The 53,089-nt window shown below is 40.5% G+C and carries 62 protein-coding genes, 2 tRNA genes and 2 pseudogenes; 50 read left to right on the forward strand and 16 right to left on the reverse strand.

Annotation, left to right across the window (positions count from 1 at the left end):
• The first annotated feature begins 176 nt into the window (after positions 1-176).
• The 7 genes from RMA94_RS07295 (at position 177) to RMA94_RS07325 (ending at position 5,687) form a co-directional block, all read left to right on the forward strand.
• Positions 177-2,042, forward strand: coding sequence for a DEAD/DEAH box helicase (locus RMA94_RS07295; protein WP_199978359.1), 1,866 nt, complete (start codon positions 177-179; stop codon positions 2,040-2,042).
• A gap of 106 nt (positions 2,043-2,148) precedes the next feature.
• The gene (locus RMA94_RS07300; protein ID WP_025465417.1) at positions 2,149-2,358 is read left to right on the forward strand and encodes a hypothetical protein; all 210 of its coding nucleotides are present in this window, start codon (positions 2,149-2,151) and stop codon (positions 2,356-2,358) included.
• Between the two features lie 90 nt (positions 2,359-2,448).
• The gene (locus RMA94_RS07305; protein WP_002116999.1) at positions 2,449-3,267 is read left to right on the forward strand and encodes an ABC transporter ATP-binding protein; all 819 of its coding nucleotides are present in this window, start codon (positions 2,449-2,451) and stop codon (positions 3,265-3,267) included.
• A complete protein-coding gene (gene mlaE, locus RMA94_RS07310) occupies positions 3,264-4,040 on the forward strand; it encodes a lipid asymmetry maintenance ABC transporter permease subunit MlaE (RefSeq protein WP_002117010.1) in 777 nt (258 codons plus the stop codon). The genes RMA94_RS07305 and mlaE overlap by 4 nt, the downstream gene beginning before the upstream one ends.
• A complete protein-coding gene (locus tag RMA94_RS07315; protein ID WP_005067241.1) occupies positions 4,040-4,720 on the forward strand; it encodes an outer membrane lipid asymmetry maintenance protein MlaD in 681 nt (226 codons plus the stop codon). The genes mlaE and RMA94_RS07315 overlap by 1 nt, the downstream gene beginning before the upstream one ends.
• Before the next feature lie 26 nt (positions 4,721-4,746).
• Complete coding sequence (locus RMA94_RS07320) at positions 4,747-5,388, forward strand: phospholipid-binding protein MlaC (RefSeq protein WP_002116826.1); 642 nt, start codon at positions 4,747-4,749, stop codon at positions 5,386-5,388.
• Between the two features lie 11 nt (positions 5,389-5,399).
• Positions 5,400-5,687: a lipid asymmetry maintenance protein MlaB gene (locus RMA94_RS07325; protein WP_005078357.1), complete on the forward strand. Its 288-nt coding sequence runs from the start codon at positions 5,400-5,402 to the stop codon at positions 5,685-5,687.
• A 72-nt stretch (positions 5,688-5,759) separates the two neighbouring features.
• Here RMA94_RS07325 and RMA94_RS07330 read toward each other — a convergent pair whose 3' ends face one another.
• Positions 5,760-6,773 (reverse strand): magnesium and cobalt transport protein CorA, encoded by a 1,014-nt coding sequence (locus tag RMA94_RS07330; RefSeq protein WP_002116978.1) that lies wholly within the window; start codon positions 6,771-6,773, stop codon positions 5,760-5,762.
• 158 nt (positions 6,774-6,931) lie between these two features.
• Here RMA94_RS07330 and RMA94_RS07335 point away from each other — a divergent pair, with 158 nt between their 5' ends.
• Positions 6,932-7,513: a TIGR00730 family Rossman fold protein gene (locus RMA94_RS07335; RefSeq protein ID WP_311082396.1), complete on the forward strand. Its 582-nt coding sequence runs from the start codon at positions 6,932-6,934 to the stop codon at positions 7,511-7,513.
• A 14-nt stretch (positions 7,514-7,527) separates the two neighbouring features.
• Positions 7,528-7,929, forward strand: coding sequence for an NUDIX domain-containing protein (locus RMA94_RS07340; protein ID WP_311082398.1), 402 nt, complete (start codon positions 7,528-7,530; stop codon positions 7,927-7,929).
• A gap of 1 nt (position 7,930) precedes the next feature.
• Here the strand turns inward: RMA94_RS07340 and RMA94_RS07345 are convergent, their stop codons facing one another.
• Entirely contained in the window at positions 7,931-8,560 is a 630-nt protein-coding gene (locus tag RMA94_RS07345) for a ComF family protein (protein ID WP_086265767.1), read from the reverse strand.
• A complete protein-coding gene (recG, locus tag RMA94_RS07350) occupies positions 8,553-10,598 on the reverse strand; it encodes an ATP-dependent DNA helicase RecG (protein ID WP_309171471.1) in 2,046 nt (681 codons plus the stop codon). The genes RMA94_RS07345 and recG overlap by 8 nt, the downstream gene beginning before the upstream one ends.
• A 20-nt stretch (positions 10,599-10,618) precedes the next feature.
• On the opposite strand from recG, the gene RMA94_RS07355 reads away from it, so the two are divergent.
• Entirely contained in the window at positions 10,619-11,434 is an 816-nt protein-coding gene (locus RMA94_RS07355; RefSeq protein WP_311082399.1) for an NAD-dependent epimerase/dehydratase family protein, read from the forward strand.
• 79 nt (positions 11,435-11,513) lie between these two features.
• Entirely contained in the window at positions 11,514-12,497 is a 984-nt protein-coding gene (locus RMA94_RS07360) for a putative solute-binding protein (protein ID WP_311082400.1), read from the forward strand.
• 46 nt (positions 12,498-12,543) lie between these two features.
• Here RMA94_RS07360 and plsB read toward each other — a convergent pair whose 3' ends face one another.
• Complete coding sequence (gene plsB, locus RMA94_RS07365) at positions 12,544-15,117, reverse strand: glycerol-3-phosphate 1-O-acyltransferase PlsB (protein WP_005067259.1); 2,574 nt, start codon at positions 15,115-15,117, stop codon at positions 12,544-12,546.
• A gap of 276 nt (positions 15,118-15,393) precedes the next feature.
• Between plsB and RMA94_RS07370 the strand changes: the two genes are divergently transcribed.
• Positions 15,394-16,266 (forward strand): acyl-CoA thioesterase II, encoded by an 873-nt coding sequence (locus tag RMA94_RS07370; RefSeq protein ID WP_002116924.1) that lies wholly within the window; start codon positions 15,394-15,396, stop codon positions 16,264-16,266.
• Positions 16,267-16,375: 109 nt separating this feature from the next.
• Positions 16,376-17,641, forward strand: coding sequence for a dicarboxylate/amino acid:cation symporter (locus RMA94_RS07375; protein ID WP_057069029.1), 1,266 nt, complete (start codon positions 16,376-16,378; stop codon positions 17,639-17,641).
• Positions 17,642-17,686: 45 nt separating this feature from the next.
• On the opposite strand, the gene RMA94_RS07380 is transcribed toward RMA94_RS07375, so the two are convergent.
• The 7 genes and pseudogenes from RMA94_RS07380 to RMA94_RS07410 all read right to left on the reverse strand — a co-directional run bounded on the left by RMA94_RS07380 (position 17,687) and on the right by RMA94_RS07410 (position 23,853).
• Positions 17,687-18,637: a metal-dependent hydrolase gene (locus RMA94_RS07380; protein WP_130119849.1), complete on the reverse strand. Its 951-nt coding sequence runs from the start codon at positions 18,635-18,637 to the stop codon at positions 17,687-17,689.
• Positions 18,638-18,761: 124 nt separating this feature from the next.
• The gene (gene yihA / locus RMA94_RS07385; RefSeq protein ID WP_005067265.1) at positions 18,762-19,538 is read right to left on the reverse strand and encodes a ribosome biogenesis GTP-binding protein YihA/YsxC; all 777 of its coding nucleotides are present in this window, start codon (positions 19,536-19,538) and stop codon (positions 18,762-18,764) included.
• A gap of 100 nt (positions 19,539-19,638) precedes the next feature.
• Complete coding sequence (locus RMA94_RS07390; RefSeq protein ID WP_002116968.1) at positions 19,639-20,076, reverse strand: Rrf2 family transcriptional regulator; 438 nt, start codon at positions 20,074-20,076, stop codon at positions 19,639-19,641.
• A gap of 87 nt (positions 20,077-20,163) precedes the next feature.
• On the reverse strand, positions 20,164-20,928 hold the full coding sequence (locus tag RMA94_RS07395; protein WP_014207751.1) for a globin domain-containing protein: 765 nt from the start codon (positions 20,926-20,928) through the stop codon (positions 20,164-20,166).
• A 2-nt stretch (positions 20,929-20,930) separates the two neighbouring features.
• A pseudogene (locus tag RMA94_RS07400) lies at positions 20,931-21,083 on the reverse strand (hypothetical protein).
• Positions 21,073-22,620 (reverse strand): helicase HerA-like domain-containing protein, encoded by a 1,548-nt coding sequence (locus RMA94_RS07405; protein WP_057068735.1) that lies wholly within the window; start codon positions 22,618-22,620, stop codon positions 21,073-21,075. Before RMA94_RS07405 ends, RMA94_RS07400 begins: the two are co-directional and overlap by 11 nt.
• A gap of 42 nt (positions 22,621-22,662) precedes the next feature.
• The gene (locus RMA94_RS07410) at positions 22,663-23,853 is read right to left on the reverse strand and encodes a PLP-dependent transferase (RefSeq protein ID WP_311082401.1); all 1,191 of its coding nucleotides are present in this window, start codon (positions 23,851-23,853) and stop codon (positions 22,663-22,665) included.
• Between the two features lie 168 nt (positions 23,854-24,021).
• On the opposite strand from RMA94_RS07410, the gene RMA94_RS07415 reads away from it, so the two are divergent.
• The 30 genes and pseudogenes from RMA94_RS07415 (at position 24,022) to RMA94_RS07560 (ending at position 40,235) form a co-directional block, all read left to right on the forward strand.
• Positions 24,022-24,750 (forward strand): type 1 glutamine amidotransferase, encoded by a 729-nt coding sequence (locus RMA94_RS07415; RefSeq protein WP_002116949.1) that lies wholly within the window; start codon positions 24,022-24,024, stop codon positions 24,748-24,750.
• A 253-nt stretch (positions 24,751-25,003) separates the two neighbouring features.
• Entirely contained in the window at positions 25,004-25,315 is a 312-nt protein-coding gene (gene rpsJ / locus RMA94_RS07420) for a 30S ribosomal protein S10 (RefSeq protein WP_000070912.1), read from the forward strand.
• Positions 25,316-25,373: 58 nt separating this feature from the next.
• Positions 25,374-26,012, forward strand: coding sequence for a 50S ribosomal protein L3 (rplC, locus tag RMA94_RS07425; protein ID WP_014207747.1), 639 nt, complete (start codon positions 25,374-25,376; stop codon positions 26,010-26,012).
• Between the two features lie 11 nt (positions 26,013-26,023).
• A complete protein-coding gene (gene rplD / locus RMA94_RS07430) occupies positions 26,024-26,626 on the forward strand; it encodes a 50S ribosomal protein L4 (protein WP_002049755.1) in 603 nt (200 codons plus the stop codon).
• Positions 26,623-26,943 (forward strand): 50S ribosomal protein L23, encoded by a 321-nt coding sequence (gene rplW / locus RMA94_RS07435; RefSeq protein ID WP_002049693.1) that lies wholly within the window; start codon positions 26,623-26,625, stop codon positions 26,941-26,943. The genes rplD and rplW overlap by 4 nt, the downstream gene beginning before the upstream one ends.
• Before the next feature lie 11 nt (positions 26,944-26,954).
• The gene (gene rplB / locus RMA94_RS07440) at positions 26,955-27,779 is read left to right on the forward strand and encodes a 50S ribosomal protein L2 (RefSeq protein WP_002049686.1); all 825 of its coding nucleotides are present in this window, start codon (positions 26,955-26,957) and stop codon (positions 27,777-27,779) included.
• A gap of 13 nt (positions 27,780-27,792) precedes the next feature.
• Complete coding sequence (gene rpsS, locus RMA94_RS07445) at positions 27,793-28,068, forward strand: 30S ribosomal protein S19 (protein WP_001138119.1); 276 nt, start codon at positions 27,793-27,795, stop codon at positions 28,066-28,068.
• Between the two features lie 11 nt (positions 28,069-28,079).
• Positions 28,080-28,409, forward strand: coding sequence for a 50S ribosomal protein L22 (gene rplV / locus RMA94_RS07450; protein ID WP_001982638.1), 330 nt, complete (start codon positions 28,080-28,082; stop codon positions 28,407-28,409).
• Position 28,410: 1 nt separating this feature from the next.
• Positions 28,411-29,227: pseudogene (gene rpsC, locus RMA94_RS07455) on the forward strand (30S ribosomal protein S3).
• Positions 29,167-29,580, forward strand: a complete 414-nt coding sequence (gene rplP / locus RMA94_RS07460) for a 50S ribosomal protein L16 (RefSeq protein WP_002049688.1) — start codon at positions 29,167-29,169, stop codon at positions 29,578-29,580. Before rpsC ends, rplP begins: the two are co-directional and overlap by 61 nt.
• Complete coding sequence (gene rpmC / locus RMA94_RS07465; RefSeq protein ID WP_000849928.1) at positions 29,580-29,777, forward strand: 50S ribosomal protein L29; 198 nt, start codon at positions 29,580-29,582, stop codon at positions 29,775-29,777. The genes rplP and rpmC overlap by 1 nt, the downstream gene beginning before the upstream one ends.
• On the forward strand, positions 29,774-30,031 hold the full coding sequence (gene rpsQ, locus RMA94_RS07470; RefSeq protein ID WP_002116661.1) for a 30S ribosomal protein S17: 258 nt from the start codon (positions 29,774-29,776) through the stop codon (positions 30,029-30,031). The genes rpmC and rpsQ overlap by 4 nt, the downstream gene beginning before the upstream one ends.
• Positions 30,032-30,123: 92 nt before the next feature.
• Complete coding sequence (rplN, locus tag RMA94_RS07475) at positions 30,124-30,492, forward strand: 50S ribosomal protein L14 (RefSeq protein ID WP_001982634.1); 369 nt, start codon at positions 30,124-30,126, stop codon at positions 30,490-30,492.
• 9 nt (positions 30,493-30,501) lie between these two features.
• Positions 30,502-30,819 (forward strand): 50S ribosomal protein L24, encoded by a 318-nt coding sequence (gene rplX / locus RMA94_RS07480; protein WP_002116820.1) that lies wholly within the window; start codon positions 30,502-30,504, stop codon positions 30,817-30,819.
• Positions 30,820-30,834: 15 nt separating this feature from the next.
• Entirely contained in the window at positions 30,835-31,371 is a 537-nt protein-coding gene (rplE, locus tag RMA94_RS07485) for a 50S ribosomal protein L5 (RefSeq protein ID WP_002116961.1), read from the forward strand.
• A 9-nt stretch (positions 31,372-31,380) separates the two neighbouring features.
• On the forward strand, positions 31,381-31,686 hold the full coding sequence (gene rpsN, locus RMA94_RS07490) for a 30S ribosomal protein S14 (RefSeq protein ID WP_002049689.1): 306 nt from the start codon (positions 31,381-31,383) through the stop codon (positions 31,684-31,686).
• Positions 31,687-31,697: 11 nt separating this feature from the next.
• The gene (rpsH, locus tag RMA94_RS07495) at positions 31,698-32,093 is read left to right on the forward strand and encodes a 30S ribosomal protein S8 (protein ID WP_002049732.1); all 396 of its coding nucleotides are present in this window, start codon (positions 31,698-31,700) and stop codon (positions 32,091-32,093) included.
• Between the two features lie 13 nt (positions 32,094-32,106).
• Complete coding sequence (gene rplF, locus RMA94_RS07500; RefSeq protein ID WP_002116801.1) at positions 32,107-32,640, forward strand: 50S ribosomal protein L6; 534 nt, start codon at positions 32,107-32,109, stop codon at positions 32,638-32,640.
• A gap of 14 nt (positions 32,641-32,654) precedes the next feature.
• Positions 32,655-33,005 (forward strand): 50S ribosomal protein L18, encoded by a 351-nt coding sequence (gene rplR / locus RMA94_RS07505; RefSeq protein ID WP_002049741.1) that lies wholly within the window; start codon positions 32,655-32,657, stop codon positions 33,003-33,005.
• Positions 33,006-33,007: 2 nt separating this feature from the next.
• Positions 33,008-33,505, forward strand: a complete 498-nt coding sequence (gene rpsE / locus RMA94_RS07510; RefSeq protein WP_001141025.1) for a 30S ribosomal protein S5 — start codon at positions 33,008-33,010, stop codon at positions 33,503-33,505.
• A gap of 6 nt (positions 33,506-33,511) precedes the next feature.
• Positions 33,512-33,688: a 50S ribosomal protein L30 gene (rpmD, locus tag RMA94_RS07515; RefSeq protein WP_000849088.1), complete on the forward strand. Its 177-nt coding sequence runs from the start codon at positions 33,512-33,514 to the stop codon at positions 33,686-33,688.
• 3 nt (positions 33,689-33,691) lie between these two features.
• Positions 33,692-34,132 (forward strand): 50S ribosomal protein L15, encoded by a 441-nt coding sequence (rplO, locus tag RMA94_RS07520; RefSeq protein ID WP_002116985.1) that lies wholly within the window; start codon positions 33,692-33,694, stop codon positions 34,130-34,132.
• A 45-nt stretch (positions 34,133-34,177) separates the two neighbouring features.
• Positions 34,178-35,497: a preprotein translocase subunit SecY gene (gene secY, locus RMA94_RS07525; RefSeq protein WP_014207743.1), complete on the forward strand. Its 1,320-nt coding sequence runs from the start codon at positions 34,178-34,180 to the stop codon at positions 35,495-35,497.
• 20 nt (positions 35,498-35,517) lie between these two features.
• Positions 35,518-35,634, forward strand: a complete 117-nt coding sequence (gene rpmJ / locus RMA94_RS07530) for a 50S ribosomal protein L36 (RefSeq protein WP_000867907.1) — start codon at positions 35,518-35,520, stop codon at positions 35,632-35,634.
• Positions 35,635-35,740: 106 nt separating this feature from the next.
• Positions 35,741-36,097 (forward strand): 30S ribosomal protein S13, encoded by a 357-nt coding sequence (gene rpsM / locus RMA94_RS07535; RefSeq protein ID WP_000090815.1) that lies wholly within the window; start codon positions 35,741-35,743, stop codon positions 36,095-36,097.
• Positions 36,098-36,116: 19 nt separating this feature from the next.
• Positions 36,117-36,503: a 30S ribosomal protein S11 gene (rpsK, locus tag RMA94_RS07540; RefSeq protein ID WP_001040166.1), complete on the forward strand. Its 387-nt coding sequence runs from the start codon at positions 36,117-36,119 to the stop codon at positions 36,501-36,503.
• Positions 36,504-36,515: 12 nt separating this feature from the next.
• Positions 36,516-37,142: a 30S ribosomal protein S4 gene (gene rpsD / locus RMA94_RS07545; protein WP_000135204.1), complete on the forward strand. Its 627-nt coding sequence runs from the start codon at positions 36,516-36,518 to the stop codon at positions 37,140-37,142.
• 17 nt (positions 37,143-37,159) lie between these two features.
• Positions 37,160-38,167: a DNA-directed RNA polymerase subunit alpha gene (locus RMA94_RS07550; protein WP_002116730.1), complete on the forward strand. Its 1,008-nt coding sequence runs from the start codon at positions 37,160-37,162 to the stop codon at positions 38,165-38,167.
• 18 nt (positions 38,168-38,185) lie between these two features.
• Positions 38,186-38,563, forward strand: a complete 378-nt coding sequence (rplQ, locus tag RMA94_RS07555) for a 50S ribosomal protein L17 (protein WP_002049717.1) — start codon at positions 38,186-38,188, stop codon at positions 38,561-38,563.
• A 181-nt stretch (positions 38,564-38,744) separates the two neighbouring features.
• A complete protein-coding gene (locus tag RMA94_RS07560; protein WP_213385301.1) occupies positions 38,745-40,235 on the forward strand; it encodes an NAD(P)/FAD-dependent oxidoreductase in 1,491 nt (496 codons plus the stop codon).
• Between the two features lie 51 nt (positions 40,236-40,286).
• Here RMA94_RS07560 and RMA94_RS07565 read toward each other — a convergent pair whose 3' ends face one another.
• Positions 40,287-41,459, reverse strand: coding sequence for an acyl-CoA dehydrogenase family protein (locus tag RMA94_RS07565; RefSeq protein ID WP_002116790.1), 1,173 nt, complete (start codon positions 41,457-41,459; stop codon positions 40,287-40,289).
• 188 nt (positions 41,460-41,647) lie between these two features.
• Between RMA94_RS07565 and RMA94_RS07570 the strand changes: the two genes are divergently transcribed.
• The 5 genes from RMA94_RS07570 (at position 41,648) to RMA94_RS07590 (ending at position 47,194) form a co-directional block, all read left to right on the forward strand.
• Positions 41,648-41,905: a succinate dehydrogenase assembly factor 2 gene (locus RMA94_RS07570; RefSeq protein ID WP_002117064.1), complete on the forward strand. Its 258-nt coding sequence runs from the start codon at positions 41,648-41,650 to the stop codon at positions 41,903-41,905.
• Between the two features lie 6 nt (positions 41,906-41,911).
• Positions 41,912-42,301 (forward strand): hypothetical protein, encoded by a 390-nt coding sequence (locus RMA94_RS07575; protein ID WP_311082404.1) that lies wholly within the window; start codon positions 41,912-41,914, stop codon positions 42,299-42,301.
• A 770-nt stretch (positions 42,302-43,071) separates the two neighbouring features.
• Positions 43,072-44,160 (forward strand): hypothetical protein, encoded by a 1,089-nt coding sequence (locus RMA94_RS07580; RefSeq protein WP_202744799.1) that lies wholly within the window; start codon positions 43,072-43,074, stop codon positions 44,158-44,160.
• A gap of 84 nt (positions 44,161-44,244) precedes the next feature.
• Complete coding sequence (gene rrtA, locus RMA94_RS07585; RefSeq protein WP_005067290.1) at positions 44,245-44,820, forward strand: rhombosortase; 576 nt, start codon at positions 44,245-44,247, stop codon at positions 44,818-44,820.
• A 178-nt stretch (positions 44,821-44,998) separates the two neighbouring features.
• Entirely contained in the window at positions 44,999-47,194 is a 2,196-nt protein-coding gene (locus tag RMA94_RS07590; RefSeq protein ID WP_005067292.1) for a TRAP transporter large permease subunit, read from the forward strand.
• A 161-nt stretch (positions 47,195-47,355) separates the two neighbouring features.
• Here the strand turns inward: RMA94_RS07590 and RMA94_RS07595 are convergent, their stop codons facing one another.
• From RMA94_RS07595 to rnr, 4 genes are all read right to left on the reverse strand, one after another.
• Complete coding sequence (locus RMA94_RS07595; RefSeq protein ID WP_199992157.1) at positions 47,356-47,781, reverse strand: hypothetical protein; 426 nt, start codon at positions 47,779-47,781, stop codon at positions 47,356-47,358.
• Positions 47,782-47,792: 11 nt separating this feature from the next.
• Complete coding sequence (locus RMA94_RS07600) at positions 47,793-48,002, reverse strand: YheV family putative zinc ribbon protein (protein ID WP_032004797.1); 210 nt, start codon at positions 48,000-48,002, stop codon at positions 47,793-47,795.
• 40 nt (positions 48,003-48,042) lie between these two features.
• Positions 48,043-50,097, reverse strand: a complete 2,055-nt coding sequence (locus RMA94_RS07605; RefSeq protein WP_311082409.1) for a M3 family metallopeptidase — start codon at positions 50,095-50,097, stop codon at positions 48,043-48,045.
• 135 nt (positions 50,098-50,232) lie between these two features.
• Positions 50,233-52,650 (reverse strand): ribonuclease R, encoded by a 2,418-nt coding sequence (gene rnr / locus RMA94_RS07610; protein ID WP_005078314.1) that lies wholly within the window; start codon positions 52,648-52,650, stop codon positions 50,233-50,235.
• Positions 52,651-52,911: 261 nt separating this feature from the next.
• Between rnr and RMA94_RS07615 the strand changes: the two genes are divergently transcribed.
• Positions 52,912-53,002, forward strand: a tRNA-Ser gene (locus RMA94_RS07615).
• A gap of 10 nt (positions 53,003-53,012) precedes the next feature.
• Positions 53,013-53,089 (forward strand) — tRNA-Arg (locus RMA94_RS07620).

Consider the following 53,089-nt stretch of genomic DNA (forward strand, 5'->3'; position numbering starts at 1 on the left):
CCCGATCGCTCAGCGATTCTTCAGGTTCGGCCGTAATCAAGCGTGCGTTTAGTCCACATCGTCGTTACTCGGATTGCTGCTGAAAAAACGTTTCAGCTAACTTTGCTTTGCCGCTTTGTGCCGATGTCTATTTTGTATTTATTAAAAATGGAGCACCCACTAGGGTGAAACTCTCTATGAGCAAAACTTTTGCCGAATTTTCTTTGCATGAAACCTTACAACAAGCGCTTGAAGGTTTAGGTTTTACTACCCCGACTCCTGTGCAAGAACAATCTATTCCTGCAGCTTTAGAAGGAAAAGACCTTCTAGTATCTAGCCAGACTGGTTCTGGTAAAACTGCGGCATTTTTATTACCGACATTACATAATTTAGCTGGTCAAGAAACTTTTGTTCCGTTCAAAGAACGTATGAAAGCTGTGACCCAACCTAATATTTTAGTTTTATGCCCAACACGTGAATTGGCTCAACAAGTTAGCCAAGATGCGATTGCTTTCGTACGTCACATGAAAGGTGTTCGTATTGCTGCAATCATGGGTGGTATGCCTTTTGGTAAGCAAATCCAACAACTTAAAGGCGCGCAAGTTATTGTTGCGACTCCAGGTCGTTTATTAGATTTAGTAAACCGTCGTCAATTAAAGTTAGATAAAGTTGAAGCTTTAATCGTTGACGAAGCTGACCGTATGTTAGACCTCGGCTTCTCTGAAGATTTAGAAGCAATCAGCGATTTAGCTGGTAACCGTCGTCAAACATTAATGTTCTCTGCAACTTTCGCTGACCGTATTATTCGTCTTGCTGAGCGCATGATGAATGAACCTGAGCGTATTGCTATTGAAACAGGTCACAGTACAAACACTGACATCACCCAAACTTTACACTGGACAGATGGTTTCGAACACAAGAAGAAACTTCTGACTCACTGGTTGGCTGATGAAACTCTTGATCAAGCGGTTGTATTCGCGAGCACTCAAGAAGATACAGATATGTTGGCTGAAGAACTTGCAGAAGCAGGTCATTCTGTAGTTGCACTTCACGGTGCAATGCCACAAACAGTTCGTAACCGTCGTTTACGTAGTATTCGTGAAGGCCGTGCAAAAATCTTGGTAGCGACAGATGTTGCTGCACGTGGTCTTGATGTACCGACAATTTCTCACGTAATTAACTTCGGTTTACCAATGAAACATGAAGACTATGTACACCGTATTGGTCGTACAGGTCGTGCTGGTCGTACAGGTCAAGCAATTACTTTAGCGACTTATCGTGAACGCGGTAAAATCCGTGCGCTTGAAGACTATTTAGATGCACGTTTAAGTGTTTCTGAAATTGAAGGCTTAGAGCCATCTCCACCTCCTGCTCGTTCAGGTCGTGATGGCGGTGGTCGTGGTCGTGGCGGCAACGGTGGTCGTGATGGTCGTCGTGGTGGCGGTTTTGGCGGTGGTCGTCGTTTTGAAGGCGAAAGCAACTTCAAACGCCGTGAAGGTGGTCGTGATGACCGTCCACGTCGTAGCTTTGATGACAAACCACGTGGTGAACGTCCATCATTTGGTGGCGAAGATCGTCCACGTCGCGAGTTCAATTCAGATCGCCCACGCCGTGAAGGTGGTTTTGAAGATCGTCCACGTCGTGAGTTCAACTCAGATCGTCCGCGTCGCGAAGGTGGTTTCAACGATAAACCGCGTTTTGACTCAAATGATGACAACCGTGGTAACCGTGTAGATTACAAACCACGTCGTGAAAATGGTTTTGGTGACCGTCCAAAACGTACTTTCGGTGGTGAAGATCGTCCGCGTCGTAGCTTTGATGACAAACCACGTGGTGAACGTCCATCATTTGGTGGCGAAGATCGTCCACGTCGTGAGTTCAACTCAGATCGTCCACGCCGCGAAGGTGGCTTTAACGATAAACCGCGTCGTAGCTTTGATGATAAACCACGTGGGGAGCGTCCAGCGTTTGGTGGCGAAGATCGTCCAAAACGTAGCTTCGGTGGTGAAGATCGTCCGCGTCGTAGCTTTGATGACAAACCGCGTCGTAAATTCGACCGTTAATCAATAGTTTGTTTAAAGAAAGGCCGGTAGAAATACTGGCCTTTCTTATTTTTCAGTTTTGTTATAAAATAACAAAGTGTGAATTAGTTCAATTTTTTATTAAATAATGAGTAGAAGTAAACGAAAAGAAACAATAATGGCACAGTTGAAGAACTTATTAGTTCAGCACGGCTTGCCTTATCTTTTTATTGCACTTGTTTTGTGTAATGGGGTTTATTTTGCCTATGCTTTTATAACTGGAAGTTCTATTGAGCAGTTTCAAATTTCTGAATTAACCTCTTTTTACGAACATACCTCTTCTATTTCTACCAACTAAGTTAGCTTTGCTTTTGTCAAAATAACAACAAGTTTGCCAATTTTCAGTGTTATAGTATGCGTGCATAAAAGTGCAGGAACGATTGCCATTATGAATAATAAAACTCCTCTCTCGACTCAACCACTTATTGAAGTGAAAAATTTGAGTTTTAATCGAGGGGAACGCGTCATTTATGACAATATTAGTTTAAATATACGTCGTGGCCAGATTACGGCTATTATGGGACCTTCTGGTACAGGTAAAACAACATTATTGCGTCTGATCGGTGGACAGTTAGTTCCTGATCAGGGCGAAGTTTTGCTCGACGGTAAAGATATTGCAAAAATGTCTCGTCAGGAACTTTTTTCAGCCCGTGCACGTATGGGAATGTTATTTCAGAGCGGTGCTTTATTTACGGATATGTCTGTCTATGAAAATGTAGCATTCCCAATTCGAGCACATACCAAACTTCCTGAAAATCTAATTGCTGAACTGGTTGCATTAAAACTTGAATCAGTAGGCTTACGTGGTTCTGAACAATTAATGCCTACAGAACTCTCAGGTGGTATGAACCGTCGTGTCGCTTTGGCACGTGCGATCGCGCTTGACCCCGATTTAATCATGTACGATGAACCGTTTGCAGGGCAAGACCCTATTGTAAAAGGTGTTTTGACACGTTTAATCCGTTCATTGCGAGAAGCTTTAGATTTAACCACAATTATTGTTTCGCATGACGTTCCCGAAACCCTTTCTATTGCTGACTACATTTATGTTGTAGCAGAAGGAAAAATTCAGGGGGAAGGAACACCAGAAGAATTACAGGCATATGCTTCTCCATTTGTGCGCCAATTCTTAACAGGTTCGGCAGAAGGACCAGTTGAATACCAATTTAGTCATCAAGCCTATTTAGATAACGAGGTTCGTCCATGAATACGATTGCCTGGTTAGGTAGACTCGTTATTGAGCGGATTCGAGGGATTGGTGTTGCGGCACTAATGCTCTTACAAATTGTTTTTTCTTTTCCTTCATCTGGTGGTTTTGGACGATTTATTTACCAAATGCATCGGGTAGGGGTGATGTCTTTGTTAATTATCACTGTGTCGGGCCTATTTATTGGTTTGGTACTGGGTTTACAAGGATACTCAATTTTAGTGAACGTCGGCAGTGAATCAATGCTAGGCACAATGGTGTCTTTAACATTGCTGCGTGAATTGGCACCTGTGGTTGCTGCCTTATTATTTGCTGGCCGAGCAGGTTCTGCATTAACAGCAGAAATTGGTTCAATGAAGCAAAGTGAACAACTTGCCAGCATGGAAATGATCGGCGTTGACCCATTAAAACAAATCGTATCACCGCGTCTTTGGGCGGGAGTGGTCAGTTTACCGATGCTAACTGTCATTTTTGCTGCGATTGGTATTGTGGGCGGTAAAATGGTAGGTGTCGATTTTCTTGGCGTCGATGAAGGCTCATTCTGGAGCGGAATGCAAAACAATGTGCAATTTGGGCATGATGTCGTAAATGGCATTATCAAAAGTATTGTGTTTGCTTTGTTATGTACATGGATTGCGGTATATCAAGGATATGCGTGTGATCCGACTCCAGAAGGAATCGCAACTGCAATGACAAGAACAGTTGTATATTCTTCATTATGTGTTTTAGGTTTTGATTTCGTGTTGACTGCGGTCATGTTCGGAGGGATTTAATGAAATCACGTAGTAGTGAGCTGGCCGTAGGTATCTTTGTTATTATCTTCGGTATTGCCTTGTTCTTTTTAGCCATGAAAGTTAGTGGCCTTGTAGGTACTAATTTAAATGATAGTTATACCATGAAGGCTCAGTTTGATAACGTCAATGGTTTAAAGCCTCGTGCTAAAGTAACGATGAGCGGTGTCACAATTGGTCGTGTTGATTCAATTACCCTTGATCCAGTTACGCGTTTGGCTACGGTAACCTTTGGTTTAGATGGAAAATTGACAAGTTTTAATGCTGAGCAGCTAAAAGAAGTTCAAAAAAATGCTTTAGATGAACTACGTTATAGTTCTGATTATACGCAGGCTTCTCCAGAGCAACAAAAAGCAATGGAACAGCAACTGATCAGTAACATGTCCTCCATCACCAGTATTGATGAAGATGCTTATATAATGGTTGCAACCAATGGTTTGTTGGGTGAGAAATATTTGAAAGTCGTTCCAGGTGGTGGTTTAAACTATCTTAAACGTGGCGATACAATTTCAAATACCCAAGGAACCATGGATCTAGAAGATTTAATTAGTAAATTTATTACTGGTGGTGGCGCAGGTAAAGTTGCCGCTGGTTCATCCTCAGCAGAAGAAAAAGCTCCTGCAAGTACCGACAGCAGTGCACAGCCGTCATTTGTTGAGTAAGAGTTTATTTGAAGGAGTGGTTCCAGGTGAATACGTTGTTTAAACAAACCCTGACAGCAAGTCTTTTGTCTACTATGATTGCAGGTACAGCTTTTGCTGCACCTTCAGAAGCACCACCTGATTTTATCAAGCGTGTTGCTGATGGCTTGATCGCTCGTTTAAAAGCAGATCATGCTAAGTTGCAGAACAATCCTGCTTTAGTAAAATCAATTGTACGTCAGAACTTAGACCCATATGTTGATTCACAAGCGTTCACTCGTATTGTGATGGGTACTTATGCGACGAATCAGTATAGTACAGCTGCACAGCGTGCTCAGTTTGAAACAAACTTCCGTAATACATTAATTGAAAATTACGGTAGCGCATTTGCTAAATATACAAATCAAAGCTATACCATGCGTCCTTACAAGGCAACTGCGGGTAAGAACCCTGTAGTGACATTGGACTTTAATCACAATGGTGAAAAAATTCCTGTTTCTTTCCAGTTAGCTGACAAAGGTACTCAATGGAAAATCCGTAATATCAATGTCTCTGGTATTGATCTAGGATTACAGTTCCGTAATCAGTTTGCTGCAACAGTGAAACGCAATGGCGGTGATTTAAATAAAGCAATTGCTACGTTCCAACCTGATGCAGACGCGGCTGTTAATCAAAACAAAAAGAAATAAGTAGGTGACGTGTGGTTCAGTATCTCAACCAACAATTGGTTGTTTCGGGAAAAATAGATTTTGAAAATGCGGAACAACAGTATCAAGCCGGTTTAGCTATCATAAAGAAGCAGCAAAGCTTCCCTCTAGTGGTAGATTTAACTGAGCTTGAGCATGGTAGTACCTTGGCCTTGGCTGTTTTAGTTCAATGGTTACGAGAGACTCCCAAAAATACTGGTTTGCATTTTAAAAATGTCCCTGAAAAAATGCTGAAGATCATTCAAGCCTGTCATTTGCAGGACGACCTGCAAATGATCTGATGTTTTAGATGTAAAAAAGCACCTATATTGAGGTGCTTTTTTATGCTCGAAATTAGCATTTTATTACAAAGCTTAGATCCATTTTTTCCAGCGGAAATAAATGATCGGCCCAATAAAGAAACCCATAATAATGAGTAAAACAACGAAGAAACTGGTCGTACCATGTGCAAAAGGTAATACATCAGTGTTCATGCCGTAAATACTGGCGATAAGCATCGGAGGAGCTAACATGCTTGGTAAAATCGAGAATCGACGAATCGTGTCATTCTGTTCGGTGTTAATGAATCCGGACGTGGTATCAAGTAAGAATCGTACTTTTTGGAATAAGAAAGCATCATGTTCTACCAGTGAACGCACATCTTCACTGAGCTCTCGAATGTCAGCATCATATATATGACTGCCTAATGCTCGCGGACGCGATAAAAAAGTAAGTACTCGTCGTAAATCAATGAGACAAAGCTGTGCTTTTCCTAGCATATCTTCTTGTTGAGCTAGGCGCGTAATCATGTCATCGAGATCTAGAATTTTTTCACGTTGGTGGTTATTAAGAACCTCTGTGGAGTATTTTTCTAAATCTTTGTGGATATCTTCTAAGATATCCGCAAGCTCATCGAGTTTTGCTTCAAGAAGGCCTAATAAAATCCACGTTGGATCTTTATAGTCCATGTCATAGTCATTTCGACGAGCACGGGCACGAAAGGCACGAAACGCAACTAGTTTTTCTCCACGCATCGTAAAGAGGCGGTCTTTATGTAAAATAAAAGCTACGGTTTGCACCATGGCAAGCATATGTGATGACTCTTCAGCGTCGCCATCCACCTGATAATTTTTATTTTTCGTTAAAAAATAAGTACTGATGTGCAAAATACCGTCATCATCACGGTAAAATCGTGCAGAAGATGAAATGTCTTCAAGCGACTTTAGTGTTGGTAAATTTTGGTCATAGGCATCTAATACCCATTGTTGTTCTTCTTGCGAGGGTGCAATAAGATCAAGCCAGACTAATTCGGGATGTAGATCAAATCCACCATTGATGGTGGCATCTTCCAGACTTCCGCGTTCTGTGGCATAAAAGGCTTCAAGCATGTGTCTTTTTTCCTCACGCAGTCTGATGGAAATGGATGGGTGTATTTTAGACAAGGATTTGCCGAAAAACACTTGCCAATACGCTATTTTGCAAAAAAAAACTCTATCGATAGTTTAGTTTGTCAGCATGACAGTTCAATAAAACGGTTTTTTACACTATGAAATCAATTTGTATTTTCTGTGGTTCATCTCTTGGTTCAAACCCAATTTTCCAAAAAATTGCCCAAGCTACAGGCGAGGCTATTGCAAAACAAGGGAAGACCTTGGTTTATGGTGGTGGTCGCTCAGGCCTAATGGGTGTGGTGGCCGATAGCGCCTTACAAGCAGGTGGACAAGTCATTGGCGTGATCCCTCGTGCTTTAGTTGATCGTGAGTTAGCTCATCCAAGCCTAACCAGATTATATGTGGTTGAAAATATGCATGAGCGTAAAACCAAGATGGCGGATCTTTCAGATGGCTTTATTGCTTTGCCGGGTGGCGCTGGTACATTGGAAGAAATCTTTGAACAATGGACGTGGGCGCAATTAGGTATTCATCAAAAGCCATGTGCTTTCTTAAATGTAGCGGGCTTTTATGAAGATTTACTTAAAATGATTCAAGGAACAGTGGATAATGGATTCAGCCAAGCACGGTTCGTTGATAAATTGATCGCATCAGATAAAATTGAAGATATTCTTCAACAATTTGAGCAATATCAGGCTCCTGCTCCAAAATGGACAAATGCAGATGTCCAACCATAAACGAGGTTAAATAGGTGAAAACAATTACGGTCGCTGCCGCAGTGATCTTAAATGAGCAAAATCAGTTGTTGCTTGTAAGAAAGCGTAATACACACGCTTTTATGCAAGTAGGTGGCAAGCTGGAACCTAATGAGGCACCAGAGATCACCATGCAACGCGAAATTTTAGAAGAAGTCGGAAGCTCTTGTGTGATTGAGCAATTTATTGGTTATTTCGAAACAGCAGCTGCCAATGAGCCAGATCATATTTTGGTGAGTCATTTATATCTAGTTCAGCTCGACCAAGCACCTAAAATTGCAGCCGAAATTGCAGAAATGAAGTGGATAGATTTAAATGATTCTGAAACTCCACTTGCACCATTGACTCGAGAAATTGTCATTCCTTGGTGTGAAGAGTATTTATCTATACTGCAATAGCTTAACTCTTCGGCGTTGCTGCTAGGCACGCCGTATGAATGGATGTGCAGCCTAATTGTTTAAGTGCTTGACTGAGCGCATTTACAGAGCTTCCCGTGGTTATCACGTCATCAATAATGAGAACACGGCGATAACGTCGTTTCTCTTGATGATGGGGTAAAAATTGTTGTTCGATATTTTCAAAGCGTTCTAGTCGAGAAAGTCCTTTTTGAGCGTGTTCATTTAAGCGTTGAATTGGTTGCCAAACAGGTATTTTTAAGTGTTTGCTTAAGATATTGGCAAGTAGCAAAGACTGATTGAAACCACGTTCAATTAAACGTTGATTGGAAATAGGCATGGGTACGATCGCTTGTACCTTGGGAAATTTTAATTGTTTTAAAATTTCACCTAATAAGATCTGATAATGTAATTTTTGTTCATATTTAAACTGCTGAATGATCCGGTTAATTGGATAAGCATAATTACAGGCCACAAGAACAGATTGATTATTACGTTGAATCGTTTGTTTAAGCCAAGGTAGCTGTTCCCAACAGTCTTTACAGAGCGATGATTTTTCTCGCATGCCTAACTCGCACAATGAGCAAGGTGAAAATAACTGAATAAGAGGTTGAAAGTTTAAAAAATTAAACATACGCGTAGCGAGGCGCCTCAGGAAGCCAACGTTTTAATAGAGCATCTGCCTGTTCTGGATAATCTTTTAAAACTTGCTGTGCTACATAGTGAGCCTGACTCAGTAGGTGATCATCTCGCTCTAAACGAGCAACCCTAAATCCCATATCCCCAGTTTGTTTAGTCCCTAGTAATTCGCCCGGTCCACGTAATTCCAGATCTTTTTCCGCAATCACAAAGCCATCATTACTTTCTCTTAAAATAGAAAGTCTTTCTTGTCCATTTTGAGAGAGAGGCGTTTTATATAAAAGTACGCAAAAACTGGCTTGAGCACCTCGACCTACGCGGCCACGTAATTGGTGTAGCTGAGAAAGCCCTAAACGCTCGGCATTTTCAATCACCATAATGGAAGAGTTAGGAACGTCTACTCCAACTTCAATCACTGTTGTTGCGATAAGAAGCTGTAATTCATTATTTTTAAATGCTTGCATGACGGCTTGCTTTTCATCGGCTTTCATTTTGCCATGCACCAAACCAATATTGAGTTCAGGAAAACGTTCTTTCATCTCTTGGTAAGTTGCTTCTGCTGCTTGAGCATCTAAAGTCTCAGACTGTTCAACTAATGTGCATACCCAATAGGCCTGTTTCCCATCTCTACAATTCGAAGCAATTCGTTGCAGTACTTCCTCACGACGATCAAGTGGAATCGTAACGGTTTGAATGGGTGTACGGCCCGGTGGCAACTCATCAATTATGGATGTGTCTAAATCGCCATACGCACTCATTGCCAGTGTTCTCGGAATCGGAGTAGCTGTCATCACGAGTTGATGTGGGGTGAATTGCTCAGCACCTTTATTACGTAAAGCTAAACGTTGATCTACACCAAAACGATGTTGTTCATCAATAATCACTAATCCTAATTTGGCAAACCCGACGTTATCTTGAAATAGGGCATGTGTACCAACAATAAGTTCCGCATGGCCTTCTTTAATTTGCTGCTCTGCTTGAGCACGCGCTTTACCTTTTTGTTTGCCAGATAACCATGCCACGGTTACACCTAATGGTTCAAACCAACGTTTAAAGTTTAAATAATGCTGTTCTGCAAGAATTTCAGTCGGAGCCATTAATGCAACCTGCCAATCTGCTTCTAAAGCATGGCAAGCGGCTACAGCGGCAACCAAGGTCTTTCCAGCACCTACATCGCCTTGTACTAGGCGTAGCATAGGTTGGTGTTGTTTTAAGTCATTTAAAATTTCTTTAGATACACGTTTTTGTGCATTGGTCATTTGAAATGGTAAAGCTTCTAATAGTTTTTTAGCTAATGCTTTACTGCTTGAAAATGCAGGTGATGCAATTTGGCGAATATAAGCACGGCGATTAAGTAAACTAATTTGGTGTGCAACCAACTCTTCAAAAATAAGCCTTTGCTGTGCAGGGTGCGAGCCTTGAGCCAATTGCAGCATGTTGGCATCCACAGGAGGCTCATGAATGTAATACAAAGCCTCTTTAAGCGCATAGCCATTGGTATATTGTTTTGGGAGTAGCTCTGGTAAGGCGTCACTATGATGCTTTAAAGCTTGTTTAACGTATTCACGTAATTTAGGTTGAGTTAACCCATCCGTACTTGGATAAATTGCTGTAAGCTGAGTTTTTGGTAGAGGTGTATGTTCATGAATGAGCTGAATTTCAGGATGATACATCTCAAGGCCGCGAGCACCTACACGGACTTCACCAAAAATGCGTAAGCGATGACCGGGTTTTATTTTATCAGTCAGGTTCTTATAAATATGATAAAAGCGTAAGGTGACTTTACCGAATTCATCTTGCACCAAGGCTGCCATAGATTTTCTTTTTCCTGGGGGGAAATCAATTGATTTGACTTCTCCTTCGAGTAAATAGCTCCGCCCAACCACAAGTTGATTCATTGGAATAATCGTACTGCGGTCTTCATAATCACGTGGCAGATGAAACAGTAAATCATCTGTGGTAAAAATATTTAGTTTTTCGAGCAGGGCTGCTGAAGCCGATCCAACGCCTTGTAACTGATGGACTGAAGTCATGTCCCCTCAACGAGTTTTCTATGCATATATTATTTATCGGTTATGGTAAAACATCTCAGCGTGTTGCTAAACAACTATTTGAGAAAGAACATCAAATTACCACAATCAGCCGTAGTGTAAAAACGGATAGTTACGCAACACATCTTGTTCAGGATATTTTTACGCTCGATTTAAGTAAAATTGAACCTGTAGATGTCGTATATATTTTACTTTCTCCAAATGAGAGTACGGTTGAGGGCTATCAGCAAACTTATGTTGATAGTATTGAACCGATTCGAGAAGCATTAAAAATACATCCAGTAAAAAAAATAATCATTGTCTCTTCTACGCGGGTATATGGTGAAAATGAAGGGGAGATTATTGATGATTTTAGTGAAATTCATCCAAATGATGCACAAGGCCATATATTGCGCAATATGGAACTACTTTGGCAAAAGTACTATCCAACTCAATCTGTAATTATTCGCCCTACAGGTATTTATGGAACTTCCATTGCCCGTTTAAAGAAAATGGCTGAAAATCATCAAAGCTATCCAAATATACATTATAGCAATCGAATACATATTGATGATTTAGCAAGATTTTTGGCTTTTATGGCTGATTACGAAAGTCATCAAGCAAGCTATATTGTGACTAATAATCAACCATTGCCTTTGCATGAAGTTATAGTGTGGTTTCAAAAACAATTGGGATTGCCAGAATTAACTTTAGAATCAAACCAAATTTCAGGTAAAAGAATTTATGCAAAACATTTATCTACAATAGGTTTTCAGTTAGAACATCCGATTTGCTTTAATGACTATTTATTATGTTTAAATGTTCATAGCACTAAATGAAATTTTGATTAAACTTTAAATAAGAACATAAATACCTGATGAGGCAGTCAAATTGCCGATAAAGATAAAAAGGTTGAAAGTGAAAAAAATTTGTTTAGCTCTTATCTTGAGCATAACAGCTGTTGCGAGTTGGGCTGAGGATCAGGTGTGGTGTGCCTATGATCCTATCGGGTCCCAAGGGGATATTACTCGCCGTTTAAATGACATTCGGCTATATGCCCAGCAATATCAAGTCAAATTTAAAGTGGTTACCTATCAAAAAGAACAGCAGGCTATACAAGCTTTTGATGATGGGAAATGTTCAGGTTTAGCTGCATCCAATTTCAATACTTATCGTTATAACCAGTTTATGGGAAGTACCGCGGGTATAGGGCTTATTCCTAATAACCGTACGGCCAAAAGCTTTTTGCAGCTTTTAAATCATCCTACAATCGAGAAAAGGTTAGTTTCTAAGAATTATGAAGCTATAGGAATGATTCCAATTGGAACTGCTTACATGGTTCTAAAAAATAAGAACCTCTCTAGAGTCGCTCAATTAAGAAATCAGCGTATTGGGGTGTTACCTAACAATCCACCACAACAAGCACTGGTACGAAGTGTAGGTGCTCAGCCAGTTTATGTCGATTTATCTAACGCGATTGCGCAGTTTAAGCAAAATAAAATCGATATTATTGCTGCCCCAGTGTATGGATTATTGCCGTATAACTTACAAAAAGAATTTGGACCAGATACTCAAGTCATTAATTTTCCTTTGGCATATTTCGGTGTCAACTTAATTATTAAGCAGCAAGCTTATCCTGCTAATTTTGGCCGGAAAATTCGAGGATGGTTCGTTCAAAATAGCCAATTACTGACGAATCGTGCGACACAATGGGAAAATCATTTACCTGCTTATTATTGGGTAGATGTCTCTTTTTATGAGAAGCAAAGTTATGACGTAATGGTTGCCAAAATACGTAATCAGTATGTTGTTTCAGGTTATTACGATGCTTATTTTGTTCAGCTTATGAAGCGCTTACGTTGTATGGACGATCCACGTTATTTTGAATGTCCAATTCGCTAATAAAATAAAAGGCAACCGAAGTTGCCTTTTATTTTGACTAAAGACGTTAAGCTTTTTTACGTTTTAAACGGCGTTTAGCTTGTTGAGATGCCATTGCTTCAAGAGCATCTTTCAATTCTTCGTCAGTAAAGGTGGTGATGTGCTGCAACATTTGCAAGGTTACTTCATCAAGCACCAACTGTGCGCCAGCAGCCATTTGACGGAAATTGTCATCAAACTCAATTTGGCCTTGGTCATTGGTACGAATGTAATTTTGCTGAGTAAGTACTTTTAAGAAGCTTTGGAATAAAGCTTTGTCGAAGAACTCTGGCGAATTAAATTCATAGAGAACTGATAAACGTTGTCCTAATAAATGACTTAATTCTTCAACTTGTTTAGCAGAGATATTACCTGAACCACGTTGAGTAATGAGCGCAAGTGTCATGTAGTAGCGCTCAAGACTTTGCTTAACAGGAGTAGCTAAAACAACAAGCTGATTATGCTCTTCTGTATTTGGTGCAGAGCTAATCAAATTACCTTCATCGTCTTGTTGAATAAGGTTAGATTGAACTAGAGCATCTGCATATTGCTCAACTTGTGCTTTAAGCTCGCTGCTCTTCCATTTAAGGAATAACTCAGCTTTCAAGAATGGATAGAGCGTATAGATGACATTAGTTAAATCTGAACGACTGATTTTTCCATTATGCTCAACAAGCGATGCTACTAGAGAAGGTAAAACAAAGGCGTGCAAGATGTTATTACGGAAGTAAGTCAGAAGAACAGCTTGGTTATCTTCAATCGCAATAATATCGCCAAGCGCATGCTGAACGCGTTTAATGAGTTTAAGCTTTAAACCATACGCAATAATTTCTTTACCAGAAAGTGGTGTTACTTCCATACGTTGGTCATATGGGAAGTTCGATGCCAAGTTGCGATAAGCTTCTAGCTGCTTAATACAAATTTCTTCATCAAGCGTATGCTTTGGAGTTGCAAGCAAAATAATAGAAAGTAAAGAAACAGGGTTAATCACCACAGCTCGGTTAATATTTTCTAAAATTGCATGTGCAGAGCTATTTACTGCATCTGAAACAGCTTGAGGAATTGGGTCGTCATTTTTCTCGATATAAACGTTTTCTGCATTATGTTGCTTAAGCAGATCATCAAGGAAAACGGGTTCACCAAAGTTCACGTGGACTTTACCAAAGATACGTTCAATTTTTCGTAAGGTTTTCACAATACCAAAAATAGATTCGGCTTCTTTTGGCTTACCTTGCATTTCGCCTACGTAAGTTGAGCCTTCCATGAGTCGTTCATAACCAATATAAGTTGGTAAGAAAACGATCGGTTTGGCACGGCCACGTAAATGGCTGTGAACTGTCATGGCAAGCATACCGGTTTTAGGCGGTAATAAACGTCCAGTACGTGAACGTCCACCTTCAATAAAGTATTCAAGAGGCGTGTTGCGTGACAAAATACTATATAGATATTCTTTAAATACAGTAGTGTAGAGTCCATTTCCACGGAAAGAGCGGCGAATAAAGAATGCACCGCCTCCACGTAAAAGTTGACCAACAAAAGGTAGGTTTAAGTTATCGCCCGCAGCAATATACGGAACCATTAAGCCACGTTTATAGATCACATATGACAATAGTAAATAGTCAATGTGACTGCGGTGGCAAGGTGTGTAGACAACTTCATAATCTTTCGCTAGTTCACGAACTGTACTAAAGTTATGTACTTCTACGCCGTCATAAAGCTGAGTCCATAAGCGCGTTAAGGCAAGGTCAGCAAAGCGCACTGCTGAGTGCGAATAATCCGATACGATTTCATTCACATAGCCAATCGCACGGCGTTCAGCTTCAAGCATGCTCACTTTTCCGCGAATACTTTCACGGCGGATTGCTTCTTGCACATCACGAGATTTAACAACCGATTGCATGACATTGCGGCGATCCGACAAATCGGGGCCTAACACGACTTCACGCTGACGGTCTAAATAATCATTTAACGTACTTACAATATAAGTTGCTGGTGAAAGATTTGGATAATGCTGCTGTGCATATTCAACCAATTCACGTAGCGATTGCGGTTCATGAAACTCTAAATAAGACTGACGACCATGCAAACCAATATTTACCAACTGCTTAACTGTGCTTGGCGTTGCCCATGTGTCTGAAAATAATAATTTAAACCAAGAATCTTCTTTATCTGGCGAACGGCCCCATAAAACTGTAACTGGAACAAGCTCTATATCAAGTTCAGGATTTTCTTGTAAAACTTCAATCAGTTTTATTAAACGCGGTGGAAAAGCATGAGGAGGCGGATTCAGTAAATTATTTTCATCATTGTGCTGTAAAAATAAAACTGATGCTTTTTCCTGATGAGTACCCACAATGAGTGGGTCTAACGCAGGTTTTAAATTTAAACGACGCGTTTCTCCATCAACCACTAAAGCATTGCTTCGAGAGTGGTTTTGTAAGACGTAACAAACCACTTTTTGGCGGTCAGTTTTTGCTTCTGTTTCTGTTGTTTCTGATACTGGTTCAGTAGGAACTTCCCCAAGAACATGTGGTGTTACCACGAGGTCAAGTAGTTTACTCGAAAGCCGACGATACATTTGACCAAACCCACTCTTGGACATAAGAACTCCTACTTCTTAAAGACAAATCCCAGCACCAAATGCAGAGGGTAATTATTTTGCGGCATTTATTAAAAAAAACAATATGCTACTTTCTTATAAATTATAATGCTTTTGGCATATTTTATCGTTAAAAATCGTATTTTTAGCTGTTATATGAGCAATGTTCGTCAGAAGTTGACTGATTGTTCCATGTTCAAATAGTTTTTTATGGCACAATAGATTCTACACATCTGTACTTTAATACGATTTTTTACCTGAAATATGAAGGTATCTCTCATGAATGCGTTAACCCAAGAACTTGTCGATCTTCTTACTTTAGAAAAGCTAGAAGAAAATATTTACCGTGGCATAAGCCGTAATCTTGTCGGTAAACGTGTCTTTGGTGGGCAGGTTTTGGGTCAGGCTTTACGTGCGGCATCTTATACAACCGATCGCCCAGCGCATTCTTTGCATGCATATTTTTTATATGGTGGCGATATTAATGCCCCAATTATCTATGAAGTAGACCGTTTACGTGATGGGAAGAGTTTCGTAAGCCGTCAGGTTCGTGCCATTCAACACGGACGAGTTATCTTTTCGGCGATGGTTTCTTTTGCTAACCCCGAAGAAGGCTTGAACTATCAACATCAAGAGCCAGAGTATCCCGCACCAGAGACTCTTAAATCTGAAAATGAGCTCAAAGAAGGTATTTTAAATTTCGTACCTGAAAATGTTCGTGCTAGTTTCATGCGTGAGCGCCATGTGGAAATTCGCCCAATTGATCCGGTAAATCCGTTTCAGCCTCAACCTGAAGCTCCTTATAATGCGCACTATATCCGCACACATGACCGTATTCCAAAACAATTAGATGATATTGCTTTGCATCAAGCAATTGTTGCGTTTTATTCAGACTTTACCTTAATGACAACTGCTTTGAGACCGCATGGGCTTAGCTATATTTCTCCAAGTTTGCAGTGTGCGAGTATTGATCATGCCATCTATTTCCATCGCCCGCTGCGTGCTGATGAATGGATGCTTTACGATATGGAAGCAACCGTTAGCGCAGCTTCTCGCGGCTTGAACTTTGGCCGTATGTGGCAAAATGGCCAACTTGTATGCAGTACCGTGCAAGAGGGTTTAATTCGTTTGCGGGAAATTGAAACGCAATAAGCTTATTTATAAAGCCATCTCATGAGATGGCTTTTTTATTTTTAATTGAAACGATGTGACAAAAAATTGCTCGTATGAAAAGCAAGCTCATGTCATATTTGCAAAAGGATTGCCAACTGAAAAAAATAATGCTGATATGAACTTAAACACACAAATTCTTATTGCGGCCATTTTAGGCTTAGCCTTTGGTTTTATATTAACGTTGTATCCCGATACTGCGTTTGTAAAACATAGTTTATATGGGTTAGGTATATTAAGTAGTGTCTTTATTGGGCTGCTTAAAATGTTGTTGGTACCTTTGATTTTTAGCTCGATTGTTGTGGGTGTATCTAATTTGCAGGCGGGAGGGCAGTTAGGTCCAGTCTGGAAAATTACCTTTTTATGTTGTTTGACTACAACAACATTAGCTTTAATTTTAGGTATAAGTTGTGCTCATCTATTTGAAGTAGGACGTGGTATAGATATCTCTATTTTCCAAACGTCTATGCAAAACTATCAGGCACCAGATAGTTTAAATCCTGCAAGTTTTTTCACTAATTTTATTCAAAATACATTAATTAATCCATTTAAAGCATTTAGCGATGGTAACGTTTTAGCCGTTGTGGTGTTTGCACTATTTGTTGGTGTTGCTTTAGTCCATGGCGGTGAGCGTTTTAAAAGTATTCGCTTATTAAGTCATCAATTTTTTGAAATGATGATGATGCTAGTCGGCTGGGTAATGAAGCTAGCACCTTTGGGTATTTTTGCTTTATTAGCAAAATTAATGGCAACGGAAGATATTTCGGTACTCAGTCGTTTGGCTGAGTTTGCTGTTGTAGTGACAGGGACTACCATTTTTCATGGCGCTGTTGTTTTACCGTTACTACTTTGGATTTTTGGCCGCATGAGTCCTTGGGCTTTTTTCAAAGGAACACGTACAGCGCTAATTACAGCATTTGCAACCAGCTCTAGTTCTGCCACAATGCCCCTTAGTATGAAATGCGCACAGGAAAACTTAGGGGTTCGTCCGCAAACAGCTGGTTTTGTAATTCCTTTAGGTACACAGCTTAATATGGATGGCACAGCACTATATGAAGCAGCCGCTGCATTGTTTGTCGCAAATTTGGTGGGGCTAGACTTAAATCTGACACAACAAATTATTGTGTGCTTAACAGCAATGATTGCATCACTAGGAGCACCTGGAATTCCGAGTGCTGGTATGGTTACCATGATTATGGTTTTACAGTCTGTAGGTTTACCGGCTGAAGCAATTGCAATTTTACTTCCGATTGACCGCCTATTGGATACAGTAAGAACAGTGGTAAATGTGCAGGGTGATATGATGATTAGCGTGGTTGTTGACCGTTATACAAAAGATAAAGATATCAGTGTCTAATCTCCTAAATAAAAAAGCAGGATTTAAAATCCTGCTTTTTTATTTTTAAGCCGCTTGTAATTCAGCTCTTTTTGCTGCTGGAGATTGTGATAAATAATTTACCGCATCTTCAGTGCTACCTTCTTTTACTGGATCGTACCAAGGCATGAGGTAATCAATTTGTTGGGCAATAAGCCAGATTGGATTTGGTAAAACCTGATTATCTTTTCGGCTAATTTTATACCACTCTACTGCAACCCATACTGGGAAAAATCTAGATTTAGCCGCATCTGCAAAACGTGGATCTTGTTTCATAATATGTGCAGCGCCATCTACCCATAATCCAAGCACTAGTACAATTACTGCGAGGCTTAAATAGTAGCGTGGAATATAACCACCACCAAGATGACGATATAAATCAAAAGCAACGGTACGGTGTTCAATTTCCTCTGAACCATGCCATTTTACCAAGTCAACCATTTCAGGGTCGGCACCTAATTCTTCCCAACGCTTGTTATAGAGTGCATATTTACCCAACACACAGGTCATATGTTCAACAGTTGCAATAACGCCTAAACGGAAAAGATCCCATTGCTCTTGTAGAAATTGAGGAACTTCTTTGTCGAAAGGTTTATCTGCTAAGGCAGTAGTAAATAGATAATTCATAATGTCCAGATTTCGCTGGATATCAATATTACGTGCACTTAAATATTCTTTATTAGCTGACGTATGCGCATTGGCGTGCATAGCTTCCTGACGGATAAATGCTTGGACATCCTGTTTAAGTTTTTCGTCTTTAATTTGAGGTAAAACCTTATTGTACAAACGGCAGAACCAGAATTCTCCGGCAGGCAAGATATTATTAATTTCATTAATAAAATAACTTGCGAAAGGCTGATTTGGAATCCAGTCAACAGGGGTATCTTTCCAGTCAAATTTTACTTTACGTGGAAGAATTTTATAGTCAATAGAAGAACCTAAAGCTTTGTTCTTCAAAAAAGATAACAATTTCATCATTTAGTCCTGATTTTTAACTCGATGAAGTTATAACGAGTATAAAAAAAGCCCCTACATTTGTGTTTAGCAATAGGGGCCAATTTGAAAATAAATTTAATAAAGAAATTGTATCTGTTTTGACAATTTACTCTTCAGCATCCTCATCGCTTGCTTCAGGGATCGCGTCAACGTCAAATTCTGGTTCTTGATCAAGTGTAAAATGCAGGCGTCCAGCCATAACGCTTGCTAGCTCTTCTAAACCTAATTTGTTAAGTGATGAGAAAAGTTGAATCGAGAAATCAAGCTTCATTTTTTTCAGCTGTTGCTTAACTTCTAATAGCACTTTGTTTGCAGGGCCACGATTAAGTTTGTCAGCTTTTGTGAGGAGAATATGAACAAAGAGATGACGTGAATAAGCCCACTCTAGCATCATCATGTCGAAATGCTGTAGAGGATGGCGAATATCCATAAGTAATACTAAGCCTTGTAAGCTTTTACGATGGATTAAATAGTTCTCTAATTCTTTTTGCCATACTCGTTTCATATCTTCAGGTACGGCTGCATAGCCATAGCCAGGAAGATCGACTAAACGTTGATCGGGGTTGCCTAGACTAAAGAAGTTAATCATTTGAGTACGGCCAGGTTTTTTAGAGGCGCGCGCTAACTGTTTTTTGTTGGTTAGTGCATTGATAGCACTAGACTTACCGGCATTTGAGCGTCCTGCAAAAGCGATTTCGTAGCCACTATCTTCAACACAAAGTGCCAATTTAGGTGCACTCATTAGAAACTCAGCTTGGCGTAACCAGTTGAGTGATTGCACAGCATATGCTGTGATCGCTGGATCTGGTTTCTTTTCATAGCTGATCTTTTGCTTGGGTGCGAGTCTGGCTTTGGTGTCTTTCGATTTTTCACTACGACGCATAAAAAATAACTTTTTAAATGAGAGGGCTCGCGCCTAGTATAAAGGAGCTTGGGTATTCTTGCTAATTTTCAATTAATCTAGTTATTAAAAGTAATAGAGGTTAGATTTGTAAAAATGCAATAGGGGAGTTGGCAGGAGCGGATTTTGATTGCTGCAAAACTTCTCCGAGTGTGTATTGATCTAGGCTTTGATAAAAACTCTCTAAAGCCTGATCTAAAATACCTTTTAAACCACAGTGACTGCGTAATACACAAGGTGGCGTATTACATTCAACGATTTGATTGTCGCCCTGTAATATTCGAACGATTGAACCTAAATTTGAGTTAAGTGCATCTGGATTTAAGCGAATTCCTCCGCCTTTTCCACGAATGGTAATAATCCATTCCTGCTTGCCCATGAAGTGAACAACTTTAACTAGATGGTTTTGTGAAACATGCAAATCTTTCGCGATTTCTGCAATCGTGTAGGGTGCATCACTTGGGCGTGCAACATACATTAAGAGTCGTAATGCATAATCGGTAAATTTATTAAGCTGCATGATCACCAAAAATGGAAGAGATTAAAAGGATGATCATCTTAGCCTGAAAGTCTAAATAAGAAAACTTTCAGGCAAGAGGTTTTTACATTACAGCGTTAAAGGGGCTGAAACCTGTACTTGATCACCCACTCTATAATGCTCAAGTAGAATATTAGCAACTGAAAACTCAGTATGATTTTCTTCAGGCTGCACTTCAAAGTGATACGAGTTATCTTCTTGAGCTTCAGTAAATTTAAAAGCTTTCGGTTGTTCAAGTTGTTGCTCGGGAACTTGTACTTTAACTGAAATAAAGGCATTTGCTGGGCTAGTCAGTACGTCTTCATGGTCAGTTGCTTTTAAAGTGAAGCGTTTGCCAGATTCCAAAGGATCAATTTGAGTAATTTCAAATGAACGCCAGCCAGCCCATCCACCTTTTAAGCTTTCAAGTTGTTCATATTTTTGTTTTTCAACACCAATCAAGATATCAGCCAACTGTAAGTATGCTTGTTTCCACGCTTCAATAAGCTCTGATTCGAATGGCACGTTGAGTACTTCACTAATTGAATGAAGCAAGTTGTCCCCAACAATTGCATATTGGTCTGGTTGAATATCTAAGCTCACGTGTTTAGTAGTGATGCGTTCTACCGCTTTAGCGAGCACGGTAGGGTTCTCAATATTTTCTGCATAAGCAAGCACAGCAGCTGCAAGCGCGCGTGGCTGACGTAAGCTGGTTTGGTCATCTAAATTAAACACATTTTTTAATTCGGGATTGTTATTAAGCATGCGCTTATAAAAGTATGTAGTCAGCGTAACGCCGTGTTCACGTAAAACCGGTACAGTAGATTTAACAAGTTCAATTTGTTGTGGAGTCATGGCTAGACCTTATTTATCTGGCTATATAAGATGTATTTAAAATACATCTTTAAAAAATTAATGGCAATAACTTTTTCCTAAAAAACCATAAAAAAATTAGGGGATATGAAATCCCCTAAAATTAACGCAATTTTTTTAATATTTTTATTTACCAAATAAAGAGCCGAGCAAGCCTCTTACGAGTTTTTGTCCCGTACTTCCTCCTAAGCTGCGTGCAGCACTTTTGGCAAAAGTTCCCACAATGTCTTGTGTGAGTTTAGCTCGTTCACGGGCTGCTCTTTCTTCCTCTTTTAGTTGCTCACGTGCCAAACGTTCCTGCTCTTTAGCTTGCTGTTTTGCTAAAGTTTCTTGTTCTTTAGCTTGTTGTTTTGCAAGTTCGGCGTCTTGCTGCTGTTGTTCGCGCTCAGCAACTTTATTCTGTAGCATTTCATAGGCACTATCACGATCTACAGCTTGTTCATAAACGCCAGCAATAATACTTTGCGAGATTAAAGTCTGACGCTCTTCTGGAGTGATCGGTGTAAATGCAGAGTACGGAGGCATAACCCAACCACGTTCTACAATCTGTGGCGTACCTTGTTCATCTAGACAGCTAATGAGTGCCTCACCAACACCAAGTTGGGTAATAGCTTCATCAACTTTAAACTCGGGATTAGCACGGAAAGTGTCTGCTGCGGTTTTTACAGCTTTTTGATCTTTAGGGGTAAATGCACGTAATGCATGTTGAACGCGATTACCAAGTTGACCAAGAACGCTTTCGGGTAAATCGAGTGGGTTTTGAGTAATAAAGTAGATACCCACCCCTTTGGAGCGGATTAAACGTACCACTTGTTCAATTTTGTCTTGGAGTGCTTGGCTGGCATTATCAAATAACAAGTGAGCTTCATCAAAGAAAAACACGAGTTTAGGCTTATCCATATCACCCACTTCTGGTAGCTGTTCAAATAACTCTGAAAGCATCCATAAGAGGAAAGTGGCGTATAACTTAGGCGTATTCATGAGCTTGTCGGCAGCAAGAATATTGATATAGCCGTGTCCCTTTGCATCGGTTTGGATAAAATCCAGAATATTTAAAGCTGGTTCCCCAAAGAATTGTTCTCCACCTTGGTCGGCAAGAGCGAGTAAGTTACGCTGAATGGCACCTAGACTGGCTGGAGATAAATTACCATACTCGGCTTTAAACTCAGCTGTATGTTCACTCACAAAAGTGATCATGGCTTTTAAATCTTTAAAGTCGACTAAAAGTAAACCTTGGTCATCTGCAATACGGAATACAGCAGATAAAACACCTTCTTGGGTATCATTTAAGTTTAGTATGCGAGCCAATAAAATTGGCCCAATTTCAGAAATAGTGGTTCGGATAGGATGACCTTGCTGACCAAATAAATCCCAAAAAACAACTGGGTTCGCTGCGAATGGAACACTATCAATTTGTAAAAGTTTTAAGCGTTCATTAAATTTATCCGAAGCTTCACCAGCTTTTGCGAGGCTCGAAACATCGCCTTTAGCATCGGCAAGAAATACTGGCACACCGATTCGAGAGAAACTCTCTGCTAGAACTTTTAACGTAACTGTTTTACCTGTACCTGTGGCGCCTGCAATAAGTCCATGACGGTTAGCAAACTGGGGAAGTAAAACAATTTCTTTTGATGTGTCCTTAATATTTTTAGCAATAACAATCGGTGTACCCATATATTTTTATCCTATGGTTTGAGTCACTATAATCTTGTCGTTTTACAGTTGTTTCAGTGCATTTTCGATATCTTGTATCAAATCTTGCGGATCTTCTAGTCCTATACAGAATCGAACCAATAATCCTTGTTGTAAATATGTATTCTCAAGTTTTCTCATCATTTTTAAATCATAAAGCATAATCAGGCTAACGGGTCCACCCCAGCTAAAGCCGAGCTTAAATAACTCTAATGCATCGCAGAAACGACGTACTGCTGTAATGTCATATTCAGGTTTAAAAATAACACTCACTAAGCCGGCACTTTGACCGTCTATGCAGATTTCTTGCCAATATTGATGGCCTGGTGAGGATTCATCACTTGGATGTAGAACTTGTGCAAATTGAGGCTGGTTCTTTAGCCATTTAAGTAGAGCGTGAGCATTGGCTGACTGTTGTTTATAGCGTAAAGACATATGAGCAAGGCTGCGTTGAACTTGAGCTGCATCATCTCCAGAGATTGCGATGCCTAAAATGGCATGTGTGCGGAATAGGCGGTGATGAAGTTTCTCATCACGAGTTACGATGCTGCCCATTAAAATGTCACCACCACCACTTGGATATTTTGTTAGTGCGTGAACGGTTAAATCAACAGATAGATGTTCATCAGAAAAATTAAAAGCATTAAACGCAAGCCCAGCTCCCCAAGTATTATCTAGAGCAGTCAATACACCATGCTTTTTAGCTTTCTTGACTAGATTTTTAAGATCAGGGAATTCTAAACTAACTGAACCTGCAGCTTCTAACCATAATAGTTTACTTCTTTCGGTGGGTTGAAAACTTGCAGCGTCAATAGGGTTATATACTTTAACAATAATGCCATATTGACTTTGTAGATAAGTTAAATGTTCTAGATTTGGCCCGTAAATATTGTCTGGAACCCATACTTCATCATTAGTGCTTAAAAATGCTGAGTTCACAATATTAATTGCGGATAGGCCACTCGGTGCAAGCAAACAATGCAAACCACCTTCAATTTGCGCAATATTGTCGCCTAAGGTGAATGTGGTAGGGGTGCCATGTGTTCCATAGCTATAGTCATACTTATCAGTCCAATGACGATCAAAAAGGTGCGAAGTTGATTTGAAAATAATAGTTGATGCGCGAAATAAGGGAGGTTGCACTGTTTCAATGAATTGCGGAGCCTTTCTTGGGGCATGAATGAGACGAGTCTGGAAATCGTTATGCTTTTTCATAGTGCGTTATGTTTTAAATGATAAAGTTAGATTAAGAGAAATTTAAATTCTTCGCTAGATTTATAAAGTTTTGTAAGACGTTTCGTTACAGTAGACCTATAAAACAAAAACTTGGCTTTATTTTTGCAAAGACCACTACAACATTCTAACAACAATAGGTTTAAGCGCATGAAGTCGCATTTAAGAGTTCATTATTTTCAACATATCGCGGGTGAGGGGTTTGGGAGTTGTTATTCATTTTTAAAAGCTCACCACGCGACTATTAGTTCTACGGAGTTTTTTGCACTTCCGGTTGATCGGTCACTTGAAATAGAAGCTTTACCACAAATTGATGAGGTTGACTTATTATTAGTCATGGGTGGCACCATGAGTGTAAATGATGAGGCGAATTATCCATGGCTTAAGATAGAGAAAAGATGGTTGCGTCGTTATTTAGCAGCAGGAAAGCCTGCTATAGGTCTCTGTTTGGGTGGGCAGCTAATTGCTAATGCACTAGGCGCCGCAGTCAGTCGAAACCGCTATCAGGAACTTGGCTGGTCGACAGTTCAAAGGGTAGCAAATTTACCTCAAGACAGCTTTCCATTGCCTGAAAAGATAAAGGTGATGCAGTGGCATAGCGAAACATTTGAAATACCCAAAGGTGCTATACACTTAGCCGAGAATATAGCTTGTCGTAATCAGATGTATCAAATTGGAAAAAATGTGCTTGGTTTTCAATTTCATCCAGAAATGACACCAGCAACGTTAGAACTCTTGCTTGAAAATGAAGAAGAGCTATCTATTTTTAATGGGGAATATGTTCAGCCTGTGAGTGAACTGCAATATTCAGAAGCACAAAAATTTGAACAAGGTAATCAACTCTTAAATAAAGCGATTGAATTTGTCATAAATGCCTAGAGTGAGTTGAGAATACTAGGTTAAAGTGCGTTTTGAACAAAAAATAGAAAAAGAGAATTGCATAAGACTTAAACAATCGTTATAATGGGCGACCCTCAAAAGGAGGGGCATTTACTGCGAAGAAAGTAGTAAATGTGCATTACAGTCGTGGCATCGATCATGACCTTAGTGATTTTCACTGCCTTTGACACTTACCAATGGGTGAGATGCGTCAAGGGTGATTCTTTATATGTTTGGCTTGGAGTTTACTGGTATGTCTAACCAGAGAATTCGTATCCGTTTGAAGTCTTTTGATCATCGTCTGATTGATCAATCTGCTCAAGAGATCGTAGAAACCGCTAAGCGTACTGGCGCACAAGTTTGTGGTCCAATTCCGATGCCTACTCGCATCGAACGCTTCAACGTTCTTACTTCACCGCACGTTAACAAAGATGCGCGTGACCAGTACGAAATCCGCACCTATAAACGTTTGATCGACATCGTTCAACCTACAGATAAAACTGTTGATGCATTGATGAAATTAGATCTTGCGGCTGGTGTTGATGTTCAGATCGCTTTGGGTTAAGGCTTTCGGTTGATTAACTTCTAAGTTAATTAGGCCGCTTTTTTAGAGGTTTATGCACATGGCTATTGGTTTAGTCGGTCGCAAATGTGGTATGACTCGCATCTTTACAGATGCAGGTGTTTCTGTACCTGTTACAGTCATCGAAGTCGATCCAAACCGCATTACGCAAATCAAAACACTTGAAACTGATGGTTATCAAGCTGTTCAAGTAACTACTGGTGAACGTCGCGAATCTCGCGTAACTAACGCTCAGAAAGGTCACTTCGCGAAAGCTGGTGTTGCTGCTGGTCGTTTAGTTAAAGAGTTCCGTGTTACTGAAGCTGAGCTTGAAGGTCGTGAAGTTGGCGGTACTATTGGCGTTGATTTGTTCGCAGTTGGTCAAATTGTTGACGTAACTGGTCAATCAAAAGGTAAAGGTTTCCAAGGTGGTGTTAAACGTTGGAACTTCCGTACTCAAGACGCTACTCACGGTAACTCAGTTTCTCACCGTGTATTAGGTTCTACAGGTCAAAACCAGACTCCTGGACGCGTGTTCAAAGGCAAGAAAATGGCTGGTCACTTAGGTGATGAACGCGTAACAGTACAAGGTCTTGAAATCGTATCTATTGACGCTGAACGTTCTGTTTTAGTTGTTAAAGGTGCAATTCCTGGTGCAACTGGCGGTGACGTGATTGTACGTCCTACCATCAAGGCCTGAGGGGAAATACCGTGAATTTGAAAACTGTTTCCGGCTCTGCTGTTGAATTGTCTGAAGTTGCTTTCGGACGTGAATTTAACGAAGCTCTTGTACACCAAGTTGTTACTGCTTACTTAGCAGGTGGTCGTCAAGGTACTCGTGCTCAAAAATCACGTGCAGACGTTTCTGGCGGTGGTAAAAAGCCATTCCGTCAAAAAGGTACTGGTCGTGCTCGTGCGGGTTCTATTCGTAGCCCTATCTGGGTTGGCGGTGGTAAAACTTTTGCTGCTCGTCCACAAGATTGGTCTCAAAAAGTAAACCGTAAGATGTACCGCGGTGCAATGCAATGTATCTTAGCTGAACTTGTTCGCCAAGATCGTCTTGTATTGGTTGAAGAGTTTGCAGTTGCAGCTCCAAAAACTAAAGAATTGCTTGCAAAGCTTAACGACTTAAATGCTGCTCGTGCATTAATCGTTACTGACGCTGTAGATGAGAACTTATATCTTGCAGCACGCAACCTTCCGCATGTAGATGTGGTAGATGCAACTGCAATCGATCCTGTAAGCTTGATCGCGTTTGATAAAGTTGTGATGTCTGTAGCTGCTGCTAAGAAAATTGAGGTAGAACTCGGATGAACAACGAACGTATCTATCAAGTCCTAAAAGGACCAGTCTTCTCAGAAAAGGCACAAGTATTAGGTGATACTGTTGGTGTTCAAGTATTTAAAGTAGACATCAATGCTACTAAACTTGAAATCAAAAAAGCAGTTGAAAAACTTTTTGGTGTAGAAGTTGTTAAAGTTAACACAACTATTACTAAAGGTAAGACTAAGCGCTTTGGTCGTACATTGGGACGCCGTTCTGATGTTAAAAAAGCATACGTCACCCTGAAAGCTGGCCAAGATGTTGAAATGGCTGACTTGGGCGATACCGCTGAAAGCGCAGCGGAATAAGGACGAAAATTATGCCGATTCAAAAATGTAAGCCAACGTCTCCAGGACGTCGCTTTGTAGAGAAAGTGGTTCATGACCATCTTCACAAAGGCGCTCCTTACGCACCGTTGGTTGAAGCTAAAAAACGTACTGGTGGTCGTAATAACAACGGTCACATTACTACTCGTCACGTTGGTGGTGGTCATAAACAGCACTACCGTATCGTTGACTTCAAACGTAACAAAGACAGCATCCCAGCTGTTGTAGAGCGTATTGAATACGATCCAAACCGTACAGCACATATTGCTTTGTTGAAATATGCTGATGGTGAGCGTCGTTATATCATCGCACCTAAAGGCTTACGTGCTGGCGATAAAGTACAATCTGGTAACGATGCTCCAATTCGTCCAGGTAACTGCTTGCCACTTCGTAATATGCCGATCGGTTCTACACTTCATAACGTTGAACTTAAAATTGGTAAGGGTGCGCAATTAGCGCGTTCTGCTGGTGCTTCTGTTCAGTTGTTGGGTCGTGATGGTTCTTACGCAATTATTCGTCTTCGTTCAGGCGAAATGCGTAAAGTACATGTTGAATGCCGCGCTGTAATTGGTGAAGTTTCTAACCAAGAAAACAACCTTCGTTCATTGGGTAAAGCTGGTGCTTCGCGCTGGCGTGGTGTTCGTCCTACCGTACGTGGTATGGCGATGAACCCGATTGATCACCCGCACGGTGGTGGTGAAGGGCGTAACAAAGGTATTCAACCTGTAAGCCCATGGGGTCAAAAAGCTAAAGGGTACAAGACACGTACCAATAAGCGTACGACTAAGATGATTATTCGCGACCGTCGCGTCAAGTAAAGGAATCTGACTAATGCCTCGTTCTCTGAAAAAAGGCCCATTCGTCGATGCGCACTTGTTCGCTAAGGTTGAAGCGGCTGTTGCTAGTAACTCTCGCAAGCCGATTAAAACTTGGTCTCGTCGTTCGATGATCCTTCCAGATTTTGTTGGTTTAACAATTTCTGTTCATAATGGTCGTAACCACGTTCCAGTAATTGTTACTGAGCATATGGTTGGTCATAAACTCGGTGAATTCGCGCCAACTCGTACCTATCGTGGTCACGGTGTTGACAAGAAATCTAAACGTTAATAGGTGTCATGATGGAAGTAACTGCTAAATTACGCGGTGCCGCTATCTCGGCACAGAAAGCACGTTTGGTTGCAGATCTTATTCGCGGCAAATCTGTTGCGCATGCTTTAAATATCTTAAACTTCAGCAATAAAAAAGCTGCTGTTTTAGTAAAAAAAGCATTGGAATCTGCGATTGCAAACGCTGAACACAATAACAGTTTAGATGTTGACGATCTTAAAGTATCTACGATTTACGTTGACGAAGGCATGAGCCTTAAGCGTATTATGCCACGTGCTAAAGGCCGTGCAGATCGTATTACTAAGCGTACTTGTCACATCACCGTTAAGGTAGGGGTTTGATATGGGTCAGAAGGTTCATCCAATCGGTATCCGCCTAGGTGTTGTGAAACGTCATAACGCTAACTGGTATGCGAATCCGAAACAATACGCTGAATACTTGCTTAAAGATCTTCAAGTTCGTGAGTTTTTAACTAAAAAACTTAAGAATGCGATGGTAAGCAATATTCTTATCGAACGTCCATCAGGCGCTGCTAAAGTAACTATTAGCACAGCTCGTCCTGGTATCGTAATCGGTAAAAAAGGCGAAGATATTGAGAAATTACAGCGCGAACTTACCAGCATTATGGGTGTTCCAGCGCAAGTAAGTATCAACGAAATTGATCGCCCAGACTTAGATGCGCGTTTAGTTGCTGAAGCAATCGCTTCTCAATTAGAAAAGCGTGTAATGTTCCGTCGTGCTATGAAGCGTGCGGTTCAAAACACTATGCGTGCTGGTGCTAAAGGTATCAAAGTTGAAGTGTCTGGCCGTTTAGGTGGTGCAGAGATTGCTCGTACAGAATGGTATCGTGAAGGTCGTGTACCTTTACATACGCTACGTGCAGACATTGACTATGCAACTATGCGTGCAGAAACAACTTACGGTACGATTGGTGTTAAAGTTTGGATTTTCCGTGGCGAGATTTTAGGTGGCATGAAACAAGTCATGAACCCTGCTCCTGCTGAAGATCGTCCAGCTAAACGTGGTCGTGGTCGTGGTGAAGGTCAAGAGCGTCGTGGTCGTCGCGGTGACCGTGCTGCTGACAAGGGAGAATAATCCATGTTGCAACCTAAACGTACCAAATTCCGTAAGGTGCACAAAGGCCGTAATACTGGTCTAGCGCATCGTGGTAGTACAGTATCATTTGGTTCGATTGCAATCAAAGCAACTGAACGTGGTCGTATGACTGCTCGTCAGATTGAAGCTGCACGTCGTACTATTAGCCGCCGTATTAAGCGTGGTGGTAAAATCTTTATTCGCGTATTCCCGGATAAACCAATTACTCAAAAGCCTCTTGAAGTGCGTATGGGTAAAGGTAAGGGTAGCGTGGAGTACTGGGTTTGCCAGATCCAACCAGGTAAGATCCTGTACGAAATTGAAGGTGTGAACGAAGAGTTAGCGCGTGAAGCATTTGCTTTAGCTGCTGCTAAACTTCCGTTTAAAACCACTATCGTGACTCGGACGGTAATGTAATGAAAACTAAAGATCTACGTGAAAAATCGGTAGAAGAGTTGAAAGCTTTGCTTGATGAGCAACAGCTTAATCAATTCCGTCTTCGTATGGCGAAAGCAACTGGTCAGTTGGGTAAATCGCATGAAGTGCAAGTTGCTCGTAAGACAATTGCTCGTATTAAGACACTCCTTACCGAAAAACAGGGGAACGGACAATGAGTGAAAAAACAGTCCGCACGTTAACCGGCAAAGTAGTAAGCGACAAAATGGACAAGTCTATTGTTGTTCTTATCGAACGCCGCGTTCAACACCCGTTGTATGGCAAATCAATTCGCCGTTCAACTAAGTTACACGCTCATGATGAGAACAATGTTGCTAAACTTGGCGATGTTGTGACCATTAAAGAAAGCCGCCCAATTTCTAAAACTAAAGCTTGGACTTTAGTGGAAGTAGTTGAAGCAGCTGCTGAGTAATTCGACGTTCTTGTTGCATCATCGGTCAATTTCGAGTACTCTTTGAGCCTTTCGAAATTGTGACCGGTGATGCTCGGTTTTGGAGTAGGGCAATGATTCAAACCGAAACTATGCTCGACGTAGCAGACAACAGTGGTGCTCGCCGCGTACAATGTATTAAAGTACTTGGTGGTTCACATCGTCGTTATGCTTCTGTTGGCGACATTATTAAAGTTACTGTAAAAGAAGCAATCCCACGCGCACGTGTTAAAAAAGGTGACGTGATGAATGCGGTTGTAGTTCGTACTAAATTCGGCATTCGTCGTCCAGATGGTTCTGTGATCCGTTTTGATGATAATGCTGCAGTTATCCTGAACAACAACAAAGCTCCGATTGCTACTCGTATCTTCGGACCAGTGACTCGTGAACTTCGTACTGAACAGTTCATGAAAATCATTTCATTGGCTCCTGAAGTTCTATAAGAGGCAATCATGGCTAAGATTAAAAAAGGCGATCAGGTTATCGTGATCGCAGGTAAAGAAAAAGGCAAACAGGGTACTGTATTGTCTGTTTCTGAAGACCGCGTTAAGGTTGAAGGCCTTAACTTAGTGAAGAAGCATCAAAAGCCGAATCGTGTAACTGGCGCTGAAGGCGGTATCGTTACTCAAGAAGCTTCGCTTCATATTTCAAACGTGGCAATTTTAAATGCTACAACCCAGAAGGCTGACCGTGTTGGTTACCAAGTGATTGATGGCGTGAAAACTCGCGTTTATAAATCAAATGGTGAATCAGTGGCGGTAGCGAAGTAATAGGTTGAAAAGGCAATGGCCAGACTTAAAGCACGTTACAACGAAGAACTTAAAGCAAAGTTACAAGAAGAACTTAGCATTAAGAACGTGATGGAAATTCCACGCATCACAAAAATTACCCTAAACATGGGTGTAGGCGCAGCTGCAACTGATAAGAAATTATTAGATGGTGCTGTAGTCGACATGCAATTAATTGCTGGTCAAAAACCAGTAATTACTCTTGCTCGTAAATCTATCGCTGGTTTCAAAATCCGTGATGGTTGGCCGATTGGTTGTAAAGTTACTTTACGTGGCGACCAAATGTACGAATTCTTGGACCGTTTGATCTCAATCGCAATCCCTCGTATCCGTGACTTCCGTGGTTTCTCTTCGAAATCATTTGATGGTCGTGGTAACTACTCAATGGGTTTGAAAGAGCAAATCGTTTTCCCTGAAATCGATTTCGATAAGATTGATCGTATTCGTGGTATGGATATTACTATTACTACGACTGCTCGCACCGATGACGAAGGCCGTGCGCTTATGCGTGCATTCGGCTTCCCGTTCAAATAAGAGGTCGATATGGCTAAGAAAGGTATGATTAATCGCGAATTGAAACGCGAAAAAACAGTTGCTAAATACGCTGCAAAACGTGCTGAATTAAAAGCTACGATTGCAAACGTAAATGCAAGTGAAGAAGAGCGTTTCGAAGCGATGTTAAAGTTACAAGCATTGCCACGTAATGCATCTCCGGTACGTCTTCGTAACCGTTGTGGTTTAACTGGTCGTCCTCATGGTTACTTCCGTAAGTTCGGTTTAAGCCGTAACAAATTACGTGACACAGTAATGCAGGGTGATGTACCAGGCGTTGTTAAGGCAAGCTGGTAAGGAGCGACTAAATGAGTATGCAAGATACCGTTGCCGACATGCTAACACGTGTTCGTAACGCACAAATGGCTAAGAAACAAACTGTTTCTATGCCTTCTTCTAAGTTGAAAGTTGCAATTGCAAACGTACTTCAACAAGAAGGTTATATTTCAAATGTAGAAGTTGCTCAAGAAGAGACAAAATCTACTTTGACAATTACTTTAAAATATTTCGAAGGCAAACCAGTTATCGAAATGGTTAAACGCGTAAGCCGTCCAGGTCTTCGCCAATACCGTGGTAAAGATAAACTTCCAAGCGTTAAGCAAGGTTTAGGTATTGCAATTGTTTCTACAAGCAAAGGCATCATGACTGATCGCGCTGCACGTGCTGCGGGCGTTGGTGGTGAAGTTATTGCTTTTGTTTCTTAATAGGTGATTCCTCATGTCTCGTGTGGCTAAAGCCCCAGTAACTGTACCTAATGGTGTAGCAGTTACTCAGAACGGCCGGCAGGTCGAAGTGAAAGGCAGCAAAGGTACATTGTCTTTCAACCTGCATGCGCTGGTCGAGCTAAAACAGGAAGAAGGTAAACTTCAACTTGCTCCAGTTAAAGAATCGAAAGATGCTTGGATGCAAGCTGGTACTGCTCGCGCTGTATTGAATAACCTTGTTAAAGGGGTTAGTGAAGGCTTCGAACGTAAGTTGCAGCTAGTTGGTGTTGGTTATAAAGCTGCGGTTAAAGGTACTGTTGTAAACCTTAACCTTGGTTTTTCACACCCAATTGACTACGCTTTACCTGAAGGTGTAACAGCGGAAACTCCAACTGCTACTGAAATCATTTTGAAATCAGCAAACAAGCAGTTGTTAGGTCAAGTAGCGGCAGAAATCCGTGCATATCGTTCTCCTGAACCATATAAAGGTAAAGGTGTTCGTTATTCGGATGAAGTCATTCTTCGTAAAGAAGCTAAGAAGAAATAAGGCGCGAGGTTCTTATGAACGAAAAGAAACAATCCCGTTTGCGTCGTGCGAAAAGCACACGCTTGCACATTCGTGCATTGGGTGCGACTCGTTTGTGTGTAAACCGCACTCCGCGTCACATCTATGCTCAAGTTATTTCAGCAGATGGTGGCAAAGTTTTAGCGCAAGCTTCAACTTTGGATGCATCTTTACGTAGCGGTACTACAGGTAATGTAGACGCGGCTACTAAAGTAGGCGCTTTAATCGCAGAGCGTGCGAAAGCAGCTGGTGTAACTAAAGTTGCATTTGACCGTTCTGGTTTTAAATATCATGGTCGTATCAAAGCCTTGGCTGATGCTGCTCGTGAAAACGGCTTGGAGTTCTAATCATGGCTAAAGTTGAACAAAACGAAGGTCTTGTTGAAAAGCTGGTTGCCGTTGATCGTGTAGCCAAAGTTGTTAAGGGTGGTCGTATCTTCTCTTTCACAGCATTAACTGTTGTGGGTGATGGTAATGGTCGTGTTGGTTTTGGTCGTGGTAAAGCTCGTGAAGTTCCAGCTGCTATTTCTAAAGCACTTGAAGCTGCACGTCGCAACATGATTACTGTAGACCTTGCAGGTACTACTTTACAACACCCTGTGAATGCTCGTCATGGTGCAAGCCGTGTATATATGCAACCTGCTTCTGAAGGTACTGGCGTAATCGCTGGTGGCGCTATGCGTGCCGTTCTAGAAGCTGCAGGTGTACATAACGTACTTGCTAAATGTTATGGTTCTACTAATGCTGCAAACGTAGTAAACGCAACTTTCAAAGGTTTGCGTGATATGACTTCTCCTGAGAAAGTCGCTGCGAAACGTGGTAAATCAGTAGAAGAAATTCAAGGGTAATCAATCATGAAAACGATTAAAGTTACCCAGACTAAATCTTCTTCACATCGCTTGAAAAATCACAAGCTTTGCTTACAAGGTTTAGGTCTGCGTCGTATTGGTCATACTGTAGAAGTGCAAGATACGCCTTCTAACCGCGGTATGATCAACAAAGTCTACTATATGGTTAGTGTAGAGGAATAAGCCATGACTCTGCGTTTAAATGAACTTGCGCCTGCAGAAGGTGCAAAACGTGAACACCGTCGTTTAGGCCGTGGTATCGGTTCTGGCGTTGGTAAGACTGGTGGCCGTGGTGTCAAAGGTCAAAAATCACGTAAAAGTGGTGGCGTTCGTCCAGGCTTTGAAGGCGGTCAAACTGCGATTTATCGTCGTTTACCTAAATTCGGTTTCACTAGCCAAATCGCTTTAAAAACTGCTGAAGTACGTTTATCTGAGTTAAGCAAAGTTGAAGGCGACATCGTTAGCCTAGAAACTTTGAAAGCTGCGAATGTTGTTCGTCGTGACCAAATTCGTGCTCGTATCGTACTTTCTGGTGAAATCACTCGTGCATTCACTGTTCAAGGTGTTGCATTGACTAAAGGCGCTAAAGCTGCGATTGAAGCAGCTGGCGGTAAAGTCGAGGAGTAATCTCGAGTGTCTATGTCTCCTAGTTCTTCAGGTCATGTCAACATGATGAAAGGTCAGCCATTTCATGTGAAATACCGTGAAATTATTCGCCGGATGAGTTTTCTAATCGGTGCATTGCTGGTCTTTCGACTAGGAGCGCATATTCCAGTACCAGGCATTAATAATGCTGCGTTAGAAAATTTATTTCATGCGAACCAAGGAACTATTCTTGGGCTATTCAATATGTTTTCTGGCGGTGCTTTAGAGCGAATGTCTATTCTTGCTTTAGGGATTATGCCGTACATTTCTGCGTCAATTATTGTGCAGTTAATGTCTACTGTGATTCCATCACTTGAAGCCTTGAAAAAGGAAGGTGAGCAAGGTAAGCGTAAAATTAATCAGTATACACGTCAGGGCACATTGTTGCTTGCAGTGGTTCAAGCAGTTGGTATGTGTGCAGGTTTGATTGGTCAGGGTATTACTCTGTCAGTTGGTCTTGCGTTTTACATTCCAGCAGTAACTTCACTTGTCGCTGGAACTATGTTCTTAATGTGGCTAGGTGAGCAAATCACTGAAAGAGGTATTGGTAACGGTATCTCAATGATTATTTTTGCAGGTATTGTCGCTGGTTTGCCTAAACTAATTATGCAATCAGTTTCTTCTGTAGATAATGGTCAGACAAGTTTAATTGGTCTTGTAATCTTTGGTCTTTTGTCTTTAGGTGTATTGGCAGCTATTGTGTTTATTGAAAAAGCACAACGTCGCATTCCAGTAAACTATGCGCAAAAGCAACAAGGTCGTCGTATATTTACAGCACAGCAGACGCATTTGCCATTAAAAATTAATATGGCTGGTGTTATTCCTGCGATTTTTGCAAGTTCTTTACTCTTGTTCCCAGCAAGTCTTGGTCAATGGGTGGGAAGTGCAGATCCAAATGCTGGTTTTATTAAAAGCAGCTTACAAGATTTAGCTTTAGTATTGTCGCCTGGACAGCCTTTGTATTTGGTGCTCTTTGGTGCGTTAATTATCTTTTTCTGTTACTTTTATACGGCTTTAGTATTTAGCCCTAAGGAAGTATCAGAAAATCTAAAACGCAGCGGAGCTTATGTGCCTGGTATTCGCCCAGGTGAGCAAACTGCTCGTTACTTAGATCATATTCTTAATCGTTTGACGTTTATTGGTGCGATTTATATTACGGTCATTTGTTTAATGCCAATGATTCTACAAAGCTCTTTTGGGATTCCATTCTATTTAGGTGGTACCTCATTATTGATCGTAGTTGTCGTGGTTATGGACTTTATGGCTCAGCTACAAGCGCATTTAACATCTCATCAATATGATAATCAAACATTAATGAGAAAAACGACTGCTCATCCTAAGGGATAAGCGCACTTAGAGGTTTCATCATGAAAGTACAAGCTTCTGTAAAGAAAATTTGTGGTAGCTGTAAAGTTATCCGTCGTAATGGGGTTATTCGCGTAATTTGTAGCGCAGAACCTCGTCATAAGCAGCGTCAAGGTTAATCTAATCAAGACCTGTTGATTTCAGTAGGCGAATTGGGTTAATATCCGCCCCTCAAGATTTTTGTGGGGCGGTTGATTATCTCTACTGCCTTTTTGGAGAAAGTGAATGGCTCGTATTGCCGGTGTAAACATTCCGGATAACAAGCATGCTGTTATCTCCCTCACTTACATCTTTGGTATCGGTCGCCACACTGCTAAGAATATCTTAGCTGCAGTTGGTATTACTGAAACTACTAAGATCCGTGAGTTGGACGATGCTCAGCTTGATGCGATTCGTGCAGAAGTTGCTAAGGTTCCTACCGAAGGTGACTTACGTCGCGAAATTTCCATGAACATTAAACGTTTAATGGATTTGGGTTGCTACCGCGGCCTTCGCCATCGTCGCAGCTTGCCTGTCCGTGGTCAACGCACCAAAACTAACGCACGTACCCGTAAAGGTCCGCGCAAACCGATTAAAAAGTAAGATTTCTGGAAGCTAAAAGATGGCTAAAGATACTCGCACACGCAAGAAGGTCACTCGTACCGTCTCTGAAGGTGTTGCACACATTCACGCGTCTTTTAATAACACCATTGTTACGATTACTGATCGTCAAGGTAATGCATTGGCTTGGGCCACCTCAGGTGGACAAGGCTTCCGTGGTTCACGTAAATCAACTCCGTTTGCTGCTCAGGTAGCTGCTGAAGTTGCTGGTAAAGCAGCTTTAGATTACGGTTTGAAAAATCTGGACGTCCTTGTAAAAGGTCCAGGTCCAGGTCGTGAGTCTGCGGTTCGTGCATTAGGCGCAGTGGGTTATAAGATTAACAGCATTACCGATGTGACTCCAATTCCTCACAACGGTTGCCGTCCACCTAAAAAACGTCGCGTGTAAGGAGAAACATTCATGGCTCGTTATATTGGTCCAAAATGCAAACTCTCTCGCCGCGAAGGGACAGACCTGCAACTTAAATCTGGCGTTAAACCATTTGACGTCAAAACTAAAAAAGCTAACAAAGCACCTGGTCAACATGGTCAGGCACGCGGTGGTAAGCAATCTGAGTATTCACTACAATTACGTGAAAAACAAAAAGTCCGTCGTATTTACGGTGTGTTAGAACGTCAATTTAGTAACTACTATAAAGAAGCAGCTCGTGTTAAAGGCGCAACAGGTGAGAACTTGTTGAAATTGCTTGAAAGCCGTCTTGATAACGTTGTTTATCGCATGGGTTTTGGTTCTACACGTGCAGAAGCTCGTCAGTTAGTAAGTCACCGTAGCATTACTTTGAATGGTCGTCGTGTAAACATCGCATCTATTCAAGTTAAAGCTGGTGATGTAATTGCGGTTCACGAAGGTGCTAAACAACAATTGCGTATTAAAAACGCGATTGAGTTAGCTGCACAACGTGGTATTCCAGCTTGGATCGAAGTTGATCATTCTAAGCTTGAAGGTACGTTTAAAGCTGCACCAGATCGTTCTGATTTACCTGCTGAAATCAACGAAAGCTTGATTGTAGAATTGTATTCTAAATAATCCTTGAGGTAGCAATAATGACGCGTACTGCAAACGAGTTTCTAACTCCGCAAGCGATCAAGGTCGAAGCGGTAAGCGGGACCTCGGCAAAAGTGATTCTAGAACCTTTAGAGCGTGGTTTTGGCCACACTCTAGGTAATGCTTTACGTCGCATTCTATTGTCTTCTTTACCTGGCGCTGCTGTGGTTGAAGTAGAAATAGAAGGTGTCGAGCACGAGTACAGTACTTTAGAAGGCTTGCAGCAGGACATCGTCGAGCTCTTGCTGAACCTAAAAGGATTGTCTATTAAGCTGTTCGATCAAAATGAAGCATATTTAACATTAGAGAAACAAGGTCCTGGCGATATTACTGCTGCTGACCTTCGTTTACCTCATAATGTTGAAGTGGTTAACCCAGAACATTTAATCGGTACTTTAAGTGCTTCAGGCTCATTAAAAATGCGCTTGAAAGTTGCTCAAGGTCGTGGTTATGAAACATCTGATTCTCGTTTCCCTGAAGGTGAAACACGTCCTGTTGGTCGTTTGCAATTAGATGCTTCTTATAGCCCGATTAAGCGTGTTTCTTACACCGTTGAAAATGCGCGTGTAGAACAACGTACCGATTTAGATAAACTGGTAATCGACCTTGAAACAAATGGAACGGTTGATCCTGAAGAAGCAATCCGCAAAGCGGCAACAATCTTGCAACAACAAATTGCAATTTTTGTTGATCTTCAGAAAGACCAAACTCCAGTTGCTCAAGAGCCTCGTGAAGAAGTTGACCCAATCTTGCTTCGCCCAGTAGATGATCTAGAGCTTACTGTTCGTTCTGCTAACTGTTTGAAAGCAGAAAATATTTACTACATTGGTGATCTTGTTCAACGTACTGAAGTTGAGTTATTAAAAACTCCTAACCTTGGTAAAAAATCGTTAACAGAGATCAAAGATGTTTTGGCATCGAAAGGCTTACAACTCGGTATGCGTCTTGAAAACTGGCCACCAGCTAGTCTTCGTATGGACGACCGTTTTGCCTATCGTAGCCGTTAATTAAGTAGGACTATCACCATGCGTCATCGTAATAGTGGTGTGAAATTAGGCCGTACAAGCAGCCATCGTAAAGCGATGTTCCAAAACTTGGCTAATTCTTTATTTGAACACGAGTTGATCAAAACAACTGTGCCTAAAGCTAAAGAATTACGTCGTGTTGCTGAGCCTTTAATCACTCTAGCAAAAAACGATACTGTAGCAAATCGTCGTTTAGCATTTGCTCGTACTCGTAATGCTGCAACTGTTGGTAAATTATTTACCGTACTCGGCCCTCGTTACAAAGAACGTAACGGCGGTTATCTACGTGTTCTTAAAGCGGGCTTCCGTGCTGGTGATGCAGCACCGATGGCTTACGTTGAGCTTGTAGATCGTGAAGTAAACACTTCAGCTGAATAATTGATTTTATTCAAAAAAGACCGGTTTTATACCGGTCTTTTTTATTTCTAGTCACAAAATAAATTATAAAAATGTCCTCAAGTGACATAAAAAAGCAGATAAACGGTCAAACTTGACATTGTGTATTGTCAAAATTGTGTTTTAATAAACTTATATTCTCAACAATGGGTATAAAAATAAAATGGAAAAGCAAGTTGATATTTTAATCATTGGCGCAGGTATTTCAGGAATCGGAATCGCTGCCCATTTGTCAAAAAATTCACCACAACGACAATTCGAGATTTTAGAACGTCGTGAGTCTTTTGGTGGAACGTGGGATCTTTTCCGTTATCCTGGTATCCGTTCAGATTCAGATATGTCTACTTTTGGTTTCAACTTTAAACCATGGTGTAAAGCGAATGTATTAGCTGATGGTGCTTCTATTAAAGGATATTTAGGTGAAGTAATTAATGAATTTAAATTAAAAGAAAAAATTCATTTTGGTCATCGCGTACTTTCTGCTAATTATGATTCAGCTTCAAAAAAATGGCAGGTTGTAGTCGAAGATAGCAATAAAAAACAGCAGACTTGGATTACCAACTTTGTTGTAGGTTGTACAGGTTACTATAATTATGATCAGGGTTATGCGCCTTCTTTCCCAAATCAAGAAGCATTTAAAGGGCAGCTTATTCACCCACAGCATTGGCCTGAAAACTTAGATTACACAGGTAAAAAGGTGGTTATTATCGGTAGTGGTGCAACAGCGATTACTTTAGTACCAGCAATGGCTAAAGGTGGGGCAGGTCATGTGACCATGTTGCAACGTTCACCAACGTATATTGCTAGCGTTCCTTCTATCGATTTCATCTATGAAAAAACGCGTAAATTTATGTCTGAAGAAGCAGCTTATAAATTTACCCGTGCTCGCAACATTGGTATGCAGCGCGCTATTTATGCGCTGTCTCAGAAACATCCTAAAACTGTACGTCGTTTACTTTTAAAAGCAATTGAAGTGCAGCTTAAAGGTAAGGTTGATATGAAGCATTTTACACCTTCATACAATCCTTGGGATCAGCGTTTATGTGTAGTGCCAGATGGTGACTTATTTAAGATTTTACGTGAAGGCAAAGCAAGTGTAGAAACTGATCAGATCGAGAAATTTACTGAAAAAGGTATTTTACTTAAATCTGGCAAGCATCTTGATGCTGATATCGTTGTTTCTGCAACAGGATTACAGGTTCAGATTATGGGCGGAGTTCAGGCAACTCTTGATGGGAAGCCAATCAACTCATCTGAACATATGCTTTATAACGGCATAATGCTAAGTGATGTGCCGAATATGGCTATGATTATTGGCTATGTGAATGCTTCATGGACACTCAAAGTAGATATCGCTGCCGAATATATTTGTCGCTTATTAAACTATATGGACAAAAATAGTTATGATGAAGTGATTCCATCGGGTGATAAGACTGTGATGGAAGAAGATACTGTAATGGGTAAATTATCTTCAGGTTATATTAACCGTGCAGCACATGAACTTCCTAAACAAGGTAAGCGTGCTCCATGGCAGGTGACTAATAACTATTTAGAAGATAGAAAGTCTTTGAAAAATGCAAAATTTGAAGATGGCATTCTTCATTTTCATAAGCGTTCTGAAGCAAATGAGCGTAAACCAAAATTAGTATCTTAATTCGTATGAAATAAGAAAAGGGGCGTAATGCCCCTTTTTTTATTGAAGGTATTAAAGTGTTCTTGAAATTAATTCTTTCATGATTTCATTTGTACCTGCATAAATTCGATTTGCTCGATGATCAATGTATGCACGTGCAATTGGATATTCAAGCATATAGCCATAACCGCCATGTAATTGAAGACATTCATCTACAATCTTTGAGAACATATCAGAAATTTTATATTTAGCAGCTGCTGCAGCTTCGACACTCAATTTTTCTTCAAGTTGTAATTCCATACAACGATCTAAATAAGTACGACAGAAATCGATTTCTGTTCTAAGTTCCGCAAGTTTGAAGCGCGTATTTTGAAATGCGCCAATAGGTTTACCAAATGCCTTGCGATCTTTTGTATATTGGACGGTATGTGCAAATGCTGCTTCAGCACCTGCCTGACAAATAATAGCAACTAACATTCGTTCCCATGCTAATTCTTTCATGAGCATGATAAAGCCCATACCTTCCATGCCTAAAAGGTTTTCTTTAGGAACGCGAACGTTATCAAAGAATAATTCGCAGGTATCTTGGCCTTTCATACCAATTTTGTTTAGTGGTTTACCTTTACTAAAACCAGCTCTGTCTGCTTCTACAATAATTAAGGATAAGTTCGCCGAACCTTTCTCACTATTACCAGTCTTACAAACAACTACGGCCATGTCGCATAAGTAGCCATTTGTAATAAAAATTTTAGAACCATTAATGACATATTCATCACCCTCAAGTACGGCGGTGGTTCTTACCGCTTGTAAATCTGAGCCAGTGCCTGGTTCCGTCATTGCAATAGCAGTAACAACTTCTCCAGTTGCCATTTTGGGTAACCATTTTTGTTTTTGCTCTTCATTACCAAAATTATTAACGTAATTAGCAACAATATCGGAATGTAGAGAAAAACCTGTACTTGAGTCCATCGCATACGCTTGTTCTTCAATAAGAATCATACTGTATAGGCGATCTACCCCAGAGCCACCATATTCCTCTGGCATTGTGGTGCAAAGAAGACCTAGTTCTCCAGCTTTATTCCAAAGATCTCGGTCAACATGTTGCTGTTTTTCATATTTCTCTATATTGGGAACGACTTCCTTTTCATAGAATTTACGCACTGTCTCACGGAAGGCTTCGTGTTCTTCATTGAATAATTGTCTTGGTAACATATTTGGAATAGGACGGATGGCACCAGATTGCATTTGTATTTCTTCCTTGGTTCAGGTGTGATGTTATGCCCTAAACATACGTAAGCATTTCATGCCTAACAATGTGATGAATGCTCAATTATGCGGATAAGATGATAAATTTGGTCAATTTGATATTTTTAGCGATCTTTAGGATGTGATCAGGTAAACTAGGCGCACTATCAACACAGATGGGGACGTAAATGTCTGACGAAATGACCTTGGAAGAACGTAAAGTAATTTATCGAGCACGCCGCGGCTTAAAAGAAATTGACGTCTATTTTGACCCGTATGTAAAAAACTATTATTTAAAAGCTGATCCAGCAGAAAAAGCATTATTTGCAGAGTTAGTCGATCAAGAAGATCCGGATTTATTAGATTGGTTCATGGAAGTTTCTGAACCTCCACGTACTGAGTTACGTGAATTTATTTATAAACTAAAACAGTATGTACATGGCTAAACTGTTTTGATAAAAGAATTAAATTTTGAGCTGAAATATAGCCGTATCTCGGTAATATTTCAGCTTTTTGTTGGTTTGGGTTTAGCAATCCTGCTTTATCAATTATTAACGCCGATATGGTGGCTATGTGCTGTCATTCTTCTATTTATTGGTTTTATTTTCTTTTTAAAGCAAGAAGAAATATCTCAAATTGAATATTTAGATCAAAAATTATGGTCAGTTGAATATTTCTCAAAAAAAGAAATTTACCGTGCGGAAATTACTAAAATAATTGATTATCAGTTATTTGTAGTTATTTATCTTGAAGAGGCTCCTAAGAATATAGCTATTGTATGGTTCGATCAGCTTCCCATTCAGCAGTGGAAAAGATTAAAAGTTCTAGAAAAACTCTATTAATTGTTAGACAATTCTACAATTGTATATTTATTTAAAAATTATAAAAAACAAAAGTTTAATAATTATTTTCTTCATTAAACTTCGGATTGTCTAATTAAAATATAGAAAAAAGCCAAGGAAAGACAATTGTCTGACAATTTCACCTATGGGTAACTATTTGATCGGTTAAAGTACAAACACCAACGTAAAGTGTGTCGGAGGTCTCAAAATGGAGATGCCAACATGGTCGTTCTTGGTCATTGCCATAATTCTGGCAGTGGTGATAGGAAGAGCAGGAACTTTACTCAGGGAACATCTTAACAAAGTTAGTTTTAACAAGGTTAAGAGACAGAGGATGCAAGGTCGTCGATCAGTCAATTATTAAAATTGGTTAATCGATTAATTTCATCAAGTGTCCAGTTTATAACTGGGTGCGATTGTAGTAAGGAGGTCTCTCATGGAGATTTCAATGTGGATGTTTCTGTTAATTGCAGTCGTTATGGCTGTAGTAGTAGGAAGAGCAGGAACTTTACTTAAGGATTATATAGAACAAAAATAATATAAGCCGTTAAAAGCTTATCCCAGTTAATAAGTAGCATGTGCTGAACCGTCGCAATGCTACTTTTTTTTGCCTAAAATTTCTGTTTCCTCGAAAAACTGTCAATTTTATCTGCTGTGAAGTGTGTCAAAGTATAAGCGCTACAATTAGAGTAATTACTCTTTTATTCAAGATATGCATCTGCTAATGTACATCTGAAAAGGAAAAAACAAATTACATAGAGGACAGGAAGATGTCTAAAGTCCAAAAAATAAGCCAAGGTTTGGCGGTGAGTTTTCTTGCAGCTTCAGTTTTATCAGGTTGTTCATACGTTGTGAAAACCGGAGCAAATGTTGCTCTAGGTTTTACGGAAAAGCACGTCGTTCCACCTATTTTGGCAATGCAAGATGCTGAAATGGTATGTAATACCGGTAGTGCTTTAACACCTGCAATCATGTCTACTAAAGGGATGGGTGCAGATCCGACACGTGTTGCAGTATTAATGTATGCAGCATCAGGTGTATGTGCGGAAAATCAGGCTTTAGAAGCAGAATTACGTTATTTGCGCGCATCAAAAGCTGGTCAAGTGACAGAAGCCCAAGATGCACGTATTGCACAAAAGCGTTGGGCAGCAATTGCTGCTGAACGTCAATATACGGGTTATAAGTTATTTGCTGATCGTTGGGAATCTAAATATAAATATCACTTAGGTGATTCTTGCCCAACGATGCGTAATGATACTGATCAAACTGTTTATTTACTTGGCATGATCAGTGGTCTTCAGGCTGTGACCAACGATATTAACTCAGGCGGTGCAGTCAATGTTCCTAAAGATATCGCTGCTATTGTAGAGCGTGGCATGGTTTGTCTAGATAATGAAAAATTCTGGGGCGCACCTAACGCAACGCGTGCTGTTATCTGGACTTTATTGCCAGGTGCTGATGAAGGGAAACCTGATCCGTACCAAACTTTAAAACAGTCAATTCAGATTGGTGAGAAAAAAGGTGTTCGCCTATCTCATGCCTTATATGCTGTAGCTGCTCAAGCAAGCGGTGATGATGCAAAAATCCGTGATGCATTAAGAACCTATGCAGCATCTCAAGCTGATGACAAACCTGTCAATCCGAACTTTAAGTTAATCGATAGTATGGCTGGTCTTATTGTACGTGGTATCTCTGACCGTTACTGGACTGAGCATACTGGTGTACGTACCGGAGATGATGGTATGTCTCATTTCTGGGATGATAAAAATGAAGGTGCAGCAGAGCTAGATGAGTTGTTTGATGGGGGAGCCGCTTCTGAGGTTCCTACGGATTCATCTGCTCCACCAGCAGCGCAGTAACGAATATTTGAAAGACTAACTTCTTGCGAGTCTATTGTTAAGTTCTACAATAATTGTAAGAAGTTTAATTTCAAGGAGTGTGCCATGAAGGATCATGTACTGAATAGTAAAGTGCTTTTGGTCGCAGTGTGCATTTCCATATCTGCATGTCTACAGGTGTTTCCTGATACTTTTATTTATTGGCGCGAAAGTTTACTTGGCGAATTCTGGCGTTTGTGGACTGCACATTGGGTACACGTTGGATGGGTTCATTTCCTTTTAAATATGATGGCATTCGCTTGTTTACCCTTTATTTTTCCACATACAAAAGCATGGCATCTTCTAAGTCTACTTTTGCTGTTGCCACCCTTTATTAGTTTGGTGTTCTACTTTTATTTACCTTATATCGAAGCTTACGCAGGTCTGTCTGGTGTCTTACATGGACTATATACAGCGGTTGCTTTGGTCTATCTGCAATATCGTAAAGAGCGAAATTTTGCTTTGCTGGTTTTAGGGTTAATTATTGCCAAACTCATATGGGAAAACACTTTTGGGCAAACAGGAACTGCTCAACTAATAGGGAGTCCAGTTTTAACTGAAGCTCATCTATATGGGGCAATTGGCGGAGCAATCTTTGGAGGATGTTATTGGATTTTCCAGAGATTAAAAAAGAAACATTGACAATACAAACTGTTAAAAAAGAGATTTTAGTCATTCTTTATTAACAAAGTTTGATGCAAATTTGATCGTTGAATAAAGGGATTGGTAGAAGGGGGATGGATTTAACCCCTGACCAAGAAAAATTGCATGACTCAAGTCCTTATTTTTAGGGATTTGAGAGAACAAAATTGGAATATTTATGCAAGAACATCAAGAAAAAAGATCTGGATTAGGTCTGCTGGGTTATATCTGGAACGAATGGATCTCAACATTCGTCATCCTCATTTTGCTATTAATGACGCTAATTATTGGTACCGGGGAAATGATCCACGGACAATTATTACGTATCGGGGAACGTCTTTATGGCGACCCTGCTACAGGTATGCAATATTCTTTTTTGCGTGCTGAGCCTGAAAAGCCAACTTGTGATCGACATCCAAATATCGAGGCTCAAGTAAAAGAACAAATGAAAGCGAACGCGTCTGATGATTTCGCGAGTTTCTTTGGTGCGGCATCTGAAAGTGATGTCCGTGCATCACTACTCGCAGCAAAGCAACAATGTGATGAAAAATATCAGGCGTATGATAAAACTATCAAATATATCGAAGCTAACCCAGGGGTACGTACTTACCGTGCTATCGAGACAGGTTTCTTCGGTATTTTTAAATTTGGTACAGAGAACCGTGCCATTTTACTGGTCTTTATGGTTTTGATTTCTGCGATTACTGCATCGTTGAAATATCACCATATTGGTTTGCGTAATCCGGCAACAAAAATAGATTACAAAGTGTATTCCTTGTTTATGTTGATTGGTAATGCACTACTTAGTACCTCTGTCATTAGTCAGTATCGTTCAGTCATAAATTCTGGGGTAACACCTACCTATGAAACAGTAACGATTTACTGGATGTGGATGATTCTATTTGTTGTTCTGACTTTAATTAGTTTGTATCAATTATTTGTTTCACCTCCACCAAAGCGTGAAGGCGGAAATATAGGCTTAGCCTTATTATCGGTGCCTTTATATGCTTATATGGCGTTAATTACAGGCATCGTATTTACGTTCTTTATGGATTACCCAATGGGGCAAGGTATTTACCTTGGTTTACTGGTTGAATTCTCAGGCATCTTCTTAAACCTTGCCTTGTTCATTTGGGCAGGTATGCTTTTAACTCAAACACGCGTTATGGACTTGTTCCTTAATGTGCTTCGTCCATGGAATTTGGCGCCAGAAACCTTAACTTGGTTAATTCTAATTGCTGCTGCTGTACCAACAGCCTATACAGGTGCATCTGGTATCTTCGTTATCGCAGCAGGTGCAATTATTTATAAAGAAGTCTGGAATGCGGGTGCTCGCCGTCAATATGCTTTGGCTGTGTCTGCCATGTCAGGTTCTTTAGGGGTAGTTGTACGCCCATGTCTACTGGTCGTTTTAATTGCGATGCTTGATAGTCGTCATGTAACGTCTGATGAGCTATTTGGGCATGGTATTTATGTATTTTGGTTAACTGCATTTATTTTCTTGGGTGTTTCACTACTCTTAGCTGAAGAAAAATTCCGTGTGAATTCACCAAAAGTTGCGATTCCAGGCATGATGCGTGCCTTTGTGCCTGTAATTCCATATATTCTGATCACTGCTGTTGTTCTTGCGATCTATAAATATGCACTAGATACAGGAATGAACGAATTTACTGCACCAGTAATTTTGCCATTAGTCTTGATCGCAATGATCTTGTATGACAAATTGGTTGCGACCAAAGAAGCGCCTGCAATCAATATTCATGAAGCGATTGTTCGCGAACACGAACAAAAATCACCATTTCTTCGTGCACATGATCCCCATAGCTCTCAATACCGTCTTGGTTTTGGTGGAGCACTTCGTTTTGCGACCTCAGAAACTGTAGGTCATATTGGTGCTCTAATTATCTTGATGGCATTGTCTGCAAGTGTAGGCGGTTTAATTGAACGCTCTGAAGTGGTTGAATTATTACCGACTCATTTGGGCAGTATTTATATATCACTTGCATGTATTGCGCTATTACTTGCCATTATTGGTATGTGTACAGATCCATTTGGTGCTGTAATTTTAGTTGCTGCAACCATTGCACCTGTGGCATACGAAAATGGTATTCATCCAATTCACTTCTGGATGATTGTATTGGTTGCATTCGAGTTTGGCTATGTGACACCGCCAGTTGCCTTGAACCATCTCTTAACAAGATTATCTGTCGGAGATGATGAGGTGAATGCTGCGGATGCAGAAGCGAAAGAGAAATATACAAGCTTCTACTTCCGTTATGAGCGCTGGTTGCTACCAATTATTGTCTTATTCTCATCATTGGTATTAGTGACTTATGTGCCATACGTATTTAAGTTATTCGATTGGTATAAATAAATTAAATCAAAGTATTGGTTATACAAAAAAGCCTTCCAAAATGGAGGGCTTTTTAAATAAAAGGATTAATTAAATTTAAAACAAGATGATTAGAATTATTTAAATCCTAACAAAAAAGCTAAAGATGGATAGCTTTAGCTTTTTTAGATTCTATTGAAAAACTATTGCTGTTTAAGCTGAGCTTCCAGCAATTTAACTTGTTCTTCTTTGAGTTTAGTTAATTGATCAGCATCTGAATGCTGAGCTTTTAAGGTTGCTTCCTGATCTTTTAGCTGGCGATGAATATCTTCAAGTTTAGATACTTCTTCTTTTGCTAAAGACTCTTGTGCAGGGACAGGCTCTTTAAGCACATTTTCACTGACAAGTTGCTGAGAGCTTGCATTTTCAGCTAAGGGTTCAGAACTTGGTAATGGGTCAACTGGTTTAGCAGGAGCGGATGTCGAGACGGGTTGTGGATCAACCAGTGGTGCTGACGACTCGGTTTTTTTAAAAAACCATTGCGCTGCAAAAAAAAGCACTACGAGAATGCTTAAGCCCCCAATTAAAATCCATAATAATTTTGAGTTTTGTTTTCTTTGTAGTGGCATGTTTAAGACCTTTAGTCGGGACGACGTGGCTTGAACTGTATTACCCCAATTTCATCTGGTTCAGCAGGCGTTTCAGGCTCATCAACATGAGTCGGACGATTTTCGCTATAACCGCATTCGATACATTCAATCCATTCGTCTTCTGCGGTGGTTAGCATGACAATTCGATCCATGGCTTCACATTTTGGACATTTTGCCCCAGCAATGAAACGTTTTTTCATCTTTATCACCCTAACCACACGATCAATTTAGGCCCATAGTTTAAGCGGTTTTGTTGTCATTCGTCCAACCTTGATGACGTAACAACGCGTCAATTTTAGGCTCGCGTCCACGGAAATTAACAAATGCCTCAAGTGCAGTGTCTTTTCCTCCCACAGCTAGAATTGCCTGGCGGAATTCTTTACCCGTTTGAGTATTAAAAATACCTTCATTTTCAAAACGATCAAATGCATCACTTGCTAAGACTTCTGCCCATTTGTAAGAGTAATAACCTGCAGCATAACCACCAGCAAAAATATGACTAAAACTATGTTGGAAACGGTTGTAGTCGACAGTAGGAACGACTGCATACTGCTTACGAATGTCGTTTAACGTTTGCTGAATTTGCTCACTGTTCAGGGCAGGTGTTTTGGTGTGAATGGTTAAGTCAAATAATGCAAATTCAAGCTGACGTAAAGTTTGCATACCAGATTGGAAGAATCGAGCATTTAATAAAGCATCTAGTAATTCTTGTGGCAAAGTCTGTTTACTATCGATGTGTTCACTTAATACATCTAGACTTTCTTTATCCCATGACCAGAATTCCATAAACTGGCTTGGTAGTTCTACTGCATCCCAAGCTACCCCATGCGTTCCTGCAACCGAGATATTATCTACTTCGGTCAACATATGATGTAAACCATGTCCGAATTCATGGAACAAAGTAATCACTTCGTCATGAGTCAATAAAGCAGGTTGGTCACCTACTGGAGGAGTAAAATTACACACCATATAGCAAATTGGTTTTTGTAAACCATGAAGAGTCTGCATGCGCGAGCGGAAGCCGTTCATCCATGCGCCACCACGTTTACCTGTACGTGCATAGATGTCAAAGAAGAAGCCACCAATCACTTGACCTTGGTCTTCTAATTCAAAATAACGTGCATCTGGATGCCAGACAGGTGCTTGTCTTTCAATAATGTTAATGCCATATAGGCGCTGCACAATCTGGAATAATCCCTGAATAACTTTAGGTGCAGGGAAATAAGGTTTTAACGCTTCTTGAGATAGGTTAAATTGTTGCTGTTTCAGCTTTTCAGAATAGTAAGTTGTATCCCAAGGTTTAAGATCATCAACACCATCTTGTTTAGCAATTTCTTGAAGTTCTGCAACTTCTTGAAGCGCAGGAGCACGCGCATGCTCTGCTAGGTCAACCAAAAACTCATGTACTGTTTTTACGTCTGGTGCCATTTTGCTTGCAAGAGAATATTCAGCATAGTTATTGAAACCAAGTAGTTTTGCCATTTCCTGACGAAGGCTCAAAATTTCTTCCATAATTTTGCTGTTATCAAACTCAGTTTGTTCAGACTGATCAGATGCACGTGTCACATAAGCTTTATAAAGCTCTTCACGCAATTCACGGTCATCTGCATAAGTCATGATTGCAAAATATGCTGGGAAATCTAGAGTTGCGACAGCTTGGTCAAGTTCGCGTTGTTTGCCATACTGTTTTAATAACTCAATATTACTTTTTGGAAGACCTTTTAACTGATCTTCGGTAAGTGGCTTAAAGTAAGCTTGTGTTGCATCAAGAACGTGGTTTGAAAAATCAGAAGAAAGCTGTGAAAGACGCGCAGAAATCTCTGCATAACGTTTTTTCTCTTCACCCTCTAAAGCTACACCTGAAAGTTTAAAGTCACGTAAAGCTAGACGGATAGCACTTTGTTGGGCTGGGCTAAGCGATGTATAGCCTTGACCATCATGGATGTGTTGATAGGTTTGATAAAGCGCCGTGTGTTGACCAAGCTGAGTGTAATATTCACTTAATGCTGGTAATAAAGATTGATAGACTTCTCTCGTTTCTGCATTGCTCATTACAGCGTTTAAATGCGATAAAACGCCCCATGATTCACTTAGATTATTTTCAAGCGTATCGACTTGCTCAAGTACGGCAAGTTGCTGAGCTGCATCTGTAGGTGCAGCCGTAAGAGTATTTAAAAATTCCTGACCTGCTTGGATCGCTTGCTGGATGTCTTGTTTTAAATTTTCTAATTCAATTTGGTCAAAACGCGGAGTTGGTAAAGTCGCTTGCTGTAAAGTCATTGCTAATAGCCACATTATTTTTTAAACATGGTATTAGATGTAGGTCCTCTCAGGCTGGAAATCAAGCTTAATGTATAAAATAACCCTTTTTAAAAAGAAATAAGTTTCCTATTGGAGACTTATTTCTGAAGTGTGATAATTATTTACTTACTATTCAGCCTTTGATTTTGCATTCGACTTTTTCTTTTTAGGCTTAGATTTTTTCTTCACCTTTTCTGATTTAGTCTCGGCTTTTGCTGAGGTTTTCTTACCAGATTTTTTAGTGTAAGAACTTGGCTTACTTTTTTCTTTCTTTTTGTGAACAGGTCGCTCACCATCACTACTGACAGTTGGTTTACTGAAAACTTCTTCAGTCGCCTGCGTAGTAGTTTTAGTCGTACGCGGCGCACGGCTACGAACTACTCGGCCTGCATGGGTAACTTGCTTAATGAGCTGGAAGTCAATTTTACGTTCTTCCAGATTGACACCAGCGACCTGAATTTTAACTTCATCGCCCAAACCAAAGACTTGACCACGATTTTGACCTACTAGATTTTGACTCGCTTGGTCATAAATAAAGAAGTCATCGCCGAGTTGGCTAATATGAATCATACCATCGACATATAAATCTTTCAGTGTCACGAATAAACCGAATTCGGTCACCGCACTTACAATACCAATGAATTCATCACCTAGATGCTGCTGCATGTAGTGACATTTCAACCACGTCGTTACGCTACGAGAAGCTTCATCAGCACGGCGCTCTGTTTGAGAGAAATGTTCACCTGCATCATCTAGTGCAGCACCAGAGAGTGGATAAGGCTTTTGTTTGAGATGTGCTTTAATGGCACGGTGTAATAATAAATCTGGGTAACGACGGATTGGCGAAGTGAAATGCGTATAAGCTTCATAAGCCAAACCATAGTGCCCTGCATTTTTTGCGCCATAATAAGCTTGCATCATTGAGCGTAATAAGACGGCATGAATACTAGGAGCATCAATACGATCTTTAGTTGCTTCAATTACTCTTTGATAGTCTGCTTGAGTTGGTTGGTCAGGGAAGGGTAGACCCAGTAATTTCACAAAGTCTTTTACTTTCTGAATACGTGAAAACTCTGGAGCTTCGTGCACGCGATATAACATTGGAACATCATGTTCTAATGCATATTCAGCCGCAGCAACGTTAGCAAGTAACATGCACTCTTCAATGAGCTTATGTGCTTCATTACGTGTACGTGGCAAAATTTCTTTAATCCCGCCTAGCTCATCAAAAGTCATGTAGGTTTCAATGGTTTCAAATTCCATTGCATGACGATCAGCACGTAAATTTTTCAAAATCTGATAAAGCTGGAAAAGCGTATTTAAAGACTTATGAACATCACGATCTTTTGGAATCGCATCTGTTGCGCCGTCAAAATATTGTGCTACCTGTGTATAGGTCAAACGTGCTTTTGAATGCATCACTGATGGATAAAAATCGTAACCAGTTACACGGCCTGTACGAGAGAGTTTCAAGTCACAGACCATACATAAACGGTCTACATGAGGGTTTAGAGAGCATAAGCCATTTGACAATGCCTCTGGTAGCATCGGTAATACGAAATGCGGGAAGTATACCGAAGTACCACGTTCCTCAGCTTCTTCATTGAGGGCTGAGTCTAAGCGTACATAATGGCTAACATCAGCAATTGCGACAACTACACGATAACCGCCACCTGGACGTTTTTCTGCATAAACCGCATCATCAAAATCTCGAGCATCTTCACCATCGATCGTAACTAATGCTAAATCTCGTAAATCAATGCGGCCTTCGCGGTCTTGAGCAGATGGTTCTTTAAAACTTTCAGCTTCTTTTATAACTTCATCTGGGAACTCATAAGGTAAGCCAAACTCAAGAATAGTCTGCGGAATAATAATTTCTGTATCAGCTTTGTCGGCCATAGATTGAATAATATGCGCCGTCGCAAATTCTTCACGAGTCGGATAACTATCTATTGCGACACGTAGCATATCGCCAACATTTGCTTCAGCATGCGTTACCAGTTCTTTTTCTAAAGGAATAGGCTGGTGCTGATTTGGATTGTTGGGCTGAATAAAATATTCGCCATCATGAACCGACAATTTACCAATTAATTGTTTAACACGATGTTGTAAAACTTCTGTGATAAATCCCCAAGGTTTGCCTTTACGATCAACTGAAGTCTGTCGCACTCTAACTCGGTCACCGTTAAAGACTAAACGTAATTCACGTTCAGGAAGTAAAAGGTCACTTTGACCATCAATATGCGCTGTGCCTAAACCTTTACTATTGATATAAACAGTTGCTTCATAGGTCGGTTGATCTGCCACCAACTGAAATTTAAACCCGTCTTTCATGATTTGACCGTCACGAACCATAGCACTTAAGCGGTGACTGAGTGCTTCAATACTTTTTTGGTCATGAATATTAAAATGATCGACAAGTTCTGCATGAGATTGCGGTGTCTGCAATTGTTCCAATGTATCTAAAATAAGAGTACGGCTTGGAATAGGATTGTCATAACGTTCAGCTTCAGCTTTCGCTTCGGGGTCAGCCCAGTTTTTTGTCATGTCGTTTGGTTTCACGCTTGGCAGATAAGTTTAGCATAAGTCATGCAGACCCGAACTGCACGTTTAGGTTTGCAATAATGTGTTATGCACTACAGTATTTTGATGAAGAAATAATATCTATCTTAACAAGCGTTTGATCGAAAAAGACGAAAATAATGAGAAAATTGCTTAAAAAATAATTCATTGAACTAAAAAACAAGAAAATTTCACTATGATGACTTGAACAATAGGGTTTTAGTTTGTATTATGGCGGCTCGTTCCGGTGAGGTGGATGAGTGGCTGAAATCACTTCCCTGCTAAGGAAGCATACCTATTACTGGTATCGAGGGTTCGAATCCCTCTCTCACCGCCATTTACTTAATGCGCTCATAGCTCAGCTGGATAGAGCACTTGGCTACGAACTAAGGGGTCGGGAGTTCGAATCTCTCTGAGCGCACCA

The organism is Acinetobacter sp. V115_6, from assembly GCF_031799025.1.
Taxonomy (GTDB): domain Bacteria; phylum Pseudomonadota; class Gammaproteobacteria; order Pseudomonadales; family Moraxellaceae; genus Acinetobacter; species Acinetobacter pittii.

Coding starts and splice junctions, on each gene's coding strand:
- rpsS (WP_001138119.1), top strand. CDS start 27,793: ATGCCTCGTTCTCTGAAAAAAGGCCCATTCGTCGATGCGCACTTGTTC.
- rpmD (WP_000849088.1), top strand. CDS start 33,512: ATGAAAACGATTAAAGTTACCCAGACTAAATCTTCTTCACATCGCTTG.
- rplR (WP_002049741.1), top strand. CDS start 32,655: ATGAACGAAAAGAAACAATCCCGTTTGCGTCGTGCGAAAAGCACACGC.
- RMA94_RS07380 (WP_130119849.1), bottom strand. CDS start 18,637: ATGATGAAATTGTTATCTTTTTTGAAGAACAAAGCTTTAGGTTCTTCT.
- rplW (WP_002049693.1), top strand. CDS start 26,623: ATGAACAACGAACGTATCTATCAAGTCCTAAAAGGACCAGTCTTCTCA.
- rpsD (WP_000135204.1), top strand. CDS start 36,516: ATGGCTCGTTATATTGGTCCAAAATGCAAACTCTCTCGCCGCGAAGGG.
- rpsE (WP_001141025.1), top strand. CDS start 33,008: ATGGCTAAAGTTGAACAAAACGAAGGTCTTGTTGAAAAGCTGGTTGCC.
- rpsJ (WP_000070912.1), top strand. CDS start 25,004: ATGTCTAACCAGAGAATTCGTATCCGTTTGAAGTCTTTTGATCATCGT.
- rpmJ (WP_000867907.1), top strand. CDS start 35,518: ATGAAAGTACAAGCTTCTGTAAAGAAAATTTGTGGTAGCTGTAAAGTT.
- RMA94_RS07600 (WP_032004797.1), bottom strand. CDS start 48,002: ATGAAAAAACGTTTCATTGCTGGGGCAAAATGTCCAAAATGTGAAGCC.
- RMA94_RS07410 (WP_311082401.1), bottom strand. CDS start 23,853: ATGAAAAAGCATAACGATTTCCAGACTCGTCTCATTCATGCCCCAAGA.
- rpsH (WP_002049732.1), top strand. CDS start 31,698: ATGAGTATGCAAGATACCGTTGCCGACATGCTAACACGTGTTCGTAAC.
- rplC (WP_014207747.1), top strand. CDS start 25,374: ATGGCTATTGGTTTAGTCGGTCGCAAATGTGGTATGACTCGCATCTTT.
- RMA94_RS07315 (WP_005067241.1), top strand. CDS start 4,040: ATGAAATCACGTAGTAGTGAGCTGGCCGTAGGTATCTTTGTTATTATC.
- rplP (WP_002049688.1), top strand. CDS start 29,167: ATGTTGCAACCTAAACGTACCAAATTCCGTAAGGTGCACAAAGGCCGT.
- yihA (WP_005067265.1), bottom strand. CDS start 19,538: ATGCGTCGTAGTGAAAAATCGAAAGACACCAAAGCCAGACTCGCACCC.
- rplF (WP_002116801.1), top strand. CDS start 32,107: ATGTCTCGTGTGGCTAAAGCCCCAGTAACTGTACCTAATGGTGTAGCA.
- recG (WP_309171471.1), bottom strand. CDS start 10,598: ATGACTTCAGTCCATCAGTTACAAGGCGTTGGATCGGCTTCAGCAGCC.
- RMA94_RS07415 (WP_002116949.1), top strand. CDS start 24,022: ATGAAGTCGCATTTAAGAGTTCATTATTTTCAACATATCGCGGGTGAG.
- RMA94_RS07565 (WP_002116790.1), bottom strand. CDS start 41,459: ATGCAATCTGGTGCCATCCGTCCTATTCCAAATATGTTACCAAGACAA.
- rpsK (WP_001040166.1), top strand. CDS start 36,117: ATGGCTAAAGATACTCGCACACGCAAGAAGGTCACTCGTACCGTCTCT.
- rplB (WP_002049686.1), top strand. CDS start 26,955: ATGCCGATTCAAAAATGTAAGCCAACGTCTCCAGGACGTCGCTTTGTA.
- RMA94_RS07560 (WP_213385301.1), top strand. CDS start 38,745: ATGGAAAAGCAAGTTGATATTTTAATCATTGGCGCAGGTATTTCAGGA.
- RMA94_RS07300 (WP_025465417.1), top strand. CDS start 2,149: ATGAGTAGAAGTAAACGAAAAGAAACAATAATGGCACAGTTGAAGAAC.
- rrtA (WP_005067290.1), top strand. CDS start 44,245: ATGAAGGATCATGTACTGAATAGTAAAGTGCTTTTGGTCGCAGTGTGC.
- rnr (WP_005078314.1), bottom strand. CDS start 52,650: ATGACAAAAAACTGGGCTGACCCCGAAGCGAAAGCTGAAGCTGAACGT.
- RMA94_RS07605 (WP_311082409.1), bottom strand. CDS start 50,097: ATGTGGCTATTAGCAATGACTTTACAGCAAGCGACTTTACCAACTCCG.
- RMA94_RS07355 (WP_311082399.1), top strand. CDS start 10,619: ATGCATATATTATTTATCGGTTATGGTAAAACATCTCAGCGTGTTGCT.
- RMA94_RS07550 (WP_002116730.1), top strand. CDS start 37,160: ATGACGCGTACTGCAAACGAGTTTCTAACTCCGCAAGCGATCAAGGTC.
- rplQ (WP_002049717.1), top strand. CDS start 38,186: ATGCGTCATCGTAATAGTGGTGTGAAATTAGGCCGTACAAGCAGCCAT.
- RMA94_RS07345 (WP_086265767.1), bottom strand. CDS start 8,560: ATGTTTAATTTTTTAAACTTTCAACCTCTTATTCAGTTATTTTCACCT.
- plsB (WP_005067259.1), bottom strand. CDS start 15,117: ATGTCCAAGAGTGGGTTTGGTCAAATGTATCGTCGGCTTTCGAGTAAA.
- RMA94_RS07395 (WP_014207751.1), bottom strand. CDS start 20,928: ATGACTCCACAACAAATTGAACTTGTTAAATCTACTGTACCGGTTTTA.
- rplE (WP_002116961.1), top strand. CDS start 30,835: ATGGCCAGACTTAAAGCACGTTACAACGAAGAACTTAAAGCAAAGTTA.
- rplO (WP_002116985.1), top strand. CDS start 33,692: ATGACTCTGCGTTTAAATGAACTTGCGCCTGCAGAAGGTGCAAAACGT.
- RMA94_RS07405 (WP_057068735.1), bottom strand. CDS start 22,620: ATGGGTACACCGATTGTTATTGCTAAAAATATTAAGGACACATCAAAA.
- RMA94_RS07590 (WP_005067292.1), top strand. CDS start 44,999: ATGCAAGAACATCAAGAAAAAAGATCTGGATTAGGTCTGCTGGGTTAT.
- RMA94_RS07390 (WP_002116968.1), bottom strand. CDS start 20,076: ATGCAGCTTAATAAATTTACCGATTATGCATTACGACTCTTAATGTAT.
- rpmC (WP_000849928.1), top strand. CDS start 29,580: ATGAAAACTAAAGATCTACGTGAAAAATCGGTAGAAGAGTTGAAAGCT.
- rpsQ (WP_002116661.1), top strand. CDS start 29,774: ATGAGTGAAAAAACAGTCCGCACGTTAACCGGCAAAGTAGTAAGCGAC.
- RMA94_RS07330 (WP_002116978.1), bottom strand. CDS start 6,773: ATGCTTGAAGCCTTTTATGCCACAGAACGCGGAAGTCTGGAAGATGCC.
- RMA94_RS07595 (WP_199992157.1), bottom strand. CDS start 47,781: ATGCCACTACAAAGAAAACAAAACTCAAAATTATTATGGATTTTAATT.
- mlaE (WP_002117010.1), top strand. CDS start 3,264: ATGAATACGATTGCCTGGTTAGGTAGACTCGTTATTGAGCGGATTCGA.
- rplX (WP_002116820.1), top strand. CDS start 30,502: ATGGCTAAGATTAAAAAAGGCGATCAGGTTATCGTGATCGCAGGTAAA.
- RMA94_RS07305 (WP_002116999.1), top strand. CDS start 2,449: ATGAATAATAAAACTCCTCTCTCGACTCAACCACTTATTGAAGTGAAA.
- RMA94_RS07370 (WP_002116924.1), top strand. CDS start 15,394: ATGAATGCGTTAACCCAAGAACTTGTCGATCTTCTTACTTTAGAAAAG.
- rpsN (WP_002049689.1), top strand. CDS start 31,381: ATGGCTAAGAAAGGTATGATTAATCGCGAATTGAAACGCGAAAAAACA.
- RMA94_RS07580 (WP_202744799.1), top strand. CDS start 43,072: ATGTCTAAAGTCCAAAAAATAAGCCAAGGTTTGGCGGTGAGTTTTCTT.
- rplN (WP_001982634.1), top strand. CDS start 30,124: ATGATTCAAACCGAAACTATGCTCGACGTAGCAGACAACAGTGGTGCT.
- RMA94_RS07295 (WP_199978359.1), top strand. CDS start 177: ATGAGCAAAACTTTTGCCGAATTTTCTTTGCATGAAACCTTACAACAA.
- RMA94_RS07335 (WP_311082396.1), top strand. CDS start 6,932: ATGAAATCAATTTGTATTTTCTGTGGTTCATCTCTTGGTTCAAACCCA.
- secY (WP_014207743.1), top strand. CDS start 34,178: ATGAAAGGTCAGCCATTTCATGTGAAATACCGTGAAATTATTCGCCGG.
- rplV (WP_001982638.1), top strand. CDS start 28,080: ATGGAAGTAACTGCTAAATTACGCGGTGCCGCTATCTCGGCACAGAAA.
- RMA94_RS07570 (WP_002117064.1), top strand. CDS start 41,648: ATGTCTGACGAAATGACCTTGGAAGAACGTAAAGTAATTTATCGAGCA.
- rpsM (WP_000090815.1), top strand. CDS start 35,741: ATGGCTCGTATTGCCGGTGTAAACATTCCGGATAACAAGCATGCTGTT.